General features: G+C 73.8%; 39 protein-coding genes and 1 pseudogene (2 of these 40 running past the window's edge). 10 read left to right on the plus strand and 30 right to left on the minus strand.

Annotation, left to right across the window (positions count from 1 at the left end):
- On the minus strand, positions 1 to 429 hold the 5' portion of the coding sequence (locus KWI83_RS22630; RefSeq protein ID WP_218516201.1) for a catalase. It extends 1,848 nt beyond the left edge of the window; 429 of the gene's 2,277 nt are visible here — the first part of the coding sequence; the start codon lies at positions 427 to 429; the stop codon falls past the left edge of the window.
- 114 nt (positions 430 to 543) lie between these two features.
- On the opposite strand from KWI83_RS22630, the gene KWI83_RS22635 reads away from it, so the two are divergent.
- Both KWI83_RS22635 and KWI83_RS38885 read left to right on the plus strand, forming a co-directional pair.
- Positions 544 to 1,695, plus strand: coding sequence for an aromatic acid exporter family protein (locus KWI83_RS22635; protein ID WP_218516202.1), 1,152 nt, complete (start codon positions 544 to 546; stop codon positions 1,693 to 1,695).
- Positions 1,696 to 2,063: 368 nt separating this feature from the next.
- A pseudogene (locus KWI83_RS38885) lies at positions 2,064 to 2,204 on the plus strand (penicillin-binding protein); the annotation flags it as partial.
- Positions 2,205 to 2,256: 52 nt separating this feature from the next.
- Here KWI83_RS38885 and KWI83_RS22640 read toward each other — a convergent pair.
- The 4 genes from KWI83_RS22640 to KWI83_RS22655 form a co-directional block, all read right to left on the minus strand.
- A complete protein-coding gene (locus KWI83_RS22640) occupies positions 2,257 to 3,633 on the minus strand; it encodes an alpha-lytic protease prodomain-containing protein (protein WP_218516203.1) in 1,377 nt (458 codons plus the stop codon).
- Positions 3,634 to 3,796: 163 nt separating this feature from the next.
- Entirely contained in the window at positions 3,797 to 4,534 is a 738-nt protein-coding gene (locus KWI83_RS22645) for a metallophosphoesterase (RefSeq protein WP_218516204.1), read from the minus strand.
- Positions 4,531 to 4,818 (minus strand): BON domain-containing protein, encoded by a 288-nt coding sequence (locus KWI83_RS22650; protein ID WP_218516205.1) that lies wholly within the window; start codon positions 4,816 to 4,818, stop codon positions 4,531 to 4,533. The genes KWI83_RS22645 and KWI83_RS22650 overlap by 4 nt, the downstream gene beginning before the upstream one ends.
- Positions 4,815 to 5,498, minus strand: a complete 684-nt coding sequence (locus tag KWI83_RS22655) for a nucleotidyltransferase family protein (protein WP_218516206.1) — start codon at positions 5,496 to 5,498, stop codon at positions 4,815 to 4,817. Before KWI83_RS22655 ends, KWI83_RS22650 begins: the two co-directional genes overlap by 4 nt.
- Positions 5,499 to 5,747: 249 nt before the next feature.
- Here KWI83_RS22655 and KWI83_RS22660 point away from each other — a divergent pair, with 249 nt between their 5' ends.
- From KWI83_RS22660 to KWI83_RS22675, 4 genes are all read left to right on the plus strand, one after another.
- Complete coding sequence (locus tag KWI83_RS22660; protein WP_218516207.1) at positions 5,748 to 7,958, plus strand: PQQ-binding-like beta-propeller repeat protein; 2,211 nt, start codon at positions 5,748 to 5,750, stop codon at positions 7,956 to 7,958.
- Positions 7,945 to 9,294 (plus strand): serine/threonine-protein kinase, encoded by a 1,350-nt coding sequence (locus tag KWI83_RS22665; protein WP_218516208.1) that lies wholly within the window; start codon positions 7,945 to 7,947, stop codon positions 9,292 to 9,294. The genes KWI83_RS22660 and KWI83_RS22665 overlap by 14 nt, the downstream gene beginning before the upstream one ends.
- 48 nt (positions 9,295 to 9,342) lie before the next feature.
- Positions 9,343 to 10,125 (plus strand): hypothetical protein, encoded by a 783-nt coding sequence (locus tag KWI83_RS22670; protein WP_308122138.1) that lies wholly within the window; start codon positions 9,343 to 9,345, stop codon positions 10,123 to 10,125.
- 201 nt (positions 10,126 to 10,326) lie between these two features.
- A complete protein-coding gene (locus KWI83_RS22675; RefSeq protein WP_218516210.1) occupies positions 10,327 to 11,601 on the plus strand; it encodes a hypothetical protein in 1,275 nt (424 codons plus the stop codon).
- On the opposite strand, the gene KWI83_RS22680 is transcribed toward KWI83_RS22675, so the two are convergent.
- A complete protein-coding gene (locus KWI83_RS22680) occupies positions 11,594 to 11,899 on the minus strand; it encodes a hypothetical protein (RefSeq protein ID WP_256362662.1) in 306 nt (101 codons plus the stop codon). The genes KWI83_RS22675 and KWI83_RS22680 overlap by 8 nt on opposite strands.
- Positions 11,900 to 12,209: 310 nt before the next feature.
- Positions 12,210 to 15,431: a CHAT domain-containing protein gene (locus tag KWI83_RS22685; protein WP_218516211.1), complete on the minus strand. Its 3,222-nt coding sequence runs from the start codon at positions 15,429 to 15,431 to the stop codon at positions 12,210 to 12,212.
- 137 nt (positions 15,432 to 15,568) lie between these two features.
- Between KWI83_RS22685 and KWI83_RS22690 the strand changes: the two genes are divergently transcribed.
- Together KWI83_RS22690 and KWI83_RS22695 are read left to right on the plus strand one after the other, a co-directional pair.
- Positions 15,569 to 15,970 carry a hypothetical protein gene (locus KWI83_RS22690; RefSeq protein WP_218516212.1) on the plus strand — a complete coding sequence of 134 codons (402 nt, stop codon included), beginning with the start codon at positions 15,569 to 15,571 and terminating at the stop codon, positions 15,968 to 15,970.
- Positions 15,971 to 15,976: 6 nt separating this feature from the next.
- Positions 15,977 to 16,927: a hypothetical protein gene (locus KWI83_RS22695; protein ID WP_218516213.1), complete on the plus strand. Its 951-nt coding sequence runs from the start codon at positions 15,977 to 15,979 to the stop codon at positions 16,925 to 16,927.
- Positions 16,928 to 17,728: 801 nt separating this feature from the next.
- Here KWI83_RS22695 and KWI83_RS22700 read toward each other — a convergent pair.
- The 4 genes from KWI83_RS22700 to KWI83_RS38900 form a co-directional block, all read right to left on the minus strand.
- Positions 17,729 to 20,122 carry a glycoside hydrolase family 65 protein gene (locus tag KWI83_RS22700; RefSeq protein ID WP_218516214.1) on the minus strand — a complete coding sequence of 798 codons (2,394 nt, stop codon included), beginning with the start codon at positions 20,120 to 20,122 and terminating at the stop codon, positions 17,729 to 17,731.
- A complete protein-coding gene (locus KWI83_RS22705) occupies positions 20,119 to 20,865 on the minus strand; it encodes a beta-phosphoglucomutase family hydrolase (RefSeq protein WP_218516215.1) in 747 nt (248 codons plus the stop codon). The genes KWI83_RS22700 and KWI83_RS22705 overlap by 4 nt, the downstream gene beginning before the upstream one ends.
- 3 nt (positions 20,866 to 20,868) lie before the next feature.
- A complete protein-coding gene (zwf, locus tag KWI83_RS22710; RefSeq protein ID WP_218516216.1) occupies positions 20,869 to 22,344 on the minus strand; it encodes a glucose-6-phosphate dehydrogenase in 1,476 nt (491 codons plus the stop codon).
- Positions 22,345 to 22,669: 325 nt separating this feature from the next.
- On the minus strand, positions 22,670 to 22,957 hold the full coding sequence (locus tag KWI83_RS38900) for a DUF6817 domain-containing protein (protein WP_374106350.1): 288 nt from the start codon (positions 22,955 to 22,957) through the stop codon (positions 22,670 to 22,672).
- Between the two features lie 139 nt (positions 22,958 to 23,096).
- On the opposite strand from KWI83_RS38900, the gene KWI83_RS22715 reads away from it, so the two are divergent.
- Positions 23,097 to 24,107, plus strand: a complete 1,011-nt coding sequence (locus tag KWI83_RS22715; protein ID WP_218516217.1) for a LysR family transcriptional regulator — start codon at positions 23,097 to 23,099, stop codon at positions 24,105 to 24,107.
- Positions 24,108 to 24,151: 44 nt separating this feature from the next.
- On the opposite strand, the gene KWI83_RS22720 is transcribed toward KWI83_RS22715, so the two are convergent.
- From KWI83_RS22720 to KWI83_RS22780, 13 genes are all read right to left on the minus strand, one after another.
- The gene (locus tag KWI83_RS22720; RefSeq protein WP_218516218.1) at positions 24,152 to 25,303 is read right to left on the minus strand and encodes a glutathione-independent formaldehyde dehydrogenase; all 1,152 of its coding nucleotides are present in this window, start codon (positions 25,301 to 25,303) and stop codon (positions 24,152 to 24,154) included.
- A 167-nt stretch (positions 25,304 to 25,470) separates the two neighbouring features.
- Complete coding sequence (locus tag KWI83_RS22725) at positions 25,471 to 25,704, minus strand: hypothetical protein (RefSeq protein ID WP_218516253.1); 234 nt, start codon at positions 25,702 to 25,704, stop codon at positions 25,471 to 25,473.
- 98 nt (positions 25,705 to 25,802) lie between these two features.
- The gene (locus tag KWI83_RS22730; RefSeq protein WP_218516219.1) at positions 25,803 to 26,294 is read right to left on the minus strand and encodes a flavin reductase family protein; all 492 of its coding nucleotides are present in this window, start codon (positions 26,292 to 26,294) and stop codon (positions 25,803 to 25,805) included.
- 203 nt (positions 26,295 to 26,497) lie between these two features.
- Positions 26,498 to 27,055 (minus strand): DinB family protein, encoded by a 558-nt coding sequence (locus KWI83_RS22735; protein ID WP_218516220.1) that lies wholly within the window; start codon positions 27,053 to 27,055, stop codon positions 26,498 to 26,500.
- 72 nt (positions 27,056 to 27,127) lie between these two features.
- The gene (locus tag KWI83_RS22740; RefSeq protein WP_218516221.1) at positions 27,128 to 28,990 is read right to left on the minus strand and encodes a hypothetical protein; all 1,863 of its coding nucleotides are present in this window, start codon (positions 28,988 to 28,990) and stop codon (positions 27,128 to 27,130) included.
- Entirely contained in the window at positions 28,987 to 32,640 is a 3,654-nt protein-coding gene (locus KWI83_RS22745) for a DUF5682 family protein (RefSeq protein WP_218516222.1), read from the minus strand. Before KWI83_RS22745 ends, KWI83_RS22740 begins: the two co-directional genes overlap by 4 nt.
- A 5-nt stretch (positions 32,641 to 32,645) precedes the next feature.
- The gene (locus KWI83_RS22750) at positions 32,646 to 33,815 is read right to left on the minus strand and encodes an AAA family ATPase (RefSeq protein ID WP_218516251.1); all 1,170 of its coding nucleotides are present in this window, start codon (positions 33,813 to 33,815) and stop codon (positions 32,646 to 32,648) included.
- Positions 33,816 to 33,853: 38 nt separating this feature from the next.
- The gene (locus tag KWI83_RS22755) at positions 33,854 to 38,971 is read right to left on the minus strand and encodes a hypothetical protein (RefSeq protein ID WP_218516223.1); all 5,118 of its coding nucleotides are present in this window, start codon (positions 38,969 to 38,971) and stop codon (positions 33,854 to 33,856) included.
- Positions 38,968 to 39,822 (minus strand): DUF4132 domain-containing protein, encoded by an 855-nt coding sequence (locus tag KWI83_RS22760; RefSeq protein ID WP_218516224.1) that lies wholly within the window; start codon positions 39,820 to 39,822, stop codon positions 38,968 to 38,970. Before KWI83_RS22760 ends, KWI83_RS22755 begins: the two co-directional genes overlap by 4 nt.
- Positions 39,823 to 40,290: 468 nt before the next feature.
- Positions 40,291 to 41,046, minus strand: coding sequence for a 2,3-diphosphoglycerate-dependent phosphoglycerate mutase (locus KWI83_RS22765; RefSeq protein WP_218516225.1), 756 nt, complete (start codon positions 41,044 to 41,046; stop codon positions 40,291 to 40,293).
- A 122-nt stretch (positions 41,047 to 41,168) separates the two neighbouring features.
- Positions 41,169 to 41,450, minus strand: a complete 282-nt coding sequence (locus KWI83_RS22770; protein WP_218516226.1) for a hypothetical protein — start codon at positions 41,448 to 41,450, stop codon at positions 41,169 to 41,171.
- Positions 41,451 to 42,875: 1,425 nt separating this feature from the next.
- Complete coding sequence (locus tag KWI83_RS22775) at positions 42,876 to 43,160, minus strand: hypothetical protein (RefSeq protein ID WP_218516227.1); 285 nt, start codon at positions 43,158 to 43,160, stop codon at positions 42,876 to 42,878.
- 19 nt (positions 43,161 to 43,179) lie between these two features.
- Positions 43,180 to 43,401 (minus strand): hypothetical protein, encoded by a 222-nt coding sequence (locus KWI83_RS22780; protein ID WP_218516228.1) that lies wholly within the window; start codon positions 43,399 to 43,401, stop codon positions 43,180 to 43,182.
- 696 nt (positions 43,402 to 44,097) lie between these two features.
- On the opposite strand from KWI83_RS22780, the gene hflX reads away from it, so the two are divergent.
- On the plus strand, positions 44,098 to 45,546 hold the full coding sequence (gene hflX / locus KWI83_RS22785) for a GTPase HflX (protein ID WP_218516229.1): 1,449 nt from the start codon (positions 44,098 to 44,100) through the stop codon (positions 45,544 to 45,546).
- Positions 45,547 to 45,646: 100 nt separating this feature from the next.
- Here hflX and KWI83_RS22790 read toward each other — a convergent pair whose 3' ends face one another.
- The 6 genes from KWI83_RS22790 to KWI83_RS22815 form a co-directional block, all read right to left on the minus strand.
- Entirely contained in the window at positions 45,647 to 47,284 is a 1,638-nt protein-coding gene (locus KWI83_RS22790) for an ABC-F family ATP-binding cassette domain-containing protein (RefSeq protein WP_218516230.1), read from the minus strand.
- A gap of 77 nt (positions 47,285 to 47,361) precedes the next feature.
- On the minus strand, positions 47,362 to 48,774 hold the full coding sequence (locus KWI83_RS22795; protein WP_218516231.1) for an MFS transporter: 1,413 nt from the start codon (positions 48,772 to 48,774) through the stop codon (positions 47,362 to 47,364).
- A 364-nt stretch (positions 48,775 to 49,138) separates the two neighbouring features.
- A complete protein-coding gene (locus KWI83_RS22800) occupies positions 49,139 to 51,691 on the minus strand; it encodes an amino acid adenylation domain-containing protein (RefSeq protein ID WP_218516232.1) in 2,553 nt (850 codons plus the stop codon).
- Between the two features lie 85 nt (positions 51,692 to 51,776).
- Positions 51,777 to 52,556 carry a thioesterase domain-containing protein gene (locus KWI83_RS22805; RefSeq protein WP_308122139.1) on the minus strand — a complete coding sequence of 260 codons (780 nt, stop codon included), beginning with the start codon at positions 52,554 to 52,556 and terminating at the stop codon, positions 51,777 to 51,779.
- The gene (gene fabD, locus KWI83_RS22810; protein WP_218516233.1) at positions 52,553 to 53,491 is read right to left on the minus strand and encodes an ACP S-malonyltransferase; all 939 of its coding nucleotides are present in this window, start codon (positions 53,489 to 53,491) and stop codon (positions 52,553 to 52,555) included. Before fabD ends, KWI83_RS22805 begins: the two co-directional genes overlap by 4 nt.
- Positions 53,488 to 57,671, minus strand: the 3' portion of a protein-coding gene (locus KWI83_RS22815) for a condensation domain-containing protein (protein WP_218516234.1). It continues 1,639 nt past the right edge of the window; 4,184 of the gene's 5,823 nt are visible here — the last part of the coding sequence; its start codon lies off the right edge, out of view; the stop codon is at positions 53,488 to 53,490. The genes fabD and KWI83_RS22815 overlap by 4 nt, the downstream gene beginning before the upstream one ends.

Genomic DNA, 57,671 nt, shown 5'->3' on the forward strand with positions numbered 1-57,671 from the left:
GCCGTAGCCCTGGAAGACGCCGTGGGCGGCGGCGCCGCGCGCGTGCACGACCCGCTCGGGGATGCGCTCGTGGTCGAAGTGGGTGATCTTCTCCCGCAGGTGGTGGTCCTGCAGCAGGACCGGCCCGCGGGCGCCGGCCTTGAGGGAGTGATCGGTGTCGTGGAGCCGGTTGCCCTGGGCGGTGGTCAGATACGGGTCGCCCTGCCCCTGCGTCGTCGGGTCGGCCCCGGTCGGGATGCCGGTGGGGCTCACCGTCGCGGGAGCGGCCTGGTCGGGCTTGGGCGGCAGCGGGTCCCGGACGTCGGTGGGTTCGTGCACGGGCGGCGACTCGGCTCCGGGCCGGCCCGGGACGCCCTCCGCGGGCCCGTCGTCGCCCAGGGCGGCAGCGGCTTTGTCGGCCACGGCTTTGATGGGGTTCTTGTCGCTCATTGCACTCCCAGGAGAAGGAAGATCGACGTCTGACCTGAGTACCCGAAGCCCCCGGACCGAACCGCCCGCATTTCGGCTGGTTGAAGGACCCCGCCCGCGTGCACCTGAGGACGTATGCGAGGGATACGAGCGACGGTGCGCACGGTCCGGCGCCGCCACGGCGCCGCCGTGGAGGCGGTACGGCGGGCGTGCGCCGCCCCCGGCCGGGAGCGGGACCTGGCGGTGCAGGTGGTGAAGGCGGCGCTGGCCGCGTGGGTGGCCTGGGCGGTGGTGGGGTGGTGGCTCCGGGCGCCCATGGCGTTCGTGGCGCCCTGGGTGGCGGTCGTCCTGGTGGAGTCGACGGTGTACCGGTCGGTGGCGCACGGACTGCAGCAACTGGCGGCCATCGCGTTCGGCACGGCGGCGGCCACCGTGGGCGTGCTGTCCCTGGACAACGCCATGGCCGCGATGGCCCTGGTCCTGCCGGTGGCGGTGCTGCTGGGCAGCTGGCGGCACCTGGGCAGCCAGGGCATCTACGCCGCCACCGGAGCACTGTTCGTGCTCACCGACCCGAACGTCACGGTCATCCGCTCGGGGGCCCGGATCGCCGAGGCCGTCTTCGGCGCGCTGGTGGGCATCGCGGTCAACGCGCTGATCCGCCCGCCGGTGTATCTGCGCAACACGCGGGCCGCCCTCGAAGACGCGGCGGGCGAGGCCCACGACATCCTGTCGGCCGTCGCCGAAGGGCTCCGGCAGGACGCGTGGGACGGCCACCGGGCCGAGGGGTGGCACGAACGGGCGCTGCGGCTGAGCCGGTTGGTGGACCAGGCCCGCTCCTCCCTGGGCTGGAGCCGGGAGAGCCTGCGCGTCAACCCGCTCCGCCGGCGCTCCGGGCCCTCGCCCGGCCAGGCGTACGACGACGCCGTCGCCGTCCTCGACTACGTGGCCGTCCACACCGCGGGCGTGACCCGCACCGTCATGGAGGCCGCCGAGAAGCATCGCGGCGCGGCCCGGCCCGATCCGCGGATCGCGGGCCCGTACGCCGACTTCCTGCAGCGTGCCGCGAAGGCGATCCATCTGTACGCCCGGACCCGCTTCGGCGACGGATCCGAGGACGAGCTGCGGGAGGCCGTAGGGAAACTCGACCGGGCCCTGAACGCCCTGCGGCAGCTGCTGCCCGGATCGGTTCCGTACGACGCCGAGGCGCTGGCCATCCACGGCGCGCTGCTGGCGCAGGCGAGCCGCCTGGCCGAACAGTTGCCCCGGGACGCACGGCCCGGGGAGTGACGCCCTGTCACCTGCCGTCCGCTGCTGCTGTCGCCGCCGACCCCGCGGCCGAAGAAGCGCTGACCGGGTCGACGGGAGCAGCGATATGGAGCAGTCAGGCACTTCCGCCCTGCCGGAGGGCGCGGTGACGGACGACGCGGACCGCGGCGTCGCGCTCGCGAGCCCGCCGTCCCCCTCCTCGACCCCCGCCGGGACCCCGGCAGCGCCCCGGTGACGCCGGCCCACCTGATGACCCACCGAACGGCCGGGGGCGCCTCGTGGGAGGACTGCTCACCGAGCACGTCCTGCGACCCCCTGCGCCTGCACACCACCGCCCTGCGGCCGAACGGCCCGCACCTGGACGCCGTCGGGCACACCAAGGCCGGCGCTTCCACAGCGGCGCGACCCTCGGCCGGCAGGCCCTCCCGGGCTTCCGGCCGGACACCGGCACGGCCGTCGCGGCGCTGCGCACCCGCCGATTCCGTGCCGGGGATCCGTTCGTGGCGGCGGCCTACGCACTGCTGGCGGAGACGGCGCAGGGCCCCGTCCGATGCCATCGCCTCCCGCAGGACCGCAGGACCGTCACATGCGCTGCCACAGCGCCGGCGTGGCGGCCGGGGTCCACACGCCCTGCGCCTGGTGGGACTGCAGGCACTGGTACCGGACGCCGCCGTAGGTCACCGTCGCACCGACGGGGTAGACACGTCCGGCGGTCCAGCCGTCGGGTGCGTCGCCGTCCTGCTGGTCCGGTGCCCCGGCCCCGGTGGACGCCGTCTTCAGGGTGAGCCCGAAGTCGCTGAGGACCGGGTTGAGCGGCTGGTAGAACGTCGTACCACCGCTCGTGCAGTCACCGGAGCCGCCGGAGGTCATGCCCTGTCCCTGGGCGCCCGAGACGAACGGCCCCCCGGAGTCGCCCGGCTCGGCGCACACCGTCGTCCGGGTCAGCCCCGCCACGACACCCTCGGAGTAGCTGACGCTCGTGCCGTGCTGCTGGATCGTGCCGCACTGCCAGCCCGAGGTGGAGCCGGAACGGCACACCGACGCCCCGACCGGCGCCTCGACCGAGCCGCCGATCTGCACGGTCCGGCCAGCCGCGCCGTGGACGTCGGCGGTGGCGGTCCAGTTCGCGTTCACGGCGACCCACGCCATGTCCTCGCCGGGGAACGTGGAGGACTGGAAGGTGCCCTGGTCGGCCCGGTTGTAGCCGGTGGTCCGGTCGCCCCGGTCACCGCAGTGCCCGGCGGTGGCGAAGCCCTCCGTCAGGCCCTTGGTGACCGAGAAGCCGACCGAGCAGCGGGCGCCGCCGTTGACGTAGTAGGCGTCGCCACCGGTGATGTTCTCCATCAGCTGCGGCCGGTTCACCGACAGCCGTACGGCCACCTGCTGTGCGTCGAGACCGGCGGCCTCGACGAAGGCGGCCCCGGCCTGCCTGCTCATGGCCTCGACCACGACCCGGTTCTTCGGCACGTCGACGTACCACAGCGGCGCGTTCCGCGTGCTGACACGTGACGCGGCCTTGTCCAGCTTGCCCTTGACGGCCGTGAGATCGGCCAGGGACGCCTTGACGACCGCTGCCTTCGCGCCCTGCCCCTGGATGGTGGTCACGTCCGCCTCGCTGGTGGTCGCGACGGTGAGCGTGCCCGAGGTGACACCGCTCAGCCAGGCCCCGGCGAACCGTTTGCCCAGCGCGAGGCGGAGGCGACCGGCACGGGTGCCCGCCTCCGCCTCGTTCACCAGCCGCGTCGCCGCCTGCTGCTCGGTCAGGCCGAGGTCGCGCTCCATCGCGCGCAGCACCTCCGCCGACGGCTTGTCGGCCCCGAGCGTCTGCGCCGCCGAGGGCAGCGGCCCCGCCGCGGGCGGCGGCTCGGCGGCCGCGGTCGAACAGATTCCGCTCAGCAACAGCGTGCCGACCGCGATCAGGGCCGTGCGGCGCCCGATCGCGGCATGTCTGTGCACCATGCGAAAGGTCTCCTTCCAGTCGGGTACGGGGAGAAACCGTCCCAAGGCCCTAGGGCTTGCCTGGAAGGGACCACAGAATGTCAATCGCGCAGGTGTTTCGCGCTTTGGTGATGCGGAGGGGCGCCAAGTGCAGTACGCGGTGCGGCACCCACGACGTCCGGGGTCACGGCAGCCGCGCACCCACCGGCATGTGGTAGACGTGGAACGCCCGGCCGATCACCGGCTGCGCCACATTGCGCACGCGAACGCCGCCGCTCGTCATGCCGTGCTCCGTGCCGGCGTGCGCGTGCCCGTGCACCGCGAGGTCGGCGCCCGCCGTGTCGATCGCCTCGGCCAGCAGATAGCTGCCGAGGAACGGATAGATCTCCAGCGGCTCACCGGCCAGCGTCTCCGGCACGGGCGAGAAGTGCGTCAGCGCGACCCGCACGTCGCAGTCCTCACCGGCCAACTGCTCCAGCCCCGTACGCAGCCCGTCGGCGCACCGGCGTGAGTACCGCACGAACTCCTTCATCAGCGGCTCGCCGAACTCACCGGCGTTGCGCCCCACGAAGCCGCCCCCGAACCCCTTGGTGCCGGCCACCCCGATGCGGCTCCCGTCGGCGGTCACGACCGTGGCCTGCCCCTCCAGCACCTGGGCGCCGGCGTCCTGGAGGATGGCCGTGACCTCCTGCGGGCGGTTGTCATGATGGTCGTGGTTGCCCAGCACCGCGACGACGGGCACGCCGAGGCCCGCGATCTCCCGGGCCACCACCCGGGCCTCCTCCGGGGTGCCGTGCCGGGTGAGGTCCCCGGCCAGCAGCAGGACGTCGGCACAGCCGGGCAGCGTCTCGAACGCCGGGCGCAGCACACCCTGGCTGTCGGGGCCCATGTGGATGTCCCCGACGGCGGCGATCCGGATCATGCGAGTTCCTCCGCGTGATCGGGCGAGGACGAGTCGGTGACCAAGAGGTCGTCGTGCACCGGCAGCCCGGGCAGCGCCTCCTCGGCCAGGCGGCGTACGTCGTCACGGCAGCGGGCCGAGGGCACGGTGCCGGTGAGCAGCACCGCCTCGCCGCGCACCTCGATCCGCACACCCAGCTCCCCGAGGTCCCCGGCGGCGAGCCGGTCGCGGAGGTGGGCGACGCGGTACTCCAGGTGCTCGGGGGCCGCGGCGCCGGGGGAGCGCTGTGCGTCGGGACCGGTCATGGCTGCTCCTCCGGTGGAGTGATCACGTTCAGGCGTTCGAGCAGGAACAAGAAGGCGGCGGCCATGGGCTGGTCCCCGATGTCCCGCCGGATCCGCTCCCAGTCGACCTTCTCGCGCAGCGCGCGGGCGATCGGCAGCACCGCGCCGAAGTCGCAGTGGTGCTCGGAGAACGCGGCGATCAGGCTGGACAGCAGGTCGGTCGGCGCCAGCACCGGCATCCGCACCGAATCCACCGGGATCTCCTCCGCCCGGTCCAGCATGCCCGTCGAGACGGGCCGGTGCGCCAGCTCGAAGATGATGTCGATGTCCTGTCCGAAGCACGTCGACTTCAGCAGCCAGTCCTCCGGAGGCGTGCGCACCGGCAGCCCGGCGTCGCGCAGCGTGGCCGCGACCGCGTCGGCGTCCTCGGGCCTGATGCAGAAATCGGCGTCGTGCTGGAGGTTCTCGCTGGCCCCGTGCGCGTAGGCGGCCACACTGCCCGCCAGCGCGAAGTCGTGCCCGCCCCGCTTCAGCAGGGTGCCGACCTGCTTGGCCGCCTCCAGGATCGCCTGGTTGCGATCACGGGGCAGCTCACGCGCCGCCTCCGGCTCGGGCCGGTCCTCGGCCGGTTGCGCCGCCAACCGGAGCCCGGGACCCTGGGCACGTGGGGCGAGTGTCGTGTCCTCGCCGTTCTGCACCATGCCGACCACTCCCTCCGCGCCAGGGCCTGTCGTTTGGACCATGCCGGCGTCGGCTGAGAGGCGCAGTCTCTCTCGGCCGACCTGATCCAAACGGCAGGCCCTGGTTAGCCCTGTGTACCCGCCCCGCGCCGTTCGACACGGCCCGGCGGCGGGCCGCGCGGCGGTTGCGGCCCCTGACGCGGCCGACCCTTCACACCATCCTCATGAGATACGGTGATCGGCCCGCCCTCCGTGCTGGAAAATGCTGCGGTGCAGCCGCTGACCCCAGATGATCCGGAGACAGTGGGCGGCCATCGGCTGCAGGCCCGGCTCGGCGCGGGCGGCATGGGCGTCGTCTACCTCGGGCGTACGCCGGGCGGACGGCTCGTCGCGGTCAAACTGGTGCGCGAGCACTTCGGCGCCGACACCCACTACCGCGCGCGCTTCCGACGCGAGGTGGCCGCCGCCCGCACGGTGACGGGCACCTTCACCGCCCCGGTGCTGGACGCCGACCCGGACGCCACAGTGCCGTGGCTGGTCATGGAGTACCTGCCGGGGCTGTCCCTGCGCGAGGCCGTCGACACCTTCGGCGCACTGCCCCCACGCGCGCTGCGCCTGCTGGCCGCCGCCCTCGCCGAGGCGCTCGCCGGCATCCATCGCGCGGGCCTCGCCCACCGGGACCTGAAGCCCGGCAACATCATGCTGACCGCGAGCGGCCCCCGCCTCATCGACTTCGGCATCGCCCGGCCGCTGGACGCCACCGAGATCACCCTCCCCGGAACCTTCCTCGGCACCCCCGGCTTCATGTCCCCCGAACAGGCGTCAGGCGGCCTCGCCGGGCCGGCCGGTGACGTCTTCTCGCTCGGCGCGGTCCTGGCGTACGCGGCGACGGGCCGCCCGCCCTTCGACGCCGTCGACAGGGCGGCCACACTCGAACGCGTCCGGCTCGCCCGCGCGGATCTCGACGGCATCGAGGATCGCCGTCTGCGCGCCCTCGTCGCGGCCTGTCTGCGCCGCGAACCGGAGCGCCGCCCATCCGCCGCCGCCCTGCTGCACCGGCTGGGCGAACCCGCCGACTCCGTGTACGGCACCGGATGGCTTCCGGCACCGCTGGCGGAGGCGATCGACCGGCGCGTGGCACGCTCCCAGCCCGAGCCGCGCGGCGCCACCCCGGTGGCCGCGTCGCTGCGGGAGGCGCCGCACGGTGAGACGACCGCCGATCCGGACGCCGTCACGGCGGACGCCCCCGACGCCCCCGCGACCACGCCCTCCCGTCCCCCGGACCGCCGCAAGCTTCTCTTCGCCGTGGCCGCCGCGGCCGCCGTGCCCGTGGCAGCCGGGGCCGCCGTGGCGCTGGCGGACCAGCTCCTGCCGGAGGAAGAAAGGCCGCCGCCGCGTCCCTCGGACCAGGCGTCACCGTCCCGCTCGGCCACCGCCCGGCCCTTGGTGGCCACCCGCCGGTGGCGGACGAAGGTCCTCGACGACACCAGCTACCCGGACCTCTACCCGGCCGGTGACGTCGTCCTCGCCGCGAACAGCGGGCAGAGCGACGTCCACGCCCTCGATGCACGGACCGGCCGGATCCTCTGGCACCGCGCCGCCACCACATCCGGCCCCGCCGACCACATCGCGACCGGCCCGGACGCGGTGTACCTGTTCGACGCCCGCGACGGGGACAGCACGGAGGACTTCGTACTGCGCGCCATCCACGCGGCCTCCGGCGCGGTCCGGTGGACGTCCCGGGTGCCCTTCTTCCCCTGGGGGACGGCGGCCACCGCATCGGTCCTCTGCGTCGCCGTGTACGACGAGGTGAGAGCCCTGGACGCCAAGGACGGCCGGCCGCGCTGGACGGCTCGGGCCACCGGCATGTCCCTCACGGCCCGCGCCGGACTCGCGGTGGCGTCGGGCGAGCGCGTCATGACCGGCCTGGACGCGGACAACGGCCGGATCCGGTGGACGTACGAGATGCCGGAGTCCCCGTTGTCCACGCTCGTCAGTGACGGCATGGTCTTCACCAGTGACACCCTCGGGACCCTGTACGCGGTCCACGCGGACGACGGGAAGGCCGCCTGGAAGAGAACGTTCGACTACCGCAGTTCGGCGCGTCACGCGGGGAGCGGCATGGTCTACGTGAGTGAGCCCGACGGCCGGATCCGCGCCTTCCAGGCACGGACGGGCAAGCAGGCGTGGGCACGTCGGCCAGGACGGGACGAGGCGTCGTACGGCGAGTCGCAGACCCTCGGCGTGTCCGACGGCACGCTCTGGGTCCAGGGCCCCGGCCAGACGGTGTACGCCCTCGACACGACCGACGGCCGCACCCTGTGGACGTACGGTGCCCTGGCGACCATCGGCTCGGCCACCGGCCACGGCGCCGGAGCGCTCGCCGCCGCCGGGCTCGTACTCCTCGGCACCGAGGGCGGACACGTCGAGGCCTTGAGCCCACCCGGCCCGACGAAGGGAGACGCACGTGGAACGGCTTGACCGGGACGACCCCCGCGGAATCGGGCGCTACCGGATCCTGGCGCGCATCGGCACGGGCGGCATGGCCACCGTGTACCTGGGCCGGTCCGGGGGCGGCCGGGCGGTCGCGGTCAAGGTGCTGCGCGCCGACTTCGCCCGCGAGCCGGAGTTCCGGGCCCGGTTCCGGAGCGAGGTGGAGGCCGCCACGGCGGTCGGCGGCGTGTACAGCCCGCCCGTCCTCGACGCCGACCCCGACGCCGAGCGCCCCTGGATGGCGACCGAGTTCCTGCCCTCCGTGACCCTGCGCGACGCGGTGGAGCGGTACGGCCCGCTGCCCGCCCCCTCCGTTCGGCGGCTGGCCGCCGGTCTCGCCGAGGCACTCGCCGCGATCCACCGCACCGGGATCGTCCACCTGGACGTCAAACCGGCGAACGTGCTGCTGACCGCCGACGGCCCACGCCTGATCGACTTCGGTATCGCCGCCCGTACCCGCTCCACCGCCCCCTCCGGTTCCCGCGGCTTCATGTCCCCGGAACAGATGGCCGGTTCCGCCGGCCCGCCCAGCGACGTCTACTCACTGGGCGCCACGCTCGCCTACGCCTGGGGCGAGCAGGGCGCAGGCCATGCCGCCGCCGACGACGCCCTGACCGCGCTCCTCGCCGACTGCCGGCGCCCCGAGCCCGCCGCCCGCCCGACCGCCGCCGAACTGACCGCGCTCCTCGCCTCGATGACGGCGCATCCGGAGGCGACGGACACCGCCTGGCTGCCGACAACGGTGACGGCGGCGATCGACCGGCAGGCGAGCGCCGCCGCCAACCCCCCGGCTCCCGCGTCCACGCCGCCGAGCCGGCGCTCGCTGCTGATCGGGGGCGCCACCGTGCTGGCCGCGGCCGGAGGCGGGGCGGCGGCCGTACTCGCCGGTGGCGAAAGCGGCACCACGGACGACGAGAAGAGCCCCGGGAAGTTTTCGAACGCGGCGCCCGCGGCCTCCCCGTCGGCCAACTCTCCCTCGCCCCCGCCGAAGCCCATCAAGCTGGAGTTCGTCATTACCGGCGACGGCCCGCTCACCGCGCTCACCTACTGGGTCAACGGCCGCCCCACCACGTTGAACAGCGTCCCGCTGACCTGGCGGCGGACCGTGGAGGTGCCGCGCGTGCCGGGCAGCGTCGAGTGGCGGCTGCGCTTCACCTTCCCGTCGGGCAGGGTCAGGGTCCGCGTGTACCGGGACGGCTCCCAGACCACCGACTCCCGCCACCCGATCGACTCCGTGCTCGGCTTCCCCGACCTGTACCCGTACGACGTGGACATGGGCGGCGCCAGTGCCGTTTCGGGACCCCTCCCCGGCGCCGACGTCTAACCTCACCACCAAGGACTGTTGAAGAGGGCGGACACCATGGCGAGTCGCGTGAGCAAGGTCAGCCTCCTGCCGAAGGACATCGGCAGCCTCAGCCGCACCGTTCCCCCCGCCCTGCCGGGCACGCTCTTCGTGCTGGGCGCGAACGGCGGTATGAGCGTGGCGCCGGACGCGGACTTCCCGCTGCTGTTCGGGCGCAACGAGCCCGACGTGCACGTCTGTGTCGGAGCGGACGACACCTGTGTCAGCCGACGCCAGGGACTGATCACCCGCGACTCCTCGCGCTGGGTGCTGCGCAACACCGGCAAGCTGCCCATCCGCTTTCCCGGGTCACGCCTCGTGCTTCGCGGCGATCAAGCCCAACTGCCCAGCGGATACACCCCGTTGTTCGTCGTCTCACCGCGGCAGGAGCACCTCCTGGAGGTCCGGATCGCCGCGCCGGCGCCGTCGTCCGGCCCGGGGAACGGTATCGAGGCGTGCGCGGACGAGACGTACGAACAGGGGCGCAGGGACCTCGGCCCGGAGGAGAGGCTGGTGCTCGTCTGCCTCGCTCAGCGCTATCTCCGCAACGACCCCCAGCCGCAGCCCCTGACCTGGGCGCAGGTCGCCTTCGAGCTGGGCGAGCTGCGGCCGGGGGAGCGGTGGAGCGCGAAGCGGGCCGCCCACATCGTCGCGAACGTACGCAAGCGGCTCAGCAAGGAGCACCGCGTCCCCGGGCTGGTGGAGGAAGAGGTACCGCAGCCCGTCGGCAACGCGCTCAACCACAACCTCATCACCGACCTCCTGGTCACCACGACGATCACCAAGTCGGACCTGCGCACGCTGGGGGAGTGACGCGCCTCCGGCCTCGCCTGCGCGCTGCACGAAGCCCGGACGGTCGCGGCCGCGGCGGCACCCGGGCACGGCGTGCCCGCTGGTGCGGGACACGAGTGCGGTAAGTGCCCGAGGCGGAGCGGGAGGGGTCACGCCGACCCCGTGCGACGGTTCCTCGCCGACGGATCGCCGATCACGCGCGGAGAGAGACGGGGGTACCGGATGACGGTGTCCAGGCTGCTGACCGACCCGACCACAGAAGCCAGGCTCGGCCCCGACGTCCTGGCCGAACTCCGCGCCGGCCTCTGGGCGGTGGACTGTCAGACGTGCGGCCGACGGTTCGGGCGGTGGGAGAAACCGGCGCTGACCGTGCAGGCGGTGGCCGACACAGCCGACGCCTCGCTGCATCACCGCGGCTGCCGGTCACCGCGATGGCGCGAGTACTCGACCGGCGAGGAACGAGAGTTGACCACCTTCCCGCACGTCACATGGCGGGCGAAGCTCATCCTGCTCCCGACGGGCAACACGCCGGTCTTCCTGGTCAACCCGTACTACGAACTCGCAATGCTGCGCAGGGACGACGGCCGATGGCGTCCGGCCACGCTGGACCCGTTCGCCGCCTACGGGATGGGCACGGACCTGTTCGACGGGGTGATCGCGCAGCCGTCGCTGTCGGTCGTGGTCGCCGAGGATCGGATATCCGCGCAGATCACGGACAACGGGACGGTCGCTCACCGTTGGGACCTCTCGCCGCTGTCACCGAAGCTTCGGGACGCGGTGGACGCAAAGGAATGGCTCACGGTCGGCCTGACCACGTCTCTGGATCTGGGCCGGCGACTGTCGGGCAACCCCCTGCCGACGTTGATCAACGCACGGCAGGTGCGGCTCGGCGCGGCGCGCACCACCTACACCGAGCAGGCGCAGCTGCTGAGCGACACGGACTTCGCCAAGAAGGTGCGCCTGGAGATGATCGCCCTGAGCAGCGAGATGATCAGGAGAAGGCTGGGGATCGAGTACGACGACGACCTGCTGGTGGCCGCGCTGGCGTGCAGCACCGGGAACAGCGCGATGATCATGCGGCTCAGGGGCCGCGACAAACTGGCGTCGGCGCTCCCGGTCGCCATGCTCTACGCGACCACGTCACGGACGGCGTCCAACCGGCCGGCACACGGCGGTGGCGTGCACGTGATGGCAGCCGACGCGACCGGAGCAGCCGAGTGCTTCGAGATGATCGCGGCCGTGGCCGAACTCACCGGCAACACTGTGACCAGGCTGGCCGCCGAGCCGACGGTCGAGCAGCGCAGGACGGAGTACCTGGCCGACATAGTCATCGGCACACCGGAGCAGTTCCGTGCCGCCTACGCGTTCTACCAGGACGACGACGAGGACTGGAGCCTGCACGAAACCCGAGGGCACCTGGCCATGACCATGGGTCTCGACGTCAGGCACAGGGCAGCGGAGCTGATCCACCGCTACCCCAGAGTTGCCGTCATCTAGTTGTTCTGTCCATGCCCAGGACGAAGGCCGGCATGGTGAGCGTGTACTCGGGCGGTTCCAGGGAGAGTTCCTCGCGCATGCCGCGCCGCGCGACGTCGTGCAGGTCGGGCGCGTTGCGGCCCGCCGAGTCGATGAGCCGGGACAGCCCCTCGTTCACCGAGGAGCCCCACAGCCCCGGACCCGAGCGCACGTTGTCGGCTCGCCGGGTGACGACGAGCAGGTGGTCGGCAGTGACGACGGCCACGTTCACGCCGAAGCTGCACTCGCCCTCGACGACGAGCGCCGACGTGTGGAGCACGCCCGATGGAGAAGGTCGACCACGTGGGGAGTGAGGCGTCACCCTGGCGGTACGTCAGCCGGCACGCGGGGTGCGGCCACGGCCCCTGCCGTCCGGCCACGCCACCGGCTGCGACGCCCGCCACGTCGCCGCCCCACAGCCCGACGGCCGGGGCGCTGCCGCCGCGCTCCGCGCCGCACTCGCCGACGCGGACCTGGCTCGGTCACGACATCGGCCACGTCAACGCCCACGGCACCGGTACCCGCCTCAATGACCTGAGCCCGAGGCGAAAGGCGGTGACCACGGTGAGGCTCGGCCCTGTGGGCCGCGCTCACGCGCCCACGTGCAGATGGGCCGCCCACAGCGAGGGCGAGAGGCGGGTCCGCTCCCGCAGGGTGCGTACCGCCGTGTGCAGGGCGTGCGCGCAGTGTCCGAAGGCGAGCGTGCCCTGTTCGGTGCGCAGACCGGCGTAGAAGGCGTCGGCGATCTCGACGGACGTGTCGTCCGCGGTCTCCCACAACGTGCCGACGACATGCGGGAAACCCGCGAGCTGGAACGCGGAGCCGAGATGGATCGCCTCGTCCACCAGCTCCTCGGCGTCGACGGCGGCCGTGCGGCACGCGGACAGGAAGGCGAGCCGGACCTCGTCCAGACTCAGCGGCGTGAGGCTGGCGACGGTGAGCGGTGCGGTGGCGTGGTCGGCAAGCAGGAGTCGGCTCCTGGAGGGGTCCGCCGGATCGGTCTCCCCGTGGCATGCGAAGTGGGCGACGTGGCAGCCGGGCAGGTGGGCCAGGACGTGGTCGCGGGTGGGCGTGAGGCCACCGGGGCCGCCGGGTTCCAGCAGGACGTGCCGGGGCAGCCGGTCGAGGAGCATCTCTCGCTCCATCTCCACGTGGGCGAGGTCCCGGTCCGGGAGTCCGGGCGTGAACGGCATCGCGACGATCAGGGCGCGTTCGCCCTGCGGCGGGACGGTCGGGGCGTCGTCGCGCTGCTGGGCGTGGCGCAGGGCCCGTACCGTCGGCGCGTACGAGGAGACGACCCGGTCGATGACGGCCCGCCGCAGCGGGTCGGGCTCCGTGCGGGTGCCGTGGTATCCGGCCGCGTGCAGCGGGAGCAGGCTCAGCAGCCCGCCCGGCACCCACCACACCCGGGGCCAGTCCGCTCCGGCCGGGGGCTCCCGGTCGTGTCCCAGCCGCAGCAGCACGGGTTCCGCGACCACGTCCCACAGCCATGCGAGGAGTCCGCCCAGCTTCTTCTGCGCCTCCTGGCGCCGGTCGCCGTCCGGGTCCGTGGTGGCCTCCCTGAGCGCCTGCTGGAAGGTGCCCACGGCCCAGTGGAGATCGTCGTACCGCAGCCGGGGGAGTGCCATGGCGCTCACCCCGTCCGTGGTGAGCAGCAGCGCGCTGCAGCCGTAGCCGCTGACGTTGACCACGACGACCGGCCCGTGCTCCGCTCCGCGCAGCAGTTCCGGGGCGGAGGGCGGCAGCCCGAAGGACTCGAATCCGTCGCCGAGGGAGCGGATCTCGTCGAGCACGGCCGCGAAGTCACGTGCCGTCGTGTCGCGCGGCCGGTGGCCGGGCCCGTCCACAGCGGCCGTGTCCCCGGCGAGCGGGAGGAGCGCGGAATCCTGCGACGGTACGTCGAGTGCCTCGCGCAACGCGACGAAACGAGCTGCCAGTCCGGGGTGCCTCGCGCGGAGTTCGGTGAGGTCGCTGCGCGTGTCGAGGGCCTGGCCGAGCAGCACCCCGCGGCCCGTCTCCAGCAGCTGGAGCGCGCGCAGCGCCCGGTTCGGGTCGCCGCGGCGGGCGAGGGTCCACGCGGCGGCGTCCGCGGCCAGCCCGGCGAACTCACCGAGCGTGTACTGCTGGTCGTGGCGCTCCAGGTGGCGCGGGGCGACCGAGGGCAGCAGCTCGACGGCGGTCCGGAGCAGATCCGCGGCCCGTACGTCCACGGCTTCGGCCAGCAGCCGGGAGCCGTGCCGGGCGGCCGTCACACGAGTGGAGGGCGGCGCTGTCTCCTCGGCTGCGGCCCGCCCGAACGCGGCGATCGCCTCCTGCCGGTCCGATGGGTCTCCGGTCTGCCGGAACCTGGTCCGCAGTGCCTCGCCCAGGGTGAGAAGCCGGTGCCCCGATTGCGAGTGCCCGGGGGAGGTGGCCGCCACCGACGCGCGGGCCACGGCGACGGCCTCCTCCAGGTCCGCCGGTGCGGCGCCCGCGGTGCGGGCCCGGTTGGCGAGGGCCCCCGCCAGGTGGGACAGACAGGTCGTCCGCTCGATGTGGCCGGCCGGAACGGCGTCGACCGCAGCGCGGAAGGCGGAGATCACCGGGTCCCAGTCCGGGGCCGCCTCGCCGGACAGTACGCCGTACAGGAGACGGACGTGCAGCGCGATGCCGAGCTGGAGCAGCACGCGCCAGCGGTGGGCATGACCGGCCGGGACGAGCCGGGCGGCGGCCCGCTGCGCGGTGACCGCCGCGTCGCTGTCGCGCAGGTCCCTGGTCCGGTGCGCCCGGAGGGTCAGGGCGTGCCCCAGGGCCGTCTGCACCGACCAGCGTTCGGGATGGTCCTGGCCCATCGCGTCGAGCGCTTCGCGCAGCGCCGTGAGGGCCGTGTCCAGATCCGACATGCCCCGGAACCGGATGAACCGTCCCAGGAGCGTGTCGGCGAGATTGTTCAGGCGGTACATCCGCCGGGGGTCGTCCGCGGCGCTGGCCTCCACCGCCTGCCGGCCCACCGCGATCGCGTCGTCCAGATCGGCGGGATCCGCGCCCCGCTGGAACCGGTACCTCAGCGCCAACCCCAGGTTGGACAGCACCATGGGGCGACGGGGATCGCCCGGGCGAACGCAGCGCACGGCCCTGCGCATGGCCGCGATCGACTCGTCCAGATCCGCGAGGTCGCCGTACTGCTCGTACCGGGCGCGCAGGGCACCCGCCAGACCGTTCAGCCGGAGCACCAGATCGGAGTCGTCCGGACCGGTCGCCTCGACGGCCGCGCGGTGGGCGTCGATCGCGGCGGCCAGGTCCTCGTGCGTCGCCCGGCGTTCGAAGCGCGTGTCCAGCGCGGTCCCCAGGTTGGCGAGCCGCTGCGCCAGACCGGGATGACCGGCGGGCGTCGCCTCGAGAACGTACTCGCACTGCTCGATGACCGTGTCGAGGAGGACCGGGTCGGAGGAGACGAGCATCCGCTTCAGCCGGGGAATGACGAGGTCCTCGGCGGCGTTGCCGATGTGCCGCAGCAGGTCCCGCGGCAGGTCGCCGATGCCCGCGACAAGGCACGGGGCGAGCAGGTCCACCACTTCGGCGAGCGCGGAAGGGGTGCGGTCGTCGTCCCATGGCTGCGCCATCACCTGCAGGAACGCCAGCCAGCCCAGCCGGTACGCGGCCTCGACGTCCGCCGGGTTCTCGGCAAGGAGCGCTCGCAGTGCCCCCGCTTCGGCGTGCGCCTGCGCCGACCGCACGAGGGCGGCGTCACCGCCTGACCTCACCTGCCGCAATCGCACTCGTACGGCGGCCAGAAGCCGGTCACGGGCGGGCGGCTGCGGTTCGCTGTCCATCGCTCGCCGACAGTAGTCCAAAAGGCTGCGATTGAACCGGAGTTGACAGACCGTCCCCGATCTCGCCACTGTGCGGTTTCCGCCGACCATCACGCATCGCACCGCACGAGCAGGTCGCACCGCCACCGGAGAGACGCATGACCGACCGACCCGCCTGGCAGGCCAGGCGCACGGCCGAGGCCCTGGCCCACTTCTTCACCCACCTGGAGGACATCCGCGAGGAGTTGCGCCGAGGGGCGAGCCGCGACGACGGTCCCGTGGACCGGCTGCTGGCGGCCGTACGGGACGACGGGGACGTCGACGACGCGGTGCGCCTGCTGCACGAGCACATCCAGGCCGACGGCGACCCGCGCGGCCTGTACGGGCGCACGCGCGGCACGGGCGCCCGGCTCGCGGGATTCAGCACCGCCGACCGGCCCATGAAGGTCTATCTCTGTCCCCATCGCCGCTGCACCCGCTACGACTGGCCCGATGCGGCACCGGACGGACCGCCCACCTGCGACCTCGACGGCACCCCTCTGCTGCTGAAGAGCGTGTGACGTCCGGTGAACGGACTCCTGGCCGAACTGGGCAAGCGGCTCGCCGAACGCTGGTTGTCCCTGCTGGTGCTGCCCGGCGCCCTGTTCCTGGCCGTGCTGTTCGCCGGAGCGCGCCTCGGGCACGGCGACTGGTACCACCTCGCCGCACTGCCCGGCCGACTCGACCGCCGAACCGCCGCCCTGACCGGCTCCACCGCGAACCTGCTCGTCCTGCTGCTGGCCTTCCTCCTCGCCTCCGCGGCCTGCGGCGTGGTCGCCCAGGCGCTGGGCTCCCTGCTGGAACGCCTCTGGCCGGCCGCCGACTGGCCGGGCTGGCCCACGCCCACACACCGGCTCGTACGACGACGGATCGCGCGCCGCCGCGGCCGCTACGACCGCTGGCGCGACCGGGTGGGACGAGCCAGGGCCGCACAGCACCTGGACGGCGCCGATCCCGACGCGGCCGCACTCCGGGTGGCCGTCGCCCGCCACCGGCTCCACCGGGTCGCCGACGACCGGCCCGACCGCCCCACCTGGACCGGCGACCGGCTGCGCGGCGTGGAGTCCCGGCTGCGCGAGGACCTCGGCGTCGACGTCACCGTCGTCTGGCCGCATCTGTGGCTGCACGTCCCCGACACCACCCGGGCCGAGGTCACCGCCGCCCGGGAAGCGATGGCCCGGGCCGCCACACTGACCGGGTGGGGCCTGCTGTACGTCTGCGTCGCCGCCGTGTGGTGGCCGGGCGCGCTCATCCCGCTCGCGGTGGCGGCCACGGGCTGGGTGCGCTTCCGCGCCGCGACCGACGCGTACGCCACACTGGTCGAGGCCGCGACCCGGCTGCACTGCCGTGATCTCGCCCAGCAACTGGGCATGGGCCGCAGCGGCCCGCTCACCAGGGAGACGGGCACAGCGCTGACGGCCTATCTCGCCGAGGGCACACCTCCGCCGCCGGACCTGCGGCTGCCCATCCCGCAGTGACGCGACGGACAGGCGGCGCGAGCGGCCGGTGCCCGGCCCGTGGCAGTTGCCGCTGTGCGGCTCCTAGGGGCCGCGCGCCCCGCCTCGCCCCCTCCGGGCCACCCGTGCGCCCCCGCAGCGCCTGGTACCCCGACCCCACCACGGCAACCAGCGGTACGGTCACCACCGCGCCGATCATCCCCGCCGCGACCGCGCCCCCGACGATGGCGAGCACGGTCAGCACATCGATGGGCAAGCCGGAACGGTGGCTCTTGCAACAGGCGTTCGATCCGGTCGGTCCACGAGACGAACTCCCCTTCCAGCCGACGGGTCTTCACGACAACCCGGTCCGCCGCCACGTCGTCCTGCCGCTGTCGTCCGCACGCGCAACGAACCGCGCCGCCCGTCCGCCACCCGATACAGGAACGCACCGCCGACCTCGGCGGCCTCGAAGCCGACTCTGCGGGTGCTGCCCCGCCAGGGGCGGCGCAGCGTTCCGGGCGGGGCAGCGGAGCGGCCCTCGGCGCCGGCGGCGGTCAGGCCGTACGCGGCGAACCTGACGGCGTCGCAGGCCTCGGCCGCCCACGGCGCGGGGCGGTCGCCGTAGCGGCGCGGTAGGCGGCGAACGCCCTGGTGCGGGGATCGGCCTCGGCGCCGGTGTACGCGGCGCCGATCATCCAGCCTTCCGCCTCGGCCAGGAACCGCCGCCGAGCACATGTTCACCGGCGACCCGGATCGCCCCGGCGGCCCGCGTCACGCCGGGCGCGAGCACAGGAGGCGGCGCGACCGGCCCGCCCTTACTTGTGCCATTTCCAAGGCTGCTTACGGCTGGCCGACGCCGTGCGACCCGGTCGGCTCGCGTCGCACGGGTTCACGCCCCCGTGGCTGCCGCGGCTCCGGCCGGGAGGGTGCGGGCGGGATGGCATGCTCGGCCGGTTCGCCGGATGTCACGGTGAAGGCTTCGCCGTGGTGGAGCAGGCCCAGAGGCTCGCCCTCCAGAAGGACGTAGCGTGCCCGGTCGGTGCGGATCTCGACCCGCAGCCTGCGGCCCCGGACCAGCACGGTGAACGCGAGACGGGCCAGCTGCCCGGGGAGGCGGGGCGCGAACCCCACCAGCGGCTCGCCGTCACCGGCGCCGCCGTGCTGGCGCATGCCTCCCAGGCCCACTACCAGGGCGATCCACGTGCCCGCGAGGGAGGCGATGTGCAGCCCGTCGCGGGTGTTGTTCTCCAGGTCGTGCAGATCCATCAAAGCGGCCTCGCCCAGGTAGTCCCACGCGAGGTGCAGGTGTCCCGTCTCGGCGGCGAGGACGGCCTGACAACAGGCGGAAAGGGAGGAGTCCCGGACGGTGAGGGCCTCGTAGTAGGCGAAGTTCCGGGCCTTCTCCTCGTCGGTGAAGGCGTCGGGGCAGGTCAGCATGGCCAGGACGAGATCGGCCTGTTTGACGACCTGCTTGCGATAGAGGTCGAAGTACGGGAAGTGCAGCAGCAGGGGGTACTGCTCCGGTGCCGTCGCCTCGAAGTCCCACCGCTCAAGGGTGGTGAAGCCCGCCGACTGCTCGTGCACGCCCAGCCTGTCGTTGTACGGCACGGCCATGCGGGCCGCGGCGTCCCGCCAGGCGGACGCCTCCCCGGCCGACGCACCCAGGTCCGAGGCCTCGTCGGGGTACCGCAGCACGCAGGCCGCGGCCGCCTCCAGGTTCCGGCGTGCCATCACGTTGGTGTAGAGGTTGTCGCGGGCGATGGCGCTGTACTCGTCCGGCCCCGTGATCCCGTCGATGTGGAAGACGCCCTCCTCGTCCCGGCAGCCCAGCGAGTGCCACAGCCGGGCGGTGTGCACCAGCAGCTCCAGGCCCGGCCCTCGCTCGAACTGTTCGTCACCCGTGGCGGCCACATACCGCACCACCGCATCGGCGATGTCCGCGTTGACGTGGAAGGCGGCCGTGCCGGCCGGCCAGTAGGCGGAGCACTCAGCGCCGCTGATGGTCCGCCAGGGGAAGGCCGCTCCGGCCAGACCGAGCTGGCGGGCCCGCTCCAGCGCCGCGGGCAGCGTCTCGTGCCGCCAGCGCAGGGCCGGGGCGACGGCGTGCGGAGCCGTGAAGGTGAGCACGGGCAGCACGAACGACTCCGAGTCCCAGAACGCGTGCCCGTCATAGCCGGTGCCCGTCAGGCCCTTGGCCGGTACGGCGCGGCGCTCGGCGCGAGCGGCCGCCTGCAGCACGTGGAACAGGGCGAAGCGGACGGCCTGCTGGATCTGCTCGTCACCGTCCACCTCGACGTCCGCCCGGGACCAGAAGTCGTCGAGGTGGGCCCGCTGTTCGGCGAGCAGGCCCTCCCACCCGGAACTGCGGGCGGCCGCGACCGCGCCCTCCACCTGGTCCCGGACGGCGGGCAGCGACCGCTGGGCCGACCAGCCGTACCCGACGAACTTGACCAGCCTCAGCCGCTGCCCCGGGGCCAGGGTGGCGGTGACGGTGAGACGGCTGACGTCGGGTTCGCTCTCGGCCGACCAGGACGTGCCGTCGGGCCCCTCCACGAGGTGGTCCGCCGCGGCACCCACCCGCTGGCCGCTGTGGCCGGTGCAGTGCAGCAGGCGCAGCCGGGTGCCCTGTGCGAAGTCCTCCTCCGCCCGCAGCGGTGCGTCGATCACGGCGGAGACCCGGGGGTCGCCGGAGGTGCGGGGCAGCTGTTCGTTGGCGACCAGCTCCGACTGGACGGCCACGGTGACCGGCGTGTGGAGCGGCTCCACCAGGTACTCCACGGCGGCGATCGCCCGCTGGGTGAAGGACACCAGGCGGCGGGAGACGACGCGGACCCCGGTCCCGGCCGGGCTGATCCAGTCCACGGTCCTGCCGAGCACACCGGTGCGGAAGTCCAGCACCCGCTCGTGGGCGGCGAGTTCGCCGTAGCGCAGGTCGAACGGCTCGTCGTCGACCAGCAGCCGGATGATCTTGCCGTCGGTGACGTTGATGGCCGTCTCGCCGGACTCCGGGTAGCCATAGCCCGCCTCGCCGTACGGCATCGGGTGCACCTCGTGGACCCCGTTCAGGTACGCCCCGGGCAGTCCGTGCGGTTCCCCCTCGTCGAGGTTGCCGCGCCAGCCGATGTGCCCGTTGGCCAGGGCGAACACGGACTCGCTCTGGGCGAGGACGTCGAGGCTCAGCTCGGTCTCGCGCAGGCACCACGGCTCACAGGCGAAGGACGGGTGGGTGATCACCGCGATCCCTCCAGCAACTGGGCGAGGTCGGTCACGACGAGGTCCGCCCCGTGCCGGCGCAGCTCCGCCGCCTGCCCGACCCGGTCGACGCCCACGACGACACCGAAGCGTCCGGCCCGCCCCGCCTCCACACCGGCCAGGGCATCCTCGAACACCGCCGCCGCACCGGGATCGACGCCGAGCAGGCGGGCACCGGCGAGATAGGTGTCGGGCGCGGGCTTGCCGCGCAGCCCCTGCTCACGCGTGGTGACGCCGTCCACGCGTCCTTCGAACAGGTCCTCGATACCGGCCGCGACCAGCACGTCACGGCAGTTGGCGCTGGAGGAGACGACCGCGCGCCGCAGACCGGCGTCCCGGGCCGCCCGTACGAAGGCCACCGAGCCCTCGTACGCCTCCACGCCCTGCTCGCGGATCACGCGGAGCACCCGCTCGTTCTTGCGGTTGCCCACACCGTGCACGGTCTCCCGGTCCGGCCCGTCGTCGGGTGAGCCGTCGGGCAGTTCGATGCCGCGCGACGCGAGAAAGGTGCGTACGCCGTCCTCGCGGGGCCGTCCGTCCACGTAGTCGTCGTAGTCCTTGACGGCGTCGAAGGGCACGAACGTGCCGCCCTCCCGTTCGGCGCGTTGCCGCAGATACGCGTCGAACGTCTCCTTCCAGGCGGCGGCGTGGACCTTCGCGGTCTGCGTCAGCACGCCGTCGAGGTCGAACAGGCAGGCACGGATGTGATCGGGAAGGCCCAGCACGGCTCACCGTCCGTCCGGCAGATACCAGTGGTGGGGCCGTACGAGCCGCTGGATGCCCTGCGGCCCCCAGGACCCCGGGGTGTACGGCTCGACCGGCGGCGGGTCCTTCAGCAGGGGCTCGGAGACCTCCCACAGGCGATCGATGCCGTCGGCGCTGGTGAACAGGGACTGATCGCCCAGCATGGCCTCCAGAAGGAGATGCTCGTAGGCCTCCAGGGCGTGGTCCTGGGCGAAGGAGCCGGCGTAGTCGAAGACCATCTCGGCCGGGCCCAGCCGCATCTCGGGGCCGGGTTCCTTCGCCAGGAAGCGCGCGGTGATCCGGCCGGGGTCGTCGAAGTCGATGGCGAGCGTGTCGGAGAAGGCCGCCGCGCGGTCGTGGGCGGCCTCCGGGAACATGCGCAGGGGCGGCTGCCGGAAGGTGAGGGTGACCATGTGCCGTCCCTCGGCCAGCGCCTTGCCGGAGCGGAGGCAGAAGGGCACCTTGGCCCAGCGCCAGTTGTCGATCTCGACCCGCAGCGCGGCGAACGTCTCGGTGTCGGAGCCGGGGGCGACACCCGGCTCGTCGCGGTAGCCCTCGTACTGGCCACGCACCACATGTGCCGGGTCCAGGGGCCGCAGACTGCGGAAGACCTTGTCCTTCTCCTCGCGCAGGGATCGCGCGTCGAGGGCTGAGGGAGGCTCCATCGCCACGAGGCCGAGCAGCTGGAAGAGATGCGTGACGACCATGTCCCGGAAGGTGCCGGTGCCCTCGAAGAACCGGGACCGCCCCTGGATGTCGATGCTCTCGGGGACATCGATCTGCACCTGGCTGATGTGCTCGCGGTTCCACACCGGCTCGAACAGTCCGTTGGCGAAGCGCAGCGCGAGGATGTTGTCCACGGACTCCTTGCCGAGGAAGTGGTCGATGCGGAACACGCGGGACTCGTCGAAGACGGCATGGAGGGTGTCGTTGAGGGCGCGGGCCGAGGCGAGGTCCGTACCGAACGGCTTCTCCACGATCACCCGGGCGCCCTCGGCCAGCCCGGTCGCGCCGAGCATCGTGACGACGGAGCCGAACGCGACCGGCGGTACGGCCAGATGGAACAGCCGCCGAGGGCTGCCGCCGAGGGCGCGCTCGGCCTCCTGTACGGCGGCCAGGAGCGGGGCCGGGTCGCCGGGATCGGCGGCCCCGAACGACAGTGCCTCCTCGAAGGCCTGCCACGGGGGCCCTTCGGGTGCCGCCCGGCCGAACCGGTCGACCGCCTGCCGGGCATGCTCGCGGAACTCCTCGTCGCCGAGGGCGTCGGCGGCGGGCGCCGAGCCGACGATGCGGTACCGGGAGGGCAGCAGGCCCGCCCTGGCCAGATGGAACAGACCGGGCAGCAGCTTGCGCCGCGCCAGGTCGCCGGTCGCCCCGCAGAGGACGATGACGTGATCGTCCGGGAGCCGGCCGGGCGGGGCGACGGAGCGGGTGCCGTCGTGCCGGTCGTCAGTGGCCATGGTCTGCTTCCCCGTCCTCGGCTGACCCAGGGTCCTACAAGGCACGGTAGTGGCGACGACGCGGGTCGGCTCGGCGGGCGTGCTCCAGGCGGGCGGCAGCGGCATCCCCGGACCTGGGTGAGGCGGCGAGTACGGCCTGACAGGCGGCCCAGGCGGGTGGGCTCAGCAGTGGTCGCAGACGGGTGAACAGGGCGAGGAGTCCGGTGCCCCACCTCGCCGGGCCGCGCCACGCCTGCTACGGAACCGACGGATTCCCCACCGCCCTGCTGCCTCTCGCCCGCCGAGCGGAACTGGCCGTTTCACGATCGGTTCACCGGCCGCACGTTCACCCCGGGTCCTGCCCTGCGGCGCGACTTCGCCGAACTGTCCGCCGCCACCGAACTCGACATCGCCCGCCTCGACCCCACCTTCCGCGAAGCTGGAGCGCGGGGCGGGCTCCCCACGTGGCGAGCTGCTGCTGGACGCGTTCCAGGTGGGCGAGGAGGGTGCCCCCGGGATGGCCGATGTCCGCCGCGCCGTGCCGACGCAGCAGCGAGACGGCCCGGACGGTGGCGCTTGTCGGGGCGGCCAAGTGACTTTTCCTCTCGGTCCGTTCCGGGTCGGCACCCGCCATGCCTTTGCCTGTGCGTCCGGATCGCAGCGAAGGCAGCGGGCGGGTTGCCGCCCTGGGCCCTGCAAGGATGGTCAACCCTCCCCAGACCCAAGTCAATCCACCGGTTTGCTGGGGAACCTCCAAGCACTACCTTGGAGTTGTGACTCTCGACGATCTCCGCATCTTCGCTGCGGTGTGCACCGCGGGCTCTCTGAGCGCCGTTGCCCGCGACCTGTCCTGCACGCAGTCCGCGGTCAGCCAGCACGTGAAGCGGCTTGAACGGGAGCTGGGCATCAGCCTGATCGAGCGGCACTCACGAGGAGTGATCCCCACGCGAGCCGGGCACCTCCTCCGGGCGGCGGTCACCGACGGCCTGGGCGGGATCGACCACGCCGTGCGCAGAATCGAGGAACTCGCCCGCGGAGAAAGCGGCTCCGTACGGATCACCACCGGCGCCACCAGCGTCCGGCACTTCATGTCCGCCGCTGTCGTCGACTTCCGCCGACGCTTCCCTCGGGCCAGTCTCGAATTCCAGACCGAGACCTCCAGTCGCAGCTGCTTCGACGCGCTCGCCGCAGGCCGCGTCGACCTCGCCTGGATCACCCTCGGACCGCCGGTCCACGGCATCGAACGGCGCACGGTCGCCGAACTGCCCTGGGCGCTCGCCGTCGCAGCCGGTGACCCCTTTGCGGCCAGGCCCTTCATCGCACCCGCCGACTTGCAGGACGCCCGGCTCATCGGGCTGCCGGAGAACTCGATTTCCCGTTCCCAGCTCGACTCCTGGCTGGCGGAATCGGGTGTCCGACCTGTCTTCGACACCAGCGTCGCGGACTGGGACACCGCGATCCTGCTGGCCGAACTGGGACTCGGACACGCCGTCGTCCCCGCCCTACCGGACTGGCGGGGCCCCGGACACCCGGACCTGCGCCTCGTCCCCATACCCGCGCTGCCCGCCCTGACCGCGGGGTGGGCGGTCCGCCGCTGGGACACCCTCTCCCCGCTGGCGCGCGCGTTCGCCGAGACCGTCGCCGAGCAGTGCGGGCAGCGGCCTGAGGCGGCCCCGGCTGACCGCCTCGTCGGTGCCGGAAGAGGTGAACGACCTCTGCACTTGTCGTCGGGGAACGCAGTCCTGCAGCGGACCCGGGACTACTCCGCCCCGGGCTCGAAGTAGCTGCGACAGGTCCGGGCACCAGTGCGTGCCCGGACCCCTGTGGCTTACGCGGCGAGGGCGTGGCCGGGATGCAGAACCACTTTGGTGTAGCCCTCGATGCGCTTGTCGAACTTCTCGTACGCCTGCGGCGCCTGCTCCAGCGGCAGCTCGTGGGAGACCACGAAACTGGGCTTGGCGCGCCCGGCGATGATCAGGTCGCGCAGCTGGCGGTTGTACCGCTTGACGTTGCACTGACCGGTGCCCATCTGCTGACCCTTCTCGAACATCCTGCCGATGGAGACCAGCAGCTGGCCGTGCTTGGCGTGCTCGTCGGGGCCGCCCGGGTCGGAGGGCACGTACAGGCCCGGTACGCCGAGCAGGCCGGTCGGCCGTACCGTCTCGACGAGCGCGTTGAGGACGATGGCGGGTTCCTCGTGGCTGGCGTCGTGCGCCTGGGCCTGGTACCCGACGGCGTCCACGCCCTTGTCGGTTCCCTCTCCTCCCGTCTGTTCCTTGATCTGCTCGGCCGGGTCTCCCTTGGTGAAGTCGATGGGAACGGCTCCGATCTCCTCCGCCTTGGCGAGCCGCTCGGGCACCCGGTCGACGGAGAACACCTTCGACGCACCGCGCAGCAGCGCGGAGTAGGCAGCCATCAGCCCCACCGGACCGGCCCCGTAGACAGCCACGCTCTCGCCGGGGGAGACCTGGGCGAGTTCGCATCCGTGGTAACCGGTCGGGAAGATGTCGGCGAGCAGGATGAAATCAGTCTCGAACTCGTCGCCCGGCGGCAGCTTCAGACAGTTGAAGTCGGCGTACGGTACGCGCAACCGTTCCGCCTGGCCACCGATGAACGGGCCCATCGCCACGTATCCGTAGGCCCCACCGGCGAAGCCCGGATTGACCGTGAGACAGAACCCGGTCCTCAGAGCGAGGCAGTTCTTGCAGAATCCGCAGGCCACGTTGAAGGGCATCACGACGCGATCACCCTCGGCCAGGGAGGTCACGCCGGAGCCGACCTCCTCGATGATGCCGAGGTTCTCGTGTCCGAAGACGATGCCCGACTCGGCAGCCGTGCGGCCCTCGTACATGTGCAGGTCCGATCCGCAGATCGCGGAGGACGTGACCCGGACGAGCACGTCGTTGGGGTGCTGGATCTGCGGATCGTCGACGTCCTTCACCGTGACACTGAAGGGCCTCTCGTAGACAACGGCTTTCACCTCTGTCACCTCCCGTCGAGTGCTGGAAGGCGGCAGCGAGGATGGGCTGCTGCCGGGGACGTACACAAAGGCGCGGCCATCGTGTGCGCTGTGGCCCATGGGCTCGCCTCACCGCCGGTACTTCCAGGTAACGCCCGCGGGTCATGGGGTGCAACCCGCCTCGGCCCTCATCGGCTCGGGGGGTTCGCGGGCGGTGTTGACGTCCTGGTGGGAGGCGGTGCGCCGAGCAGCGCGTCCGCCGAACGGCACGCGGGGCAGATGCTCTGGGCGTTGCGTCCGTAGCGGTGGGTGAGCCCCTGGCAGCGCGGGCAGTATCCGACCTCGTCAGGAGCACAGCCCAGCAGGCGAGCGGCGGCTGTCCGGTCGGTGGCCGGGTCGATGCGCTGGGGCATCTCGTCCATACGTCCGAATGTACGTCCGGCCATCTCTGCGGGAGACGGGTCACCGTGCGGCAGCGTGCACCCCAGGGCTCCCGGAGCCCCGGAACCGCCGCTCACCGTCAGTCCACGGGATGGCCGGGCTCGATGCCGCGGGCGTCGCTGAGCCGCAGCAGCGGTCCACCGGAACCCTCCCGCGCGCCCCACTCGACCGGGGCGAGGACGAAACCGATGTGGTCGCCGCCGCCGGCATGCCCCACGACCCGGCCGACGAACCACGCTTCGGCGTCCTGAAGGACGACGGCGCCGCCGTGCCCCTGCCGCCAGCGGACGTCCCGGAACTTGTCGACCCCGTCGTCGCCGGTCCGCCCCCCGAAGATCTCGGCCAGCCCCACTTGTTCCCTGGCCAGCAGATGGACGGCCAGGAACTGTGCGGACCGCGCCACCCGGAAGGTGTGGTTGACCTCGGACAGCCACACCACGAACCGCACCGGCCGCAGGGAGCACTGCGAGGCGAACCCGACCAGGCACCCGGCCCGTTCCCCGGCCGCCGCGGCCGTCACCACGCACATGTCGGGATCGAGCCGACCTGTGAACGCGTCCATGTCATCCATGTCCGCCATCCTCAGCCCTTCCTGTCGCTCCCGCCGCCGTCGGCCGCACCGCGCTACGGCCCTCCGCTCCCGAAGCTACGGCAATGTGGCTCGCCGAACTCGGGCAGCCCACGAGGTCGCGTCAGGCACGGAACGCCCCGGGCACCCCCACCAACCCCGCCTCGGGTGAGGGTGCCGGATCGTGTCGTACGGCAAGGGCCGGATCACCCCATGCTCCTGGCGCCGTCCAGGGACTCGCGGATGATGTCGGCGTGACCGGCGTGCTGGGCCGTCTCGCCGATGATGTGCAGCAGGACCTGACGGACGGACCAGTGCGTGCCCGGCTCGTGCCAGGGGGCCGGCGGCAGCGGCTGGGACCGGTCCAGGCCGGGCAGCGCGGCAACCAGTCCGTCCGTCCGGCGGGCCACCTCGGCGTACTCCTCCAGCACCCCGGCCAGCGTCTCGCCGGGCAGCATCCGGAACCCGTCGGACCACCGGGCCCAGTCGGCCTCGGACATGTTGCTCCAGTCGCCCAGCACCTCCGGGCCGTGCTCGATGAAGTCCACCCAGGATCGCTCGACCGAGGCGACGTGCTTGATGAGGCCGCCCAGGCAGAGCTCGCTGACGGTGGTCCGCCGCCCCGCCTGCTCGTCGGTCAGGTCACGGGTGGTCAGGCGCAGGAACCGGCGATGGTGAGCCAGTGCCTTCAGCAGGTCGGCGTGCTCGCCGGTGGCCTCGGGCGAGAGCGTGGTCGGGGCGGTGGCGTGGTTCGTCGGGGTCATCGTCTCCTGCTTCCGTCGGTGGTGTTCCGTGGACGAGCACCACGCTAGGAGCCGTATAGGCCGGATCCTGTCCTAAAGGCGCAGGGCCGGGCCCGGAGTGGACACCTCGACCGCGGCGGCTCCCCACGCGTCCGCGCACAGCGCCCGTTCCACCGCGCCGGTGTAGACGGCGGCGGCGAGCCAGGCACGGGCGAAGCCGTCCGTGTCGGCCGGGAGCAGGCGGCCGAAGGCGTCGCGGGCGCGGTCCGCGGCGGCGGAGTGCAGGTCGTCGAGAAGATCGCCTGCGGTAGCGAGGCCGTGGCGACGCAGGCGGGCACCGTCGCCGGACACGCTCCGGGAGAAGGCCAGGACACGGCGGCCCCCGGACACCGCCTGGTGCACGCGACGGCGCAGCAGGTACAGCGGAGCCTCGTCCCCGGAGGAGACGACCGCTGCCGGTGGCGGAACCGTCCCCGTGGGCAGGTCCACGTGCTGAAGGCGGTCCAGGCCCAGGTCCACCCGGGTGGCGGGGTCGGTGGGATGCTCGGTGGCGAGCAGCACGGCCCGGGGCAGCGGCCCTGGCACCAGACGCGCGACGATCCGCAGCCTGCTGCCCCGGGCGGCGGCGAGCAGGCGCAGGTTGTCGCGGTAGGGGAGCGAGGGATCGTCGTGGGCCGTCGCCAGCCGTAGGGGCACGCCCGCACAGTCGGCCAGCAGACGGTCACCCGTCGTCTCCCGGACCGTGCCCGTGAGGGTCACCTCCAGGAACAGCAGGTCCTGCCCGCCGTTCAGGGCCCGGGCCACCTGCTCGGCGACGGGCACGGCCCACAGCCGGTCCAGCGGCTCGCTGCGCCAGGCGGCGCCGGACGCGCGGACCGCCCGTACGGCTGCCCCCGCGCCCAGGCGGCCCGTGGGGGAGACGGTGGCACCGGACACGGCCAGTCCCGCGCGCGACAGTTCACGGTGGGTCAGGGCTGTGTCGCCGATCCGTACGGCCCGGTCGGCGGCACCGGTGGCCCGGGCAGGTCCGCCCGGCGCCACGTCCGACACCGTGTACAGACGTCCGTCGGCGTCGGCGGTCCAGGTGACCGCGCCCGCGTAGCCGGTCGCCGTGAGGACTGCCTCGGAGAAGAGCCCGTACAGACGCAGGGAGCCGTCCGGGCGGTACGGCTGCCGGACCGTGCCGCGCAGTTCGGTCAGCTCCGGGCCAGTGGCGCGCGGGAGGCGGTGGGCGACGCCCAGCACGCCGGCCAGCGCGCCGGCGAGGTCGGCGAGGCGGTACCCGGCGTCCGCGGAGCGGGCCGCGCGCACCCCGGTCACCACCGAGACCGCCGCGGCGGAGGCCCGCGGCAGACCGGAGAGGCGGGCCGAGTGCGCGGCGCGCAGGAGTTCCGCCTGGAGCACGGCGCCGGCACCGTCCGTACCGGCTTCCAGGACGGCGGCGGCCGCGTCGTACACCGCTCGGGCGGCGGTGCGCTGGTCGGCGGTGACGGTGTCGGGCTCCGCCTGGTCCGCCTGCCCTGAGACATCCGCCTGACCTGCCTGATCCGTGCCCGCCCGCTTCGTTGCACGCGGCCGGCCTGCCCGCCGTATGGGGCCTGTCTCCTTCGTCGTCCCCGTCTCTTCCTGTGCCCGCGCAGCCTCGGCCGGGTCCGCGCCCGAGGTGTCGTCGGCGATCGGCGCGGCCGAGGCCGCCGCCGCGCGGTGCAGGCAGTCGGGGGCCAGCAGGCATCCGCAGCGGATCGCGTCCGCGCTGGTCACCGTCCCGCCGGGCGCGTGCAGCACGACGTCGGTCTCGTCGTCCACGGCGATCCGCACGGTGTCGCCGTCACGGACGGCCGGACGCGCCACGAGCTTGGCGACGCCCGCGTCCAGCCGCTTGCGGAGCCTCGGCGAGAGCGCCCCGACGAGTTCGGCGGTGACGGACGGGACGACCGGAGGCAGCTCCGGGCTCATGCGATCTTCTCCCCTACCCAGCGGGCGAGTTCGAGCGGACTGAGGGCGGCGACGGGCATGCCCGCGGCGACGAGCTGACCGGCGACTCCCGTGGAGTAGCGGGGCCGGCCCGTGTCGTCGAGGCCGGCGCAGCCCAGGACGTGGCATCCCGCCCCGACCAGCGCGCGGACCTCGGCGAGCAGGCCGCCGAGCGGATATCCCTCCTCGAAGTCGCTGACGACCACGACGAGGGTGCGCGACGGCACGGTGACGAGCTCGCGCGCGTGCCGCAGACCGGCCGCGATATGGGTGCCGCCGCCCACGCTGACCTCCAGCAGCAGCGACAGCGGGTCGTCCACGTGCCCGGTGAGGTCGATGACCTCCGTGGAGAACGCCAGGAAATGGGTGGAGAGCGTCGGTACGCCCGCCAGCACGGAGGCGGTGAGCGCGGCCCACACCGTGGACGCCTCCATGGACCCCGACACGTCCGTGACGAGGATCAGCCGCCAGTCGGCGGCCCGGCGCGCCCGCGTACGGAAGACCGGCCGCTCGGGGATCACTCGTACCGTTCCGTCCGGGCCGCGGCGCGCGGTCGCCAGGTTGGCCCGCAGTGTGCGGGGCAGGTCCAGGCCGCCGCCGGGGCGCCTGCTGGGCCGCGGCAGGGCCGTGCCGTGCAGGGCGGGGCGCAGGCGCGTGGCCAGTTGCCGGGTCAGCGCGTCGACCAGTCGCCGCACCAGCGGGCGCAGCGCGGCCAGTCGCGCCTCGGGCAGCCCGCCCGCGTGCCGCAGCACGGTGCGCAGCAGGTCCACGGAGGGCCGCACACTGTCGGCGTCCAGTTCGGCGAGGACGTCCGTGCGGCCCGACGCGGCGGCGGCCGCCAGCACTTCCTCCCGGACACCCGGCCCGAACAGCGCGGCCAGTTCCTCGGACCACTCCCGCACCCCGGGGTACGGCGCCTGGCGTCCACCCCCGGTTCCGGCGCCCGTCAGGTCCCCCCGGCTGCCTTCGCCGCGTCCGCTGCCGTACAGCTCGTCCAGCGCGGTCGCCAGCGGTCCGGCGGAGGGCGGCAGCCGGTCCGTGCGGCGGCCGAGGAGGAGACGCCAGCGGTCGGCGGGGGCGAGCTGGTGGTCCTCCGGCCGGGGCAGGGCGGCTTCCGGTGCCGCGTCCTTCGCCGAAAGCCCCGGCGGAGCAGGGACGCTCAGGGCGGGCTCGGCGGCCGCCCCGGGCTTTTCGGTGACGCCCTCGGACACGGGCAGCAGCCCCAACGACCGCAGCGTCTCGCGGGCCGCGTAGTCCGCCCGGGTCCAGGTGGCGAGCGCCGCCGGGTCGGCGCCGTCCGTGTCGCCGACGCGCGCGGTGCCGAGGCGCTCCTCGACGGTGGCCAGGAGACGGTCACGGGCCGCAGGACTGAGGGTGCCGAAGCCGCCGCGCAGCGCGGGAAGCCGGTCCAGGAACTCCCGGTCGGGCAGCTCGGACACCCGGGTGAGCAGCGGTTCCAGCGCGGGCGCCGCCGCCTCCAGCAGCGGACCCGCGGCGGTCAGCAGGCCGCCCAGCCGGGCGGTGAGCGCGGCGCGCGTATCGGGGCCGGTGGCTCCGTCGACCCAGGAGGCCACGCGGTCGCCGAAGACCCGCGCGTCCCCCTGCCCGAGCAGGACCCGCACGGCCCCGGCGGCGCCGCGCATCAGCGGGGATCCGTCGGCGGACAGGCGGTTCAGGGCGTCGGCGAGCCGGATGCCGCCCAACTGGTCGGCGCGGTGGGCGAGTTCCAGCAGGGCGCGGGCATCGGCAGGGTCCTCGGAGCCGCTCAGCCCGTCCACCTGCCGCACCGCCGCGGCCGTCAGCAGCTCCGTCACGGCGGCCGCCCGGGCCTCACGGTCCGCCTCGGGCCCGAGCCCCGGGACGTGACCGGCCCGCAGCCGGTCCAGCAGGGACAGACCGGCGAGGAGTTCCGGCAGCGCACCGGCCCGGGGCAGGACGTCGGCGACATCGTCGAGCCGTTCCTCCGCGAGCACGGTCAGGCCGCACTCCGCCGCCCGTTCGAGCCCTTCCAGGGCCTGCGCGGCGGTCGGGCCGCCCTCGTCCCGCTCCCCGCGCCGCCGTTCGCGCAGTACACCTTCGGCAGCCTGCGCGGGCGTGACCCCGCGCACGCCCGCCGCGGTCAGCATGGCCGCCGTGGCCGGTGTCCAGCGCACCTCCCAGCGCGAGGTGAGGGCCTCCGCACCGGCCGCGCCGACGACCTCCCTGACCTCCCCGTACGGAACCCCGCACACCCTCAGCCGACGCAGCAGCAACTCACGGCGCCGGTCGAGGTCGGACCGCAGCGGGTCCAACCGCAGGTCCCGCGCCGTACCGCCCGACTCGGGACCGGGCAGGCCGAGCCGCGCCACCTCGGCCTCGACCGCGGGGGCGAGGCCGCTGCGCGGCGCCTGCGGGGCGGGGCGTCCGCTGCGCGTGCCGACGAGCACCCGCTCCATCGCGCGCGCCACGGCCCGCCCGCGCCCATACGGCTCTCCTTGCGCGAGCACCGTCTGCACGGCCTCGACGAGTTCACCGCGGCCCGCCGCGGGCAGGCCGCGCAGCCGGGCGAGGTCCGAGGCGAGCCGGTCGACCTCCCGTGCGTCGGCGGGTCCCGAGGGGTGACCGAGGCCGCGCAGTTCGGCGCAGATGCCAACGGCCGCCCGTGTCAGTGCCTCCTGGAGCGCCGCCGGATCGCCCGCCGCCCGCAGGACCATGTCCTGCCACTCCGGATCCCGGATGCCCGCCGGGTAACCGGACCGCTCGTCGAGGAGGGCGTACGTGTACGGGATCAGCGAGGTCGTCCAGCCGGGCCGCTGCGCGTCGGCCGCCGTCCCAGCCGCCCTGCCGGTGTCCTGCCGTACGAGCGGCCGGACTTGGTACGCGTCGGCCTCGACGGCCGTACCGGCCTCCGGGCGTACGAGCGCCGGGGCGTGGAACGCGCCGACCACCACGGCCGCCCGCTCACCTTGCGCGGTGGCCTCGGCCAGCCGGGCCCGCATCCAGCGCTCGCGGCGCAGGTCCAGCTCCGGCACGCCGCCCGAGGCGGCCGCGTCCTCGCGCAGCGCCCACCCGGTGAGCAGGGCCGCCCGGCGCAGGGCCTCGGGCGGGGAACCCGGGGCGGCCGCCTCGACGAGCCGGTCCCAGAGGTCGTCCCCGGGACGCCCCGTCAGGCGCGCCCGCAGGGCGGTGGCGAGGCCGGGACCGCCGGGCCGCTGCCCACCGGACTGCCGTCCCTCGCCCCACCCGCGGTCGGCGAGCGGCAGGTCGCAGGCGAGCACCGGCACGCCGCGCCGGGCGGCCCAGCGCACGGCGGCCAGTTCGGGCGAGAAGTCGGCGAACGGGTAGAACGCCGGACCCGGGCCGCCGCTCCCGTCGGCGGGGGCGGCGGCGAGCGCGACCGGGGCCCGCGTCTCCTCGTGCCCCAGCCACGGCAGCCATTGCTGCATCTCGGCGGGCAGTTCGACGAGCAGCACGTCGGGCCTCGCCTCGTCCAGCAGCGCGGGCACGGCGGCGGCCAGGGACGGCGCGTGGTGCCGCACGCCGACGAGGAAGGGCGCGGACGGGCCGGTGAGGGTGGCGAGAGCCTCGTCCGGCGAGCCGGTGGACGCCCGGGAGCCGCCCGGGTCCGGAACGGCTCCGTGGGTGAGGGACACGGCCGTCAGCCCTCCAGGACCGTACGCAGGTCCCACAGGGTGCGCCAGGTGGCGGAACCCTGCTCGGCGCGGCGCCGGACGGGACCGTCCCAGTAGCCGCGCAGCCGGGCCGCGTCGGCGGGGTCGTCCTTGCGGACCACGCCCAGCAGGTGCCCCGGCAGCAGGCCGAGCACATCGCGGTCGCCCGGGAAGTACGCCGCCGCGAGGGCGAGCGCACCGGCGACGGACACGGCCTCCGCGGTGCTCATCACCGTGGACGGCCGCTCCACCTCCCAGCCCTCGGCCGACCGGCCCTCGCGCAGGTCCCGGAAGGCGGTGACCAGCGCCTCCAGCACGGCGTCGTCGACCTGGAACGGCGCCCCGGCCCGCTCCACGGACGCCCGCGCCTGGCTGCGCACCAGCGCGGTCTCCGCGTCGATGTCACCGATGGGGCCGACGGTCTCGAAGTTGAAGCGGCGCTTGAGGGCCGCGGACATCTCGGAGACGCCCTTGTCGCGCAGGTTGGCGGTGGCGATGAGGTTGAAGCCGGGCGCCGCGTGGGCCAGGGCGTCGTCGGTGCCCGCCAGTTCGGGTACGGCGATCCGCCGCTCGGAGAGCAACGACACCAGCGAGTCCTGCACTTCGGGCAGACAGCGGGTGACCTCCTCGACGCGGGCGATGGCGCCCCGGGACATGGCGGTCAGGACGGGGGAGGGCACGAGCGCCCGCCGGGTGGGGCCCTGCGCCAGCAGCAGCGCGTAGTTCCAGCCGTACTTGAGCTGGTCCTCGGTGGTGCCGGCCGTGCCCTGCACGACCAGGCCGCTGGTGCCGCACACGGCGGCGGCGAGCAGCTCCGACAGCATCGACTTGGCGGTGCCGGGCTCGCCGACGAGGAGCAGACCGCGCTCCCCGGCGAGGGTCACCACGCACCGCTCGACCAGCGCCCGGTCGCCGACGAACTTGCCCTCGATCACCAGGCGGCGCGGCACCCCGACCGGCACGTCGGCGCCGTCGGGCAGCTTCAGGGCCCGGCCGTCGCTGCCCATGACGAACGTGACGACCGCGCGCGGGGTGAGCCGCCACGCGGGCGGGCGCGGCCCGTCGTCGTACGCGGCGAGGAAGGTCAGTTCGGTCGCGTACCGGTCCTCGGGCGGGACGATCTGGCGGGCCGGGGCGGGGGAGAGAGTGGTGGGCATCGGTGCGGGTGCTTCCATGTGCGGGTGGTCGGTGGTGGTCATCGGCGGCGGCCCTTGCGGGTGGCGCGGGTGGTGAGTTCCTCGTAGGCCGGGGCGTCACCGGCGCGGACGCGGTCCCACGCGCGGGTGAACAGCTCGGGCACCGGCAGCAGTGGCACCGCGCGGGAGTGCCCGAGGACCGGGTAGAGGCCCTGCTTCCAGATCTCCACCGGCAGCGCGGGCGACTTCAGGTCGAGCCAGCCGCACGGCAGGAAGAGGGTGCGCCCGGCGCGCGCCCGCTTCGCCTCGACGACCAGGCCGGTCGCCGCCAGTTCCGCGCGGGCCTTCTTCATACGGGCGGGCTTCCAGCCCGTCCAGCGGGCGCAGTTGCGGTCCGTCGGGTCGGGCAGGGCCAGCAACTGCAGGTAGAGCGCCGCCGCGTCCGCGCCCAGACCGTGGGCCTGCGCGACCTCGGTGACCAGGTCGGGGACGCTGAGGGCCGGATCCTGGGCGTAGCCGCTCACTCCGTCCGGATCGGTTCCTGCCTCGAGCGCGCGGGCGAGTTCGTCGCCCAGGATCGTCCGCACCGCCCGCATGCCCTCGCTCCGCCCGGCCCCGACGAGTCCCTCGACCAGTCCGAACACCGGGTCGTCCGCTCCCGCGAGGGCACCCGCGCGGACCAGAACGGTCTCCTGGTCGCCGTACCAGGGGCGCAGCACCAGCGCCTCACCCACGGCGGTGAGACCGTGCGCGTCGGCACCCCCGGTGGCGGGCAGCCCGTACGCCTTGCGCAGCTCCACGGCCGCCGACGAGCCCTTCTCCGTCCACGCCAGGTCGAGGTCGAGCAGCAGGCCGGGGTCGGAGACGCGGCGGCGCAGGGCGGCCAGCCCGTCCGGCAGGACGACGCGCAGCGGGTGCCCGTACGGCAGGGAGTAGGCGAGCCCGGCCAGGGCGGCCACGGCACGCGTGAGGTCGTGCCGCCCGGGCAGTGCCCCGGGGTCGTCCGGCACCAGGTCGCCGTCCTTGCCGGGCCGCTGCACCGTGGTGCGGCTGATCCAGGGGGTGCGCCCCGGGTTGAGCACCTCCTCGGCGGAACCGGTGGGCAGCCCCGCCAGGGAGAGCTCCCCGGCGAGGTCCTCGGGCAGGCGGACCACCCCGTCGAGCCGCTCGGCCCACACCCGGCCCGCCGCATCGGTGTCCGGTCCGGCCGTCCACAGGTCACCAGGGTTCTCGGGCAGCAACGCGCCGACGAGGGCCGCCCGGTCGCCGGGCTCCAGCGAGGCCAGCAGCGTGTCCCCGAGCTGCTTCTGGCGCGGCTTCAGGTCGGTCGCGGCGATCACCTCGTCGGTGAGCTGCGACGGCCGCCCGGCCAGCAGCAGGGCCGCCTGCACGGGCCCCAGCCCGTCCCGCGTGGCGGCGGCCAGGGCGGCGGGCGCTCCCGGCTGCCAAGGCGCGGGACCCTTCTCCCGGATCAGCCCGGTCATCGCGGCCAGCGCGTCGGCCGGGAACACCGGCGGGTGCGCGGTCTCCCGCTCCAGCGTGAAGTGCGCGACCGCGCCGAACACACCGGCCGGGTCGTGGTCCAGGGCCAGCCAGTGCACGAGCCCGTGCCGGCGGTCGACGCCCTGGCAGCCGAGGACCACGACGGTGCGGCCCTCGCGGCGCAGCACCTGGCCGACGCGCTCCTGCCCCTCGTGCGGCTCGCTCAGCACGACCTCGCGCAACGCGCCCCCGGACGTGGCCAGCGGCCCCTCCATGACCGCCTCGAACAGCAGCAACAGGGCTTGGCGGTGGGCCTCGGTCACGGTCGGTGAGGCGGCGCGGTAGGCGAGCGGGCGCAGCACGTCCAGCACGGACGGCCACACCACCCCGATGCCCGGAACGGTGAACTCGTCGCTGCGCCATCCGTCGGCGGCCCCGGTGAGCCGGGAGGACTCGGGCAGCGGCTTGCCGTCGGCCGGTTTCCCGGACAGCACGTGGTTCACGGCGCGTATCTGACGCAGCGCGCTCCAGCGCTGCCCGCCGCCCCACCAGCCGTGCAGGTCGGCGAGACCGGCGACCGCCTCCCGCAGCGTCTGGTCGTCGCCGTTGTCGGGACTGTAGTCGCCGAACATGCCCTCGGTGCGCTTGCGTTCCGCCTTCGGCCGTTCCACGGGGGGCGTCACGAACGTGGCGATCGACTCGGCCAGCCGCAGCACCGCGCGCACGAGGGCCGTGACACCGGTGAGCACATGGGGCTCGGTGAGATCCGGCAGACAACGGGCGACGACCTGCCGCAGGACCTCGTCGGCGGCCGGAACAGTGGGCTTGTCGGGAGTGGCTCCCGTGGGGGTCCCGGCGGCGGCTGTTCCGCTCGCCCCCCGGCCGCCGACCGCGGTGGGCGTCTGGCGGGTTGCCGCAGCGTGCGTCTGGCCGCCTGCCGCGGCGATCTTCGCCTGCCGATCCGCCAGCGCCTGAGCCCCGGCGCGCAGCAACCCGCCCGCCTGCTCGTCGCCGAGCGCCCGCAGGGCCGCCGACGCGCCCTCGTCGCGCGGCCGCAGCGCATGCCAGAAGTCGACGGGCGGAACGAGTCGCGTTCCGGCGGCGAACTCGCCGCCCCGCTCCAACGGCGTCACCCGGCCCAACTCCCGCACACCGGTGCCGTCGTCACCCGTGTACAGGGCGATCTGACGGTACTGCGCGACGACGACGGGCTCGACGCCCCCGGGCAGCCGCAGCGCACCGAGCGGCACACCCGGAAGCCGGTGGTGTGCCGTCGGCAGCGAGACGGTCCGGCCGTCCGGTGTGCCGACGGTGGTGCGGGCCTCGTCACCCTCGCCCTCGGTGCGTACCCAGCGTCCGAGGACCGTGCCGTCCGTGCCGAACGGGCTGTGCTCCAGGCCGGGTTGCAGGGGCAGCACCGTGCAGTGCTGCTGGAGCAGGGTGGACCCCTCGCGGATGCCGGACCGCAGGAAGGCGGGCAGCGAGGCGCGCCCGTGCGTGCCGGTGGCCGGGTCGTACTCCAGCCACACCTGCTGCCGTCCCTGCCGGCCCTGGCGCCAGTACGAGGTGCCGTCCCCGAGGATGCGGCGGCCGGGCGGCAGGACCGTGTCACCGGCGTGCAGGGCGCGCCCACCGGTGGCGCGCCCGCCGCCCGGCAGCGGGATCGACGTCTCGCCCGCGTCGCCGCTGCCGTACCAGCGTGGGAGGCTCTCGCCGCCGAGCGTGAACACCTCGGACGGGCGGGCCGACCAGTAGCCGTACTGCTTGCCGTCGTGCTGCCACATCACCAGCAGCTCGCCGTCCGTGTAGCGGAACGACGGACGCTGCCAGCGGTCCAGCCCCACCGGCAGCCGCAGATCGTGCTCCAGCAGGACGTCCTGGGGGCCCACGACGATCGCCTTGTGCCTGCGCGCGAGGATCAGCGCCGGCCAGGCCTCATGGACGGCGAGGGTGTCGTCGCGGTCGCGCCGGGTCTCCGCGTCCAGCCGCCGCAGCGCCTCGTCGAGGGCGGGCCAGCCCAGTTCGTCCGGGATACCGGCACGCAGGGCACGGCCGAGCAGCGGCGCGACGTCGAGCGCGGCGACCCGGGCGACGGCCTGCGGGCTGATCCGGGCGGCGACCGCACGGAACGGACGCAGTCGTTCCAGCGCCGTGCGAGCGGCGGGCAGTCCGGCCGCGTCGTTCAGTTCCTCGGCGGCGTCGTCCAGCCACTCGCGCAGCACGTCGGCGAGCACGGGGTGCCCGGCCAGGTCCTCCAGCAGCCCGGCATCGGGGCGGTGGCCGCTCAGGTTCCCGACCGCCGCGTAGAGCAGGCGCCGGTGGCGCGGGTCCGCCGCGACGGCCGTCAGGTCCCGTCGGCCGGGCCGGGTCTCCTTCAGCCACTGGTTGAGGGGCAGGAAGACGTTCTCGTCGGCCCCGGGCAGGGCCAGCGGTACGCCCTCCGCCGCGCACAGGTCCAGCAGGTCGAGGTCGGCGCCGGCGTGCCAGCGGCCCGTGAAGAGGTCCACCGGGCGGCCCAGGGCACGCAGGCGGGGGGCCATGCGCTCGACCAGCGCGAGGGTGGCCGGTGACCGGCCGCCGACCGAGCTGCCGTGCTTGCGGTGCAGTGCCCAACGACTGAGCCAGTCCGCCGCGTCGACCCCGTCCGCCGCCTCGGTCTCGCCCGTCAGCAGCCGCTCCGTGCCGGTCTCCGCGAGCAGCGCCAGCCAGAACTCGTCGTCCTCCGTGGACCGGCCCAGCCCGGCCGGCATGATCTCCAGCAGCCGCACCCGTACGGCGGGTTGCTCCTCGGCCAGCACGACGAGCGTCGCCCGGTAGAAGTTCCAGAACGACGCGGGGGCCCGCACCGCCGCCGGGGAGGCGAGCAGGTCCGCGACCAGGGCACACTCCTCGGCGACCCGGTTCAGGCCCGCGGCCTTGATCAGGGCGCGCGCGTCCTGAGGCAGTGACGCGTACGGCGGCATGCCCGCCGCGCAGCGCTCCACGGTCAACTGCCGGAACTGCGCCCAGGCCTCGGCCGGGGTGAGCCGCGCCGCGAGGGCCTTCACGTGCTCCTTGAGCGCCTTCACTGTCAGCGCCCCGGCGAAGGCGAACTCCAGGAAGACCGCCCGCTGCCGCTCCTCGTCCACGGTCAGCGCGTGCACCCGCTCCGCCTCGCGGGCCTTGCCGAAGAAGGCCGCCGCGTAGGTGGTGTTGTCGTGCTGGAGGAAGATACGGGCGGCCTGCTCGTAGAAGGTGGGCAGGAAGTGCGGCACGGCCCGGCCGAGCCGCTCGCCCAGCGCCTCGAAGCCCTCTTTCGCCGCGCCGGGACGGGACTTGGCCTGCCGGGCGAGCCGCTCGACGTCCTTGACCAACGCCAGCGCGTGGTGCCCGTTCGCCGGGTCGTTGACCAGCGCCCACGCGGGAAAGCCGAGGGTCTCCCGGCGCACCTGCCCCACCTCGCGGATCTCCGGCTCCCGGACCAGTCCGAGGAAGTCCAGGGCGAGGTCCTCCGCCTCGCCGAGCGTGCCCGGCACGAGTCGCACGACCTTGCGCTCGTCCAGCGCGGGATGCGTGTACGTGCGGACGGTGAGGACGTCGGCGTCCTCCCGGTCCGTGGCGCTCGGCGGCAGGACGGCGCCGGCGTCGAGCAGCGCGGCGGCAGTGGTCTCGTCGTACGTGAAGCCGTCGTACATGGTTCCGTCGTAGGCCGTCATGCCGCACGCTCCTCGTCCTCGATGTCGCGCCCGGCATACAGTGCCGCCGCCATGCGCATGCCCTCCGACCAGGCCACCGGCCCGACCTCACCGAGCTTCAGCACCCGTCCCGCCGGGTCGGTGAAGACGAGGGGGCCGGTCTCCGTCTCCTCGTAGCCGTCGTAGTCGCCGACCCACACCCGGGCCTCCACGCCGCGGCCGTCCTCCAGCACGGAGCACACGGCGTGGCCGCCACGCACGCGGTAGCCGAGCTGAGTCGCCCGGCCGTGCAGGAACCGCAGTTCCTTGAAGGCACCGCCCGCGTAGTCCTCGACGGAGGCGGCCTCGGCATCGAGTGCGGCGGGCCGATGCCACACCTCGCGGAAGAGCTGCTGGGCGTGCTGCTCGACGCCGAGTTCGACGGCGAACTCCCGCAGCTCCTCCAGGTCGTCGAGCAGCACGGGGTGCGGCAGGCGGACCAGGCCAGGGGTGAGACGCACGGTGTCGCCGTCGAGGTCGACCAGGCCGAGGCCGCGCTCGGGGTCGGCGTCCCGCAGGAACCCGGCCACCACGCCGTCCGCGCCGGTGACCACCAGGTCGCGCAGGGCGGCCTGCCAGGCCGGGTCCGGCCACACGCGCGCGAGGACAGCGAACGGCACCGGCAGCGAACGCACCATCCACCGCTCGACGTCGGCCAGGCACTGCCGTTCGTGCCGCTCCAGCCACTCGACGAGCTGACGCAGCCCCACCACCGCCGGATCGTCGGCGATCTTGGGCGGTACGGACTTCAGTCGCCGTCCCGCCGCGTTGCGGCACACCACCTTGCCGTCGTCGAGGGCGACTTCGTAGCCGCCGGCCGACACCCACCCCATGCGTGCCTCCCGCACCCGCAGTGATCAAGTGACGGGGAACTCTAGAACAGGCCTCTGACAACGCGGTCCGGGTGCGGCCCGGGCGGGCGGAGCCGCAGGTCCTGATCGAGGCGCGCGCCCACGCCCGCCTCGGCGACGAGCCGTCGGCGTGCCGTGCCCTGGCCACCGCCGAGGATTTCTGCGGCAAAGGGCATGGCGCACCGGACACTCCGGAGTGGATGGACTTCTTCTGGCATGCCCGGATCGTCACCGACGCAGTCGAGATCTTCCGTGACCTCCGGAAGACCACATGCCGCAAAAGCAGCCGATGGCGCCGCGGCGTACCCCTCAATCGTCCAGCATCCCGTCGTCCGCGCGGGCGCTCGGCGCGACTCCGGCAGGGCTTCTCGCCCAGCAGCGCAGCGGGGCGTGGAGGTTCGTGATCTGCACAGCCAGGGGCTTCCCTAACTTGGGTGGGGGCGTGGACGATCAGGTGTCGCCCTCGGCGGCGACCGACCCCGCTTTGGCCAGGGCGCTGTCCGGGTCGAGGTACGTCCCGCCGCGCACCCGGGGATGCAACGCGGCGTCGAAGTCGTACCGCAGGGGTTGGCCGGTGGGGATGTTGAGCCGGTGGACCTCGTCTTCGGACAGGTGGTCCAGGACTGTGGCCAGGGCGCGCACGGAGTTGCCGTGGGCGACCACCAGCACCGTGGCGCCGGTGAGGAGTTGAGCGGCGAGCACGTCCGCCCAGTACGGGGCGACGCGGGCGGTCATGTCGGCCAGGCTCTCTACGGCGGGCACGGCGTCGGGGCGCAGGGCAGCGTAGCGGGGATCTGCGCGTAGCCGCGTCAGCTGCTCAGCGGACAGGGGATCGGGCTTGCCGTGCAGCGAGCGGCGCCAGTGGTGGTAGAGGGTGGGGCCCGCTTCCGCGCGGACCTCCTTCTTGCGGCGGCCGGTCAGGGCGCCGTACTGGCGCTCGTTGAGCCGCCAGGTGCGCTGCACGGGGACCCACGATCGGTCCAGCGTGTCGAGGAGGAGGTCGGCGCTGCGGATCGAGCGGGCCATGACCGACGTGTGGACGGTGTCCGGCAGCAGTCCGTGCCGGGCCAGCAGTTCGCCGGCCGTCGCCGCCTCCCGTTCGCCGTTCTTGGTGAGCGGGACGTCCAGCCAGCCGGTGAAGCGGCCGGCGGCGTTGGCCGTGCTCTGCCCGTGCCGCAGCAGGACCAGTGTGCCCGGCACGGTCATGACGGCCCTCCACTCGATGCCTCCGTCGCCGCCTGCGGGAGGCGTCGATCTCGCCGTAGGCCTGGTCGCGGCCCGTCTTCCCCGTACCGGTCTCCTTCCAACCAAGGGGAAGGGCGTGTGGGTCACGTGCCGCAGATGCGCTGTGCTTGGGATGCCGTCCTGTCGAGGTCGGCCTTGGCGTCGGCCACTGCTTGCTCCCCGACGATGCCCGGGTGCCCGCCTTGAGCGATGAGGTCCTGGTACCACTTCACCGTGTCTTCGTAGTCCTTCTCCGCCATCTCAGCGACCGCCATGGCCTTGGCGCAGTCGTCCGGCACGACGACGGACGCTGCGTGAGCTGCTGAGGGCAGAGCGAAGGCAAGGACGGCCGAGGCCACGCCGATGAGCAGGCGTAGAGACACCATGGAAAACCTCCGAACGAAAAAGGCGCTGACACTACGACGTAAGCTCAACCCACCGGCTGGAGTCGGCGGTGGCTACACACCGGTCGAAGGGATTGGAATCGCCCTGCTGCTCCTGGCAGCGCCAAGCGGTCCCACCGACGAGGACGGTCACGGGGGAGCCGTTTGAGCTGCGTGCTTGGTAGGCATTGGCGACCTGAAGAGCGGTGGCACACGACGTGCTGCCGCTCCCGAACACGGCGAGTCCGTGGACACTGTCCGACCCGCAGTACCGGCCGGGCGCCGCGTCAGCGCTCGCGGTGAGCGCAGTCAGGGCCGAGACTGCCAGGACTGCGACGACCGCCGGACCGGCCCTTACCGCTCTTTTCAACGATTGCATCCTGAAGCCCTCCTTCCGCGCCCATGGGCGGCTACGGCATGAGCGAAGCCGCAACTGTGCCAGGCCGAGCGAAGTACCAACTGGGCGTCCGCGCCAGGATCGTGGCCGGTCAGCCGCACCGCCTGCACGAAAGCACCCCCACCCCCACCATCACTCACTCGGCCCAGCCCTGCCACTCGGACAGCCCCTTTCGGCTTCGCCGGGCATCTGCCCAGGGAGGACGTCGATGGTTTACGCCGGGCAATCTGCGGGCTTGCTGGTGGCCGCGGCCATGGTGGCATCAGCCGCCGCGTGCGCGGCGGGCAGCAGCGGCGACGGCGAGGAAGCGGCGTCCTGTTCTACCAGGCCCGGTATCGGTACCGAACGTATCGGGACGTTGCCAACGTGGAGTTCACCGTCGGGGAGGAAGTCGCGGAGGCGGGGACGACAGAGACCGTCTACGAGGTGGACGGCATCTCTCCCGAGGTGGCCATCGCCGTCGGGACACACCCGATGAAGTCGTGTTCGTGGCCGCCTATTCCGGTGCGGAGTTTCCGTCCGAGGCGGAGGATGTGGTGGGTGGCTCGTGATGCCGGGTATGTGGCGCGGCCGCCGGATGGTGGCGGCGTCCGGTGTTGGTCCCGGTGGGTGTGCGGTCCGCGCAGCCTGCCGTGCGCTGCCTCAGAGGTGACGAAGGACAGGGCCGACGTTGCGGCCGCGTCGTTGGCGGAGGGGCGGGCGGGGCTGCGACCGGCTTCCGTGTCCTGTATCTCCCACGGCCAGGACGCGGCGGCTCGTGCCGTGGGCTGTCGCAGCGGAAGCGATGCACATAGCGGAGGTGCTGCACGGGGGCAAGGGCCGGCCGGGACCGACTCCGTGGTGCAGCTGCAGCTCGACGACGGCGCAGGGCTGACCATGCACGTGAACGCGGCCGCCCCCCTCAGGACGGCCCGCAGGGCACCGCCCGGCACGCCCTGGGCGCGCAGCAGTCCTTCGGCGGCGGCCCCGGTGGCCGCGGGTGTGCATTCAAGGCGTCAAGGTGTGCCCGGATCAACGGACAGCCGGACGTTTCACTCGCCGATGAAGCGATCGACTCTCACTTCGGTGAGTGAGTCCAGCGCATCGAGCTGTGCGGCCGCCGCGGCGATCTGGTCGTGTTCCCTCCGCAGAATGCGGATGCGGTAGCACTTGATCACTCGCACGAGGTCGTCCACGGCCAGTTCGGCCTCGTCGTTGTCGACCATGTGGACGATCGACCGCAGTGCTGCTATGGGGCCCTTCTCTCCCGTCAGCCGGCCCGTGATGCTCTCGGCGGCCGCACGGATGAGCACCTCGGGCGAGTCGGGTATGTTCATCTTCTGAGGCATGCTCCCTCTAAAAGTCAGCCGGTCGGTTGGAACAGGCGGTGGTCACACACAGCCGCTTCCTGTCGGGGGCCGCGGTGGTGCGGTAGTACCCGTAGACCGTGTACTTCTTCTTACGGCATCCGCAGCCGGTCCAGTACGAGTACGCTGTGTCCCGCTTGCCGCCGTGGACACCGTCCCACATGTTCGGCCACTTGCCCGAGGCGAGCGCCTTCTTGAGGTCGCTTTGCAAGGCGGCGCTGGACCTACAGGCGGATCGCTCCGCCTTTCCGACGCGCTTGTCCATGACGTGCCGGAGACCGAACGTGCCGTACTTCTAGCCGTTCACCGCGACGTCGGCCGTGCTTGCCTCACGGATGGTCATCCAGTGGCTGCCGGGGGAGTGCGACCACATGAAGATGCGGCACTTTCAGCCTTGCCCGTGCGGGAGGCGCCGTTCTCGTCGCTGTCGGCGACCGTCCCGGCCGAGAGGCCGGCCGTCCCTGCCGCCGGTCCGCCACTCGTCGAGCGCATGACCCGAGGCTAGACCCGTCGCCCGGAGCCCGCCACCGAGGCCCCGCAACGCGTGCTCCGGTCGCCGATCCAACCAGGCCGAGATCACTCGGTCGGGGTTCCTTCGTCAGAAATGGGGCTGCGCCCGCCCTGATGGACCCGTAGGGTGGATCTTTATGAGGAACGGCATCTGATTCTGTGACGCGGCGCGTCGAGAGCGCCGCCCCGTAGCGGCCCCGTCCGCCGAGCCCGCCGTAAGGCCTCGGGCTCTCCCGCGGTGCCGCTCACTGGTGTGCCCTGATGCCTGGTTCCGGTGCCGCTGAGCTGCGGCCTTTCGCTTCCTTTTGTCACCGCCTGTCGGCTGTCCTGTCGAGTCCGGACCAGCGTACTTCTGTACGACCCAGTTCAGAACCGCCCGTGAAACGGAAGGACTTCTATGACACGCCCCGAGAACTCCGCCTCCCGCCATCAGCGCGCCGATGCGCTCATGGACGACCGGCTCGCCGTGCCCGGCGCTGACGACTTCGACGGCGAGCAGTTCGAACGGGAGGAGCGGGCCGCACTGCGCCGTGTCGCCGGCCTGTCCACCGAACTCAGCGACGTCACCTCGGTCGAGTACCGGCAACTCCGCCTGGAACGGGTCGTCCTGGTCGGTATCTGGACCTCGGGCACGGTGGACGAGGCCGAGCGCTCCCTCGCCGAACTCGCCGCCCTGGCCGAGACGGCCGGCGCCCTGGTGCTGGACGGGGTCATCCAACGACGCCAGAAGCCCGACCCGGCCACGTACATCGGGTCCGGCAAGGCCTCGGAACTGCGGGACATCGTGGACGATGCCGGAGCCGACACCGTGATCTGTGACGGTGAGCTCAGCCCTGCCCAGCTGGTGCGGCTGGAGGAGGTCGTCCGCGTCAAGGTCGTCGACCGTACGGCTCTGATCCTGGACATCTTCGCGCAGCACGCGAAGACCCGTGAGGGCAAGGCCCAGGTGGCGCTGGCGCAGATGCAGTACATGCTGCCCAGGCTGCGCGGCTGGGGGCAGTCGCTGTCCCGGCAGATGGGCGGCGGCGGGGGCGGCGGTATGGCCACCCGTGGTCCCGGCGAGACGAAGATCGAGACGGACCGTCGGCAGATCCAGAAGAAGATGTCCCAACTGCGCCGGGACATCGCGTCCTTGAAGACGGGCAGGGACATCAAGCGGGAGGAGCGGCGGCGCAACAACGTGCCGTCCGTGGCCCTCGCCGGCTACACCAACGCCGGCAAGTCTTCGCTGCTGAACCGGCTCACCGGAGCGGGTGTCCTGGTGCAGAACGCCCTGTTCGCCACCCTGGACACCACCGTGCGGCGGGCCGAGACCCCCAGCGGGCGCACGTACACCCTCACCGACACCGTCGGTTTCGTACGCCATCTGCCCCATCACCTCGTCGAGGCGTTCCGCTCCACGATCGAGGAGGTGGCCGACGCGCATCTCGTCCTGCATGTGGTCGACGGGTCACATCCCGACCCGTGGGCGCAACTCGGCTCCGTGCGGGAGGCGCTGCGGGACGTCGGCGCCGCCGCGAGCGCGGAGGTCCTGGTCGTCAACAAGGCCGACGCGGCCGACCCCGACGTACTGGCCCGCCTGCTGGACGACGAACCGGACGCGATCGTCGTCTCCGCGCGGACCGGGCAGGGCGTCGACGAACTGCGCGCCCTCATCGACGAGCGGCTGCCGAGGCCGACCGAGGAGGTCGAGGTCATGCTGCCCTACTCGGCGGGCGGCCTCATCTCCCGCGCCCACCGTGAGGGCGAGGTCCTCTCCGTCGAGCACACGGCGCAGGGCACGCTGCTCAGGGCCCGGGTGGAACCAGCTCTCGCGTCTGAGCTGAAGGCGCATCCGACCGTCTGAACCAGCAAGGGGTGCGCGGTCCACGACCGGACCGCGCACCCGCGGGGCCGCCCCGGCCGTGCCCCCGAGCCCGGGGCCGCCGGAGCGGCGCACATCGGTGTCAGTGACCTGACCGTGCGGTCGCGACGCCGGTTGTCTCGCCGTTCTTCAGGATGAGTTCAGGACCCTCCCAGGAACGGCGCAGCCAGCGGTCGTGGGAGGCCACGACGACGGCACCGGGCGCCGTCTTCAGCGCCTCCTCCAGCTCCTCGGCGAGGCTGAGGGAGAGATGGTTGGTCGGCTCGTCCAGCAGCAGGACGTCCGGCGGCCGGGCGATCAGCAGGGCGAGCGCGACCCGGCGGCGCTGGCCGATGGACAGCTGCCCCACCGGCCTGCCGAGGTCCCGGGCCGGCAGCAGCCCCAGCTGCGACAGCGGCGGGGAGTCCTCCCGTGCGGCCCGCTCGTACAACTGGCTCGCGCTGCGGCGGCCGTCGGCGAAGTCGACGTCCTGCTCCAGGAGGCCGACGCGCACTCCGGGCGCCCGCTCCACCGTCCCGCAGTCCGGTGCGAGGCGGCCGGCGACCACGTTCAGCAGGGTCGACTTGCCCGCCCCGTTGGGGCCCGTGACCAGCAGCCGCTCCACGGGGCCGACATCGAGACGCTCGACGCGCAGCCGCCCGGCCAGCTCCACGGCGCGCAGCGACACCGCGGGCTCGTCCTCCTGAGCCGCCCTCCCGGTGAGCGTGGCGGCGAACCGCAGCGGAGGCGGCGGCTTGCGCACCTGAGCGCGTTCCAGCTCCTCCAGCCGGTGCTGCGCGTTGCGGATCCGCCGCGAGATCTGCCGCTGCACGCGCCCGCCGGCCCGGTCGTAGGCCATCTTGTTGTTGTCCTTCATGGCCCGCGCGTGGTTGACGGCCCGGGCGGTCACGTCCACCGAGGTGCGCAGCTGGGCGAGTTCCTCCTGCTCGGCCTCGTACTGCTGCTCCCAGCGCAGCCGTTCCAGCCGCTTGGCCTCAAGGTAGTACGAGTACGAGCCGCCGTAGTGCGTCACGCCGCCGCGGGAGGGGTCGAGGTCGAGGATGTCGGTGCACACCGCGTCCAGGAACATCCGGTCGTGGGAGGCCAGCACCACCGCGCCGGGCATCTCGTTCAGCCGTTGCTCCAGGAAGCCGACCGCGTCGTCGTCCAGGTGGTTGGTCGGCTCGTCGAGCAGCATGGCCTCCGGCTGACGGATGAGCAGGGCCGCCAGCGCCAGGCGGGAGCGCTGCCCACCGGACAGCGTGCCGAGCGCTCGCGTCGGCTCCACGGAGCCCAGGCCCAGACCGGCGAGCACCAGCTGGGCACGCCGGTCGGCGTCCCACAGGTCGTGATGCTGGGCCCACTCCAGCGTGTCGCCGTAGTCAGCGAGGACGTCCCCGTCGTCCGGACGCTGCTCCAGGAGGGCCGACAGTCTCTCCAGCCGGGCCGCGGCGGCGCGGATGTCGAACAGGGCGTCGTCGACCACGTCCTGCACGGTGGTGTCCGCAGCGAACGGCAGCTCCTGCCGGAGGAATCCGCAGTCCTGGGGCCGTTCGATCGTTCCGGCGTCCGGTTCCTCGACACCCGCGAGCAGCCGCAGCAGCGTCGATTTCCCGACACCGTTCTCTCCGACCAGGCCCACACGCTGACCGGGGGAGACCGACAGCGACAGCCCGTTCAGCACCCGGTGGTCCGCGTAGTACTTGACGAGGTCACCGGCGTGTAAGCGCACAGTTGGCATGGAAAGGGACCTTCTCGTTCCTGATCGGGGGCAGCAAGCGACGGTCGGGGACGGGCGCGCGGCTCCGCCGGCCGGTCTCACGCGGACCGGGGATCGGATTCGGCGGCGCCGGCGGTGCGCGGCTCGTGCCGCACCACCAGGAACGCGGCGACGCAGGACAGTACGGCCAGAACGGTGGCGGTGGTCATGGCGGTTCCGAAGCGCCTGCCCGTCTCGCCGAGGGCGATGCCCACCAGCGCCAGTCCGACGGCGCCGCCGAGCTGCTGGCTGGAGTTGACCAGCGAGGCGATCACACCGGAGGTCCGCTCGTCCGCGCCGTGAGTGGCGGCGGTGGCGGAAGAGGGCAGCCCCGCGCCGATGCCCGTGGCGAACAGCAGGATGCCGGGCAGCAGCCCCACGTAACCGAGGTCGCCGGCCTGGGCCCAGGCGAGCATCAGCGCGCCCGCCGCGGTGCTGACGCAGGCGCCCGTCAGCACCCGGCCCGCGCTGTACCGCACGGTGGCCCTCTCGCCGAGTTTGACGCCGGTCAGCGAGCCGAGCGCGAACGGCACGTAGGCCAGGCCCGCGGTCAGCGGCTCGTACCCCAGGCCGTTCTGCAGGTACAGCGTCAGCACCAGGAAGCCCTGGAACATCGCGGCGCACAGCAGCACCGCCGCCAGCAGCGCCCGGGACCGGACCGGCCCGGCGAACACCCCCTTGGCGACGAGGGGGTCGGCGGAGCGGCGCTGGTCGACGACGAAACCGGCCAGCAACAGCAGCGCCAGCACCGCGGCGATCGCCGTCGCCGCCGGGTTCTCCTCGCCCTCCACCGACAGCAGGGCGTAGACGAGGAGGGACAGGCCGCCGGTGAGCAGTGTGGCGCCGCGCCAGTTCAGCGGCTGGTCGGCGCCGCCCGGATGGACGCCGCGGACCAGCCGGGGCAGCAGGAGCAGGGCCACAGCGGCGATCGGCAGGTTGATGAAGAACACCCAGCGCCAGGAGGCGTAGCCGGTGATGACGCCGGAGAGGATCAGACCGGCCAGGGCTCCCACGATCGCGGTCGCCCCCCACAGCGCGAACGCCCGGGCCCGCGCAGCTGGTTCGGTGAACACCAGGGTCATCAGACCGAGTACGGCGGGGGCGACCAGCGCGGCGCCGAGGCCCTGCAGCGCGCGGGCGCCGATCAGCTGCCAGGGCTCCACGGCCAGACCGCAGGCCAGCGAGGCCAGGGCGAAGATCGAGGTGCCGACGGAGAAGGTCCGCACCAGGCTGTAGCGGTCGCCGAGCCGCCCGCCCAGGATCAGGAAGCCGCCGAAGGTCAGCATGTAGACGTTGATGACCCAGACGATGGACGAGGGGGAGAAGTCCAGTTCCCGCTGGATGGTCGGCAGGGCGATGTTGACGACGTTGTCGTCCATGGTGAGTAAGAGCTGGGTCACACACAGGATGGCCAGGACGGCCTGCGGGTGCGAGGTGCCCGTGTCCTGCGCTGTCGAGGGCGCGCTCTGCATCGGTGGGTGGGGTCCTCTCGGGTACGAAGTCGACGGCGCACCGCGTCAGGCGCGGAGGGTGAACCGCGACAGGGCGGTCACGCTGATCTGCGCGCGGTCGTCCCCCCGAAGGACCCCGGCGCGGAAAGAGGCACCCGTCGCGTGGGGCACGGGGCCACGGACACCGGCGGTGGGGGAACAGGGATGCGGGGGCGCCCACCCCCGCCCGGAGCCCGGACTCCGCTCCGTCCGGCGGCGGCACAGGCCTGGCGCGCGGCTGACGGAACGGGCATGAGTGCGGGCGCTCGCTTCGCTGGGGGTCGACTGCACGGTGGTCGCCGCGATGGCGCGCGCTGGCGCCTGGGCGACGAGCGATGACAGTGTTTCACAGCGCTTCCTGACAGGCCCAGTCGATTTCGGCGGCGGGGGAGGGAATCGGACACGCGGAACGATCGGCCGACCCGTCGGGGTCGTGCGGGTCGGCCGGGGTCCGCGCCAGGCGGGCGTGGTCGATCTTGCCGTTGGCGGTGACGGGCAGGGCATCGGTGAGGGCGATGTGGTGCGGCACCATGTAGGCGGGCAGGGACCGCTCGAGCGCGCCTTTCAGCTCCTCCCGTACGGTGTCCGCGTCGCGCAGCAGCGCCTGCGGGGTCAGGGCCGCGTGCGCCAGCAGCTGCGGCCGGCCGTCGGGTCCCCGGGTGATCGAGGCGACCGCGCGGCGGACGTCCGGGAGCCGGTCGAGGACCGACTCGATCTCGCCCAGCTCGATCCGGTGCCCCCTGATCTTCACCTGCCGGTCCCGGCGCCCCAGGAACTCGATGGTGCCGTCCGTGCGCCACATGCCCAAGTCGCCGGTGCGGTAGACCCGTTCACGCAGGACGGGGTGGACGGGGAACCGGGCGGCCGTCTGCTCGTCGTCGCCGGCGTAGCCGCGGGCCAGGCCCCGGCCGGCGATGTGCAGTTCGCCCGCCCGCCCCACCGGCTGCGGGCGGCCCTCGTCGTCGAGGACGTGGAAGAACTGCTCGCGCAGCGGACGCCCGTAGGGGATGCTGCGCCACTCCGGCGGTACCTCGCCGACCGGGTGGCAGATCGACCAGATCGCCGCCTCGGTGGCGCCGCCCGCCGAGATCACCTCGACGTCCGGCACCAGGGCGCGCAGCCGGTCGGGCAGCGTCACGGGGATCCAGTCGCCCGACAGCAGCACCCGGCGCAGCGGGGCCAGTTGCCGGGCCGCGGACCCGGGGTCGGCCTCGGCCAGGTCCAGCACCATCTGCATCAGGGCGGGAGCGGTGTTCCACAGGGTGACGCGATGCCGCTCGACGAGGTCCATCCAGTGCTGCGGGTCGCGCTCACCGTCCGGGTCCGGCAGGACGAGTGCGCCGCCCGCGCCGAGCACTCCGAAGATGTCGTAGACGGACAGGTCGAAGCCGAGCGCCGACAGACCGAGCACCCGGTCCGACGGCCCCACGCCGAGCCGGTCGGTGATGTCGTCCACCGTGACGCGGGCCGCCGCATGGTCGACGACGACACCCTTCGGCTCGCCCGTCGAGCCGGACGTGAAGATGATGTACGCCGGTGAGTCCGGCGCCGTCCGCGGTGCGGGCTCGCCGGATCCGGGGCCATGCCCGGCGTCGCCGAAGAGGGGACCCGCGGCGGCGGTGTCCCCGGTGTCCACCGGGACGCGGGTCACGCCGGCCGGCAGCTCGGCCCGCGCCTCGGCCCCGGTCGGCGTGTCCGCCGCGACGAGGGCGTGCGCCAGGCCGGAACGGCGGCAGACCGCGGCGATGCGGGAGGCGGGCCAGTCGGGATCCACCGGCACGTACACGGCACCGCACCGGGCCGCCGCGGCGACGGCCACGATCTGGTCGAAGCACTTGGGCAGGGCAACGGCCACCGGGTCGCCCGGCCGCACACCCGCTGCGGCCAGCCGCCCTGCGAGGACCGCGGCGCGCGCGGCCAGTCCGCCGTGGGTGAGGGCACCCGAGGAGCCGAGCAGCGCCGGCGCGCCCGGGGACCGCCGGGCCGCAGCGTGCAAGGGGTCGTCCAGCAGGGGCCCGGCGTCCGGGAAGGGACGGGCGAGGAGCGGCTCCTGGAAGGTGAACGTCGGCGCCCAGCCCAGGTCGACGCGCCGCCAGACGAGGGGATCCTCCGCGAGAACGGCGAGCAGTGTGCCGTACGCCTCGCCGAGACCGGTCAGGAACGCGGCGTCGGCACCGTCCGATTCGCGCAGTTCCCACACGGCGACGAGTGCCGGACCGGAGTGGTCGAGCCGGTGCGCGAGGACCGGGGAGGCGAGGGGCGGAGTGCCGGTCTGCTCTGCGGGGGCCACCGCGAACACCACCCGGGCCGCGCCCGCCGAGGGGTGCAGCGCCTCGGCCGGGGCGTGGGCCACACGGCTCAGCTCACGGGCATAGGCGCCGAGCCCGGACCAGCGCAGCGGGTCGGGAGCCGGCGCCCGCAGGGTCCGCGTCGGCCGCCCGTCCGCCTCGAGCCGCACCTCCAGCCGCCCGGTGCCGCAGGTCCAGCGGGCCACGGTCAGCAGGGCAGCGGCGTACAGCACCGTCTCCCGCGTCAGTCCCCACTCCTCGCCGCACGCCGACAGCCGACCCGCCAGGTCGGCACCGAGCGGCACGAGCCGACGCGGCGGGGACGCGTCCGGGACAGGAGCCGCGCCGGACCGGGCAGGGGCGTCGGCGTCGCGGGCGAGCAGAGCCGCGATCGAGCGGGCCGAACCGCCGTCGAGCAGCCGGCGCAACGACAGCCCGCCCGCGCCGAGCGTGCGCAGGTGGTGCTGCAGCCGCAGCGCGGAGCGGGCCTCCAGGCCGAGGGCGGTCAGCGGCTGGTCGGGGTCGACGCTCCGCCGCGGCACGCCGAGGACGGCGGCGACATGGCCGGCCAGTTGCTCGGCCGTGACCGGGGCCTGCGGGGTGGTGGTCATGCGGGTCTCCTCGGGGGCGGAGCGGGGCGTGGGTGCGGACGGGAGCCGGCCTGGTAATGGGATGGCTGCTGGGCGGGGCTTCCGGTCACCGGCGTGGTTGCCACGCCGTGTCCAGTGCCGCGTGGACGTCCGCGGCGATCCGCGCGGCGGTCTGCGGAAGCTGGGCGGTGAAGTAGAAGTGGTGGCCGGGGAACAGGCGCAGGCCCTGGAAGGCGGAGGTGCGGTCCGCCCAGCCCGCCAGCCGGGCGGGGGTCACCATCGGATCGTGCGTGCCGCCGAAGACGGCGAGCGGAACCGGCGGCAGCCGGTCGGCCGCGTCGAACCGCCAGGTCTCGACGATCCGCAGGTCGGCCCTGAGCACCGGCTCCACCAGCGACCACAGCTCGTCGTCGCGCAGCACCGCCTTCGGCGTGCCGCCCAGCCGGGCGATGACCGCGCGCAGTTCGGCCGAGGGCAGCAGATGGCGCGGCTCCTCACCGGTGCCGCCGTCCGGCGCCGGGGCGCCGCGCGCGGACAGCCCGAGCCAGCGCGGCAGCCGGAGACCGTCGCGGTCGAGCCGGAGCGTCAGGTCGTGGCAGAGCAGACCGCCCATGCTGTGACCGAAGAACGCGAACGGCCGGTCCAGCCACACCAGCAGGTCATCATGGACACGGTCGACCAGCGACCGCGGTTCCACCAGCGGCTCCTCGTGCGTCAGCCGGCCGCGCCCCGGCGCGTCGACGAGACACACCTCCCAGTCCTCCGGGAGTTCCCGGGCAAGCGCCCGGTACGGCACGTGGGAGCCGCCCGCGTGGTGGAAGACGAACAGCCGCAGCCGCGGATCGGCCACCGGGCGGCCCTGGAAGACGGTGCTCGTCGCGCTCACGGCCGCTCACCTCCCGCCGCGGCGGCAACCGGCGCGCCACGGCCGCCGGACGACCGCGCCCACGCCTCGCAGATCCGCCGGACCATTCCGGTCAGCACGGTGCCCCCGCCGACCTCCACGAACCGCGGCGGCGGCCCGTCGCGCCGCTCACCGCCCGGCCCGTGGCTGCGCACCCACTCCACGGACTCCGCCCAGCGCACCGGGTGGTCGACCTGCTCGGCCAGGGTGTCCGCCAGGTCCTCGTACCGGTGCGGCCGGGCCGTCCGGTTGGAGACGACGGGGAACCGCGGCGGGCGGAACGCCGTACGGCGCAGCAGGGCGGAGAGTTCCCGGGCGGCCGGGCTCATGTGCGGGGAGTGGAACGGGCCGCTGACCGGCAGCCGGCGGGCCAGGCGGGCGCCGGCGTCCTGGAGGATCAGCTCCATCATCTCCAGGTCCTCGCGCGGACCGGCCAGCACCAGCTGGTCCGGTGCGTTGAGGTTGGCCAGGTGCACGGAGCCGAACCCGGAGCGGTGCAGCAGGAAGCGCAGCGCGGTCTCGCGCAGCCCGATCACCACGCTCATGCCGCCACCGGTGATCCGGGCCATGCCGGCCGCGCGGGCCGCGACCAGCTCCAGACCCTGCGCGAACCCCAGCACCCCTGCCGCCTCCAGGGCGTTGTACTCGCCCAGGCTGTGGCCGAGCGCCAGGTCCGGCGGGCCGTCCCGCTCCACCTCCGCACGGTAGGACAGCGCGTTGACGACGTACACGGCGGGCTGGGTGTACCGGGTGTCGTCGAGCTGACCGTCCCGCCCCCCAGTCAGGCAGAGCTCGCGCACCGAGTAGCCGAGCACGGCGTCGGCTTCCCCGGTCAGGTCCGGATAGCGGTCGAAGAGGTCCTTGCCCATGCCGGGCCGCTGCACGCCCTGCCCGGCGAACATGTGGACGGTGGTCATGGTGTCTCCGCCTCGGCGTCGGGGTCGGGGGTGCCGCCGCACCGGGCGGCCAGCAGGGCGCCCAGCGCCGCGGCGTGGGCACCGGACAGCAGGCTGATGTGGTTGCCGGGAACCTCCTCCACCGTCACGTCCGGACAGTGGTCCTCCCAGCCCAGGGCGGGGCGCGCGTAATACGTGCCGGAGGCGTCGAAGGAGCTGCCCCGGCCGAAGTCGGTGTCCTCGGCCCGCAGCACCAGCAGTCGCCCGGCGTACGGGCCCGGGCGATAGTCCTCGACCGCGCCCAGTGTCTCCCGCAGCAGCGCGAAGGGATCAGGTCCGCTGTTGCCCATCCAGTCGGCGACCTGCGCGAGTTCGTCCAGGTACTCCCGCGGCGCGGCGACCGGAGCCGCCTTCGGATCCGAGGGCGCGCCACGCTCACGGCCGGCACCCTCCCGGCCGCCGCCGGCGGCGCGGCGCTCACGGTCGTAGGCCGCCACCTGCTCCAGGAAACTGCCGTCGGCCGTGGTGTCGGTGCGCGACCCGGTCGGGGCCGCCGCGTCGAGCAGCACCACCAGGTCCGGGGCGCGTCCCCGGGACCGCAGCAGGCGGGCCAGTTCGTAGGCGATGACCCCGCCCCCGGAGAACCCCGCCAGGACCAGCCGCTCGCCGGCGGCGGCCGGGGGCAGCGCGTCGGCGTACGTCCGCGCCAGCTCCTCCACCGTGCGGTGCGGCGGCGGCCCCGGCAGCGCGATGCGTGGATCCTGCACGCCGACCAGCCGCGCCGACCCCGGGAAACGCGCGGCGAGTTCGCCGTAGCAGGCGACCTGACCACCCGGCGGGGGCAGCAGGTACACCGTCACCGGGTCGGCGTCGCCGTCCGTCTCCCGCAGCGGCACCAGCACGGACCGCGACTCGCCGCCGTCCCCGTCGTCACGGCGCCGTTCCAGCAGCTCCGCCAGTTCCCCGGCGGTGGGGTGCCGCAACAGATCGGCGAGCGTCAGACCGGGCGCGCCGGCCTCCTCCAGCGCCCGCAACAGCCGTACGGACAGCAGTGAGTGGCCGCCCAGGGCGTAGAAGTCGGCGTCCGCCTCGACGCCGGCCACGCCCAGCACCGCACGGAAGGCGTCCCGCACGGCCCGGCACGCCCACGCCGAGTCCGGCCAGGACACCGTACGGCGGCGCGTGGACCCCGTGCGGGGGCCGACCCGGGGCAGTGCGGCGTCGGTGACCCCACCCACCAGATCCGCCACCGTCAGGCCCTGCGGATCCTCGGCGAGGCGGCGCAGGCACGTCTCCCACAGCGCGGCGATCCGGGCGGTGTCCGCGCCCTGGAGCCGCCACGGATCGCGCACGAACTCCGTCACCAGCGCCGACTTCTCACGGTGCGCGAGCGCGGTCACCGCGTACGCGGTACGGGCCCCCACGGCGGTGGGGACGCCGACATCGGCGCCGGACGCCGCCAGCCGCTCCCCGACCTCCCGCAGCGCGGCCGGATAGTTCTCCACCACCAGCAGGCTGTCGAACAGCGGGCGGCTGCCGGGCAGCCCGGCCCACTCGTGCACCTGACCGGTGCTCACCCACTCCTGGTCCTGCAGGCCCAGCGCCGCCTCGCGGGCCCGCTCGACGAGGTCGGCGACGGAATCGTCCGGGCCGACGTCCAGGTCGAGCGGGAGCGTGGTGCTGAGCATGCCCGGCATCCGCCGCACCCCCTCGGGACCGTCGGCCCGGCCGGACAGCGTCACCCCCAGCCGGGTCCGCGCCCGGCCGCCGCCCCCGGCGCAGCGCCACAGCAGCGCGGCCCACAGCGCCTGCAGCACGTTGGACTCCGTCGCCGCGTGCTGCGCCGCCCACACCCGTAACCGGTCCATGGTCTCCGCGTCCACCTCGACGCGGACCGGCTCCGGCTCCCCGCCCGGATCGCGGGACGGTCCCGGCAGACCGGGCAGCACCGCCGCGTCCGCCGCACCGGGCCCGCCGAGCCGACGGGCCCAGAGGGCGCGCGCACCGTCGGTGTCCCGCTCCGCCAGCCACCGCGCGTGGTCGCGCAGGTCGGGGCGCCGCTCGACGACCGACGCCGGGTCGGTGCCGTCCAGGTACGCCTCGTACAACTCCTCCAGCAGCAGCGCGATGCTCCAGCCGTCCAGCAGGGCGTGGTGCAGCGTCAGCAGGATGCGGTGCCCCTCCGGCTCCTCGCGGACCGTGACCCGCAGCAGCGGCGCCTCACCGGGCGCGAAGCCCCGGTCCCGTTCGGCGCGCACCACCTCCTGCCAGGACGGCACCGGGCTGCCCGGCGTGGCGGTGGCCCGGGACCAGCTCAGTGCCGGTTCGACGTCCGGCGCGGCGGACAGCAGGGGAGCGGCCCCGTCCGTCACACGGGCGCGTAAGACGGCGTGGCGGCGGAACAGCACGCGCCAGGCCCGCTCGAAGCGTCCCCGGTCGAAGGCGCCGCGCCACCACCAGTGGAACTGCTCCACGTGCCGCCCCGGGGACGGTGCGGCAAGCGCCTCCACGACCGCGCCGTACTGCTGCGGGGTCAACGGCCAGGCACACGGTGGGGCACCGCCGGGGCCGGATTCGGTGGCGGGGGCGACGGAACCTGTCAGGCCGGCGGCAGGGCCCGTGCCAACGGACGTGTCACGGACGGCGAGTTCGTCGAGGACCGCGCGCAAGTGGCCGGACAGGGCCCGTACGCTGTCAGCGTCCAGGCCGTCGCTCGGTGACGGCGCCCAGGCCACACCGACCCGCAGCCGCCCCTCCCGTACGACGGAGTACACCTCGGCCGCGTACAGCCGCTCGGCCCGCGCGGACCGGTCCTCCGGCGGGGGCGGGGCGGGGGACATCCGGGAGGAGACGACGAGCCGGTCGACCTGACCCAGGTGGTTCACGGAGACCAGCGCGGCGGGCATGGCGGCCAGTTCCTCACGCAGCTCCGGGTCCGGCGACAGATGACGGTACGTCAGGAAGCTTGCGCAGTCCGGCCGTGCGGCCAGCGCGGCGCCGACCTCGCGCAAGTAGGTCTCGGCACCGCCCTCCCGGGGGCCGCTCAGCACCACCGGGTCGACCGACGTCAGCCACCCCACCGTCCTCGACAGATCCGCCGGGCCGGGCCCGTCGGTGCCCCGCATCGGCTCCCCGGCGGGCCGGCCCGTGGTCTCGACGTCGAACGTCACGATGCGGCAGCCCCGCCAGCGGGCCAGCGCCAGCGCCACGGCGCCGGTCAGCACCGCGTGCACCGGCTGTCCCAGGCGCCGGGGCACCTCGGTGAGGAGCCGCGAGGTCGCGTCCCGGTCCAGCGAGAAGCCGTCGTGCCGCCTGTCCGCCTCCGGGCCCGGGGGTACGGACGCGAGCAGCCCGTCGCACTCCTGCCGCGCACGGGACACCGCCCGCCAGTACTCCGCGCCGTCCGCCTCACGGGCGGCGAGGGCGAGCCGGGCGGTCCACTGCCGTTCCGTCGTGTCCTCGGCAGGGAGCCGCGGCAGCTCACCGTTCTCCAGCGCGGTGAGCGCCGCGTCCAGGTCGGCCAGCGCGATGCCCCACGAGACGGCGTCGACCACCAGGTGGTGTGCCGTGATCCGCAGTTCGTCGCCGTCGGGCCCGCCACGCAGCAGCAGCGCCCGGACGGTGCGGCCGACGGTGGGATCCAGGCTCCGCTGGGCCTCCCGCCACAGCCGCTCGGCCTCGTCGGCACCGGCCCCGTCGGCCACCGTGAGCAGATCGCGCACGCCCTGGCCCGTGGGCGGACCGGCCGGCCGTACACGATGCCCCGCCGGTCCACCGGGCTCGATGCGCGCGGTCAGCGCGGGGTGCGCGGTCACGACGACCTGGAGGGCCAGACGCAACAGCAGAGGATCCACGGGCTTGCGCAGACGCACCGCGACGGACTGGTTCCAGTGCGCCCGGTCCTGGCAGACCTTCTCGAAGAACCAGGATTGGACGGGGGAGAGGTCCGGGACCGGGGCGGAGGGCGGCGAGCCGGTGTCGGGCGCCGTTGCCGTGGGGCCCCGTGACGGGGTGTCCGCGGCCGGGGACTCCGTCACCGCGGGGGCCGGCGCCGGGGACCCGGCGAGGGAGCGGGCCAGGTCGGCGGGTGTCGGGTGGCGGTAGATCCGGCGGACGGTCAGGTCGAAGCCGGCCTGGCGCAGCCGCGCGACCAGCTGTACGGCGAGGACCGAATCACCGCCCGCCGCGAAGAAGTTGGCCT

It is taken from the genome of Streptomyces sp. TRM70350 (assembly GCF_019219825.1).
Classification (GTDB): Bacteria; Actinomycetota; Actinomycetes; order Streptomycetales; family Streptomycetaceae; genus Streptomyces.

Excerpts from the sequence above, each read along its gene's own strand:
- KWI83_RS22635 (WP_218516202.1), top strand. The coding sequence starts at position 544 with ATGCGAGGGATACGAGCGACGGTGCGCACGGTCCGGCGCCGCCACGGC.
- zwf (WP_218516216.1), bottom strand. The coding sequence starts at position 22,344 with ATGGCCACTGACGACCGGCACGACGGCACCCGCTCCGTCGCCCCGCCC.
- hflX (WP_218516229.1), top strand. The coding sequence starts at position 44,098 with ATGACACGCCCCGAGAACTCCGCCTCCCGCCATCAGCGCGCCGATGCG.
- KWI83_RS22725 (WP_218516253.1), bottom strand. The coding sequence starts at position 25,704 with ATGGACGAGATGCCCCAGCGCATCGACCCGGCCACCGACCGGACAGCC.
- KWI83_RS22770 (WP_218516226.1), bottom strand. The coding sequence starts at position 41,450 with ATGGTGTCTCTACGCCTGCTCATCGGCGTGGCCTCGGCCGTCCTTGCC.
- KWI83_RS22675 (WP_218516210.1), top strand. The coding sequence starts at position 10,327 with ATGACGGTGTCCAGGCTGCTGACCGACCCGACCACAGAAGCCAGGCTC.
- KWI83_RS22750 (WP_218516251.1), bottom strand. The coding sequence starts at position 33,815 with ATGCCCACCACTCTCTCCCCCGCCCCGGCCCGCCAGATCGTCCCGCCC.
- KWI83_RS22645 (WP_218516204.1), bottom strand. The coding sequence starts at position 4,534 with ATGATCCGGATCGCCGCCGTCGGGGACATCCACATGGGCCCCGACAGC.
- KWI83_RS22730 (WP_218516219.1), bottom strand. The coding sequence starts at position 26,294 with ATGGATGACATGGACGCGTTCACAGGTCGGCTCGATCCCGACATGTGC.
- KWI83_RS22800 (WP_218516232.1), bottom strand. The coding sequence starts at position 51,691 with ATGACCACCACCCCGCAGGCCCCGGTCACGGCCGAGCAACTGGCCGGC.
- KWI83_RS22755 (WP_218516223.1), bottom strand. The coding sequence starts at position 38,971 with ATGACGGCCTACGACGGAACCATGTACGACGGCTTCACGTACGACGAG.
- KWI83_RS22795 (WP_218516231.1), bottom strand. The coding sequence starts at position 48,774 with ATGCAGAGCGCGCCCTCGACAGCGCAGGACACGGGCACCTCGCACCCG.
- KWI83_RS22740 (WP_218516221.1), bottom strand. The coding sequence starts at position 28,990 with ATGAGCCCGGAGCTGCCTCCGGTCGTCCCGTCCGTCACCGCCGAACTC.
- KWI83_RS22685 (WP_218516211.1), bottom strand. The coding sequence starts at position 15,431 with ATGGACAGCGAACCGCAGCCGCCCGCCCGTGACCGGCTTCTGGCCGCC.
- KWI83_RS22655 (WP_218516206.1), bottom strand. The coding sequence starts at position 5,498 with ATGGTGCAGAACGGCGAGGACACGACACTCGCCCCACGTGCCCAGGGT.
- KWI83_RS22690 (WP_218516212.1), top strand. The coding sequence starts at position 15,569 with ATGACCGACCGACCCGCCTGGCAGGCCAGGCGCACGGCCGAGGCCCTG.
- KWI83_RS22790 (WP_218516230.1), bottom strand. The coding sequence starts at position 47,284 with ATGCCAACTGTGCGCTTACACGCCGGTGACCTCGTCAAGTACTACGCG.
- KWI83_RS22640 (WP_218516203.1), bottom strand. The coding sequence starts at position 3,633 with ATGGTGCACAGACATGCCGCGATCGGGCGCCGCACGGCCCTGATCGCG.
- KWI83_RS22765 (WP_218516225.1), bottom strand. The coding sequence starts at position 41,046 with ATGACCGTGCCGGGCACACTGGTCCTGCTGCGGCACGGGCAGAGCACG.
- KWI83_RS22735 (WP_218516220.1), bottom strand. The coding sequence starts at position 27,055 with ATGACCCCGACGAACCACGCCACCGCCCCGACCACGCTCTCGCCCGAG.
- KWI83_RS22650 (WP_218516205.1), bottom strand. The coding sequence starts at position 4,818 with ATGACCGGTCCCGACGCACAGCGCTCCCCCGGCGCCGCGGCCCCCGAG.
- fabD (WP_218516233.1), bottom strand. The coding sequence starts at position 53,491 with ATGACCACCGTCCACATGTTCGCCGGGCAGGGCGTGCAGCGGCCCGGC.
- KWI83_RS22760 (WP_218516224.1), bottom strand. The coding sequence starts at position 39,822 with ATGGGGTGGGTGTCGGCCGGCGGCTACGAAGTCGCCCTCGACGACGGC.
- KWI83_RS38900 (WP_374106350.1), bottom strand. The coding sequence starts at position 22,957 with ATGGCGGGTGCCGACCCGGAACGGACCGAGAGGAAAAGTCACTTGGCC.
- KWI83_RS22775 (WP_218516227.1), bottom strand. The coding sequence starts at position 43,160 with ATGAACATACCCGACTCGCCCGAGGTGCTCATCCGTGCGGCCGCCGAG.